This is a genomic window from Oscillibacter sp. ER4 (assembly GCF_000765235.1).
Lineage (GTDB): Bacteria > Bacillota > Clostridia > Oscillospirales > Oscillospiraceae > Hominicoprocola > Hominicoprocola fusiformis.
Window position 1 is genome coordinate 1 of record NZ_JPJG01000051.1, and the last position, 41459, is coordinate 41459.

At 61.1% G+C, this 41459-nt stretch carries 50 protein-coding genes and 1 riboswitch; of the genes, 31 read left to right on the forward strand and 19 right to left on the reverse strand.

Going from position 1 to position 41459, the window contains the following annotated elements; translation table 11 throughout:
- Nucleotides 1-138: 138 nt before the first annotated feature.
- From NI20_RS0107990 to NI20_RS0108070, 17 genes are all read right to left on the reverse strand, one after another.
- Nucleotides 139-756, reverse strand: coding sequence for a Holliday junction resolvase RecU (locus tag NI20_RS0107990; protein WP_033120888.1), 618 nt, complete (start codon nt 754-756; stop codon nt 139-141).
- 5 nt (nt 757-761) lie between these two features.
- Nucleotides 762-1292, reverse strand: a complete 531-nt coding sequence (locus NI20_RS0107995) for a DUF4406 domain-containing protein (protein WP_033120889.1) — start codon at nt 1290-1292, stop codon at nt 762-764.
- A gap of 10 nt (nt 1293-1302) precedes the next feature.
- Entirely contained in the window at nt 1303-2268 is a 966-nt protein-coding gene (locus NI20_RS0108000; protein WP_242842953.1) for an ATP-binding protein, read from the reverse strand.
- Nucleotides 2183-3034 carry a hypothetical protein gene (locus tag NI20_RS0108005; protein WP_033120890.1) on the reverse strand — a complete coding sequence of 284 codons (852 nt, stop codon included), beginning with the start codon at nt 3032-3034 and terminating at the stop codon, nt 2183-2185. The genes NI20_RS0108000 and NI20_RS0108005 overlap by 86 nt, the downstream gene beginning before the upstream one ends.
- A 74-nt stretch (nt 3035-3108) precedes the next feature.
- The gene (locus NI20_RS0108010; RefSeq protein ID WP_033120891.1) at nt 3109-3531 is read right to left on the reverse strand and encodes a single-stranded DNA-binding protein; all 423 of its coding nucleotides are present in this window, start codon (nt 3529-3531) and stop codon (nt 3109-3111) included.
- A complete protein-coding gene (locus tag NI20_RS0108015) occupies nt 3531-4322 on the reverse strand; it encodes an ERF family protein (protein WP_008981453.1) in 792 nt (263 codons plus the stop codon). Before NI20_RS0108015 ends, NI20_RS0108010 begins: the two co-directional genes overlap by 1 nt.
- A gap of 12 nt (nt 4323-4334) precedes the next feature.
- Nucleotides 4335-4967: a host-nuclease inhibitor Gam family protein gene (locus NI20_RS0108020; protein WP_033120892.1), complete on the reverse strand. Its 633-nt coding sequence runs from the start codon at nt 4965-4967 to the stop codon at nt 4335-4337.
- Nucleotides 4957-5106, reverse strand: a complete 150-nt coding sequence (locus NI20_RS0108025) for a hypothetical protein (RefSeq protein WP_008981455.1) — start codon at nt 5104-5106, stop codon at nt 4957-4959. The genes NI20_RS0108020 and NI20_RS0108025 overlap by 11 nt, the downstream gene beginning before the upstream one ends.
- The gene (locus NI20_RS15665) at nt 5103-5489 is read right to left on the reverse strand and encodes a hypothetical protein (RefSeq protein WP_242842954.1); all 387 of its coding nucleotides are present in this window, start codon (nt 5487-5489) and stop codon (nt 5103-5105) included. Before NI20_RS15665 ends, NI20_RS0108025 begins: the two co-directional genes overlap by 4 nt.
- Before the next feature lie 306 nt (nt 5490-5795).
- Nucleotides 5796-6059 carry a hypothetical protein gene (locus NI20_RS0108035; RefSeq protein WP_033120894.1) on the reverse strand — a complete coding sequence of 88 codons (264 nt, stop codon included), beginning with the start codon at nt 6057-6059 and terminating at the stop codon, nt 5796-5798.
- Between the two features lie 4 nt (nt 6060-6063).
- Entirely contained in the window at nt 6064-6774 is a 711-nt protein-coding gene (locus NI20_RS0108040; protein ID WP_033120895.1) for a PolC-type DNA polymerase III, read from the reverse strand.
- Nucleotides 6767-7471, reverse strand: coding sequence for a DUF6273 domain-containing protein (locus NI20_RS0108045; RefSeq protein ID WP_033120896.1), 705 nt, complete (start codon nt 7469-7471; stop codon nt 6767-6769). Before NI20_RS0108045 ends, NI20_RS0108040 begins: the two co-directional genes overlap by 8 nt.
- On the reverse strand, nt 7468-7647 hold the full coding sequence (locus NI20_RS0108050) for a hypothetical protein (protein ID WP_033120897.1): 180 nt from the start codon (nt 7645-7647) through the stop codon (nt 7468-7470). Before NI20_RS0108050 ends, NI20_RS0108045 begins: the two co-directional genes overlap by 4 nt.
- Nucleotides 7644-8375 carry a hypothetical protein gene (locus NI20_RS0108055; RefSeq protein WP_033120898.1) on the reverse strand — a complete coding sequence of 244 codons (732 nt, stop codon included), beginning with the start codon at nt 8373-8375 and terminating at the stop codon, nt 7644-7646. The genes NI20_RS0108050 and NI20_RS0108055 overlap by 4 nt, the downstream gene beginning before the upstream one ends.
- Nucleotides 8363-8749 carry a hypothetical protein gene (locus NI20_RS0108060; RefSeq protein ID WP_156108586.1) on the reverse strand — a complete coding sequence of 129 codons (387 nt, stop codon included), beginning with the start codon at nt 8747-8749 and terminating at the stop codon, nt 8363-8365. The genes NI20_RS0108055 and NI20_RS0108060 overlap by 13 nt, the downstream gene beginning before the upstream one ends.
- A 10-nt stretch (nt 8750-8759) precedes the next feature.
- A complete protein-coding gene (locus tag NI20_RS0108065; RefSeq protein WP_033120900.1) occupies nt 8760-9605 on the reverse strand; it encodes a hypothetical protein in 846 nt (281 codons plus the stop codon).
- Between the two features lie 205 nt (nt 9606-9810).
- Nucleotides 9811-10071 carry a helix-turn-helix domain-containing protein gene (locus tag NI20_RS0108070; RefSeq protein WP_020989852.1) on the reverse strand — a complete coding sequence of 87 codons (261 nt, stop codon included), beginning with the start codon at nt 10069-10071 and terminating at the stop codon, nt 9811-9813.
- Between the two features lie 155 nt (nt 10072-10226).
- A riboswitch (cobalamin riboswitch) is annotated at nt 10227-10400 on the forward strand.
- Nucleotides 10401-10558: 158 nt separating this feature from the next.
- On the opposite strand from NI20_RS0108070, the gene NI20_RS0108075 reads away from it, so the two are divergent.
- The 20 genes from NI20_RS0108075 (at nt 10559) to NI20_RS0108170 (ending at nt 30187) form a co-directional block, all read left to right on the forward strand.
- The gene (locus NI20_RS0108075; protein ID WP_033120901.1) at nt 10559-11746 is read left to right on the forward strand and encodes a sirohydrochlorin cobaltochelatase; all 1188 of its coding nucleotides are present in this window, start codon (nt 10559-10561) and stop codon (nt 11744-11746) included.
- A gap of 72 nt (nt 11747-11818) precedes the next feature.
- Nucleotides 11819-12649, forward strand: coding sequence for an iron transporter (locus tag NI20_RS0108080; protein ID WP_033120902.1), 831 nt, complete (start codon nt 11819-11821; stop codon nt 12647-12649).
- Complete coding sequence (locus NI20_RS0108085; protein WP_033120903.1) at nt 12646-13791, forward strand: ABC transporter substrate-binding protein; 1146 nt, start codon at nt 12646-12648, stop codon at nt 13789-13791. Before NI20_RS0108080 ends, NI20_RS0108085 begins: the two co-directional genes overlap by 4 nt.
- Nucleotides 13792-13830: 39 nt before the next feature.
- Nucleotides 13831-14850 carry an iron ABC transporter permease gene (locus NI20_RS0108090; protein WP_033120904.1) on the forward strand — a complete coding sequence of 340 codons (1020 nt, stop codon included), beginning with the start codon at nt 13831-13833 and terminating at the stop codon, nt 14848-14850.
- Nucleotides 14847-15617: an ABC transporter ATP-binding protein gene (locus NI20_RS0108095; protein ID WP_052084520.1), complete on the forward strand. Its 771-nt coding sequence runs from the start codon at nt 14847-14849 to the stop codon at nt 15615-15617. The genes NI20_RS0108090 and NI20_RS0108095 overlap by 4 nt, the downstream gene beginning before the upstream one ends.
- 49 nt (nt 15618-15666) lie before the next feature.
- Nucleotides 15667-17046 carry a cobyrinate a,c-diamide synthase gene (locus tag NI20_RS0108100; protein WP_052084521.1) on the forward strand — a complete coding sequence of 460 codons (1380 nt, stop codon included), beginning with the start codon at nt 15667-15669 and terminating at the stop codon, nt 17044-17046.
- Nucleotides 17015-17641, forward strand: coding sequence for a precorrin-8X methylmutase (locus NI20_RS0108105; RefSeq protein ID WP_033120905.1), 627 nt, complete (start codon nt 17015-17017; stop codon nt 17639-17641). The genes NI20_RS0108100 and NI20_RS0108105 overlap by 32 nt, the downstream gene beginning before the upstream one ends.
- A 4-nt stretch (nt 17642-17645) precedes the next feature.
- Entirely contained in the window at nt 17646-18773 is a 1128-nt protein-coding gene (gene cbiD, locus NI20_RS0108110) for a cobalt-precorrin-5B (C(1))-methyltransferase CbiD (RefSeq protein ID WP_033120906.1), read from the forward strand.
- Nucleotides 18774-18775: 2 nt separating this feature from the next.
- Complete coding sequence (gene cobM, locus NI20_RS0108115; RefSeq protein ID WP_033120907.1) at nt 18776-19531, forward strand: precorrin-4 C(11)-methyltransferase; 756 nt, start codon at nt 18776-18778, stop codon at nt 19529-19531.
- Nucleotides 19528-20538 carry a cobalt-precorrin 5A hydrolase gene (locus NI20_RS0108120; RefSeq protein WP_033120908.1) on the forward strand — a complete coding sequence of 337 codons (1011 nt, stop codon included), beginning with the start codon at nt 19528-19530 and terminating at the stop codon, nt 20536-20538. Before cobM ends, NI20_RS0108120 begins: the two co-directional genes overlap by 4 nt.
- A complete protein-coding gene (gene cobJ / locus NI20_RS0108125) occupies nt 20531-21262 on the forward strand; it encodes a precorrin-3B C(17)-methyltransferase (protein ID WP_156108588.1) in 732 nt (243 codons plus the stop codon). Before NI20_RS0108120 ends, cobJ begins: the two co-directional genes overlap by 8 nt.
- Complete coding sequence (locus tag NI20_RS0108130) at nt 21255-23240, forward strand: bifunctional cobalt-precorrin-7 (C(5))-methyltransferase/cobalt-precorrin-6B (C(15))-methyltransferase (RefSeq protein ID WP_033120909.1); 1986 nt, start codon at nt 21255-21257, stop codon at nt 23238-23240. The genes cobJ and NI20_RS0108130 overlap by 8 nt, the downstream gene beginning before the upstream one ends.
- Nucleotides 23237-24202 (forward strand): adenosylcobinamide-phosphate synthase CbiB, encoded by a 966-nt coding sequence (gene cbiB / locus NI20_RS0108135; protein WP_033120910.1) that lies wholly within the window; start codon nt 23237-23239, stop codon nt 24200-24202. Before NI20_RS0108130 ends, cbiB begins: the two co-directional genes overlap by 4 nt.
- A gap of 9 nt (nt 24203-24211) precedes the next feature.
- Nucleotides 24212-25258: a histidinol-phosphate transaminase gene (locus NI20_RS0108140; RefSeq protein WP_033120911.1), complete on the forward strand. Its 1047-nt coding sequence runs from the start codon at nt 24212-24214 to the stop codon at nt 25256-25258.
- Nucleotides 25259-25262: 4 nt separating this feature from the next.
- Nucleotides 25263-26726, forward strand: coding sequence for a cobyric acid synthase (locus tag NI20_RS0108145; protein ID WP_033120912.1), 1464 nt, complete (start codon nt 25263-25265; stop codon nt 26724-26726).
- Nucleotides 26727-26728: 2 nt separating this feature from the next.
- Nucleotides 26729-27250 carry a cob(I)yrinic acid a,c-diamide adenosyltransferase gene (locus tag NI20_RS0108150; RefSeq protein ID WP_033120913.1) on the forward strand — a complete coding sequence of 174 codons (522 nt, stop codon included), beginning with the start codon at nt 26729-26731 and terminating at the stop codon, nt 27248-27250.
- Nucleotides 27251-27262: 12 nt separating this feature from the next.
- Complete coding sequence (cobT, locus tag NI20_RS0108155; RefSeq protein ID WP_033120914.1) at nt 27263-28345, forward strand: nicotinate-nucleotide--dimethylbenzimidazole phosphoribosyltransferase; 1083 nt, start codon at nt 27263-27265, stop codon at nt 28343-28345.
- Between the two features lie 15 nt (nt 28346-28360).
- On the forward strand, nt 28361-28882 hold the full coding sequence (locus NI20_RS0108160; protein ID WP_033120915.1) for a bifunctional adenosylcobinamide kinase/adenosylcobinamide-phosphate guanylyltransferase: 522 nt from the start codon (nt 28361-28363) through the stop codon (nt 28880-28882).
- Nucleotides 28869-29630: an adenosylcobinamide-GDP ribazoletransferase gene (locus NI20_RS0108165; protein WP_033120916.1), complete on the forward strand. Its 762-nt coding sequence runs from the start codon at nt 28869-28871 to the stop codon at nt 29628-29630. Before NI20_RS0108160 ends, NI20_RS0108165 begins: the two co-directional genes overlap by 14 nt.
- Nucleotides 29627-30187 carry a histidine phosphatase family protein gene (locus NI20_RS0108170; protein ID WP_052084523.1) on the forward strand — a complete coding sequence of 187 codons (561 nt, stop codon included), beginning with the start codon at nt 29627-29629 and terminating at the stop codon, nt 30185-30187. Before NI20_RS0108165 ends, NI20_RS0108170 begins: the two co-directional genes overlap by 4 nt.
- A 68-nt stretch (nt 30188-30255) precedes the next feature.
- Here the strand turns inward: NI20_RS0108170 and NI20_RS0108175 are convergent, their stop codons facing one another.
- Together NI20_RS0108175 and NI20_RS15670 are read right to left on the reverse strand one after the other, a co-directional pair.
- A complete protein-coding gene (locus NI20_RS0108175) occupies nt 30256-30558 on the reverse strand; it encodes a hypothetical protein (protein ID WP_033120917.1) in 303 nt (100 codons plus the stop codon).
- Between the two features lie 175 nt (nt 30559-30733).
- A complete protein-coding gene (locus NI20_RS15670; RefSeq protein ID WP_242842955.1) occupies nt 30734-30901 on the reverse strand; it encodes a collagen-like protein in 168 nt (55 codons plus the stop codon).
- A gap of 498 nt (nt 30902-31399) precedes the next feature.
- Here NI20_RS15670 and NI20_RS0108185 point away from each other — a divergent pair, with 498 nt between their 5' ends.
- From NI20_RS0108185 to NI20_RS0108235, 11 genes are all read left to right on the forward strand, one after another.
- A complete protein-coding gene (locus NI20_RS0108185) occupies nt 31400-32053 on the forward strand; it encodes a hypothetical protein (RefSeq protein ID WP_052084524.1) in 654 nt (217 codons plus the stop codon).
- A gap of 313 nt (nt 32054-32366) precedes the next feature.
- Nucleotides 32367-33392: a DctP family TRAP transporter solute-binding subunit gene (locus NI20_RS0108190; RefSeq protein WP_033120919.1), complete on the forward strand. Its 1026-nt coding sequence runs from the start codon at nt 32367-32369 to the stop codon at nt 33390-33392.
- A gap of 12 nt (nt 33393-33404) precedes the next feature.
- Nucleotides 33405-33875, forward strand: a complete 471-nt coding sequence (locus NI20_RS0108195) for a TRAP transporter small permease (protein WP_033120920.1) — start codon at nt 33405-33407, stop codon at nt 33873-33875.
- Complete coding sequence (locus NI20_RS0108200) at nt 33876-35162, forward strand: TRAP transporter large permease (protein WP_033120921.1); 1287 nt, start codon at nt 33876-33878, stop codon at nt 35160-35162.
- A gap of 202 nt (nt 35163-35364) precedes the next feature.
- Nucleotides 35365-36201, forward strand: coding sequence for a transketolase (locus NI20_RS0108205; RefSeq protein WP_033120922.1), 837 nt, complete (start codon nt 35365-35367; stop codon nt 36199-36201).
- A 17-nt stretch (nt 36202-36218) separates the two neighbouring features.
- Nucleotides 36219-37160 carry a transketolase family protein gene (locus NI20_RS0108210; RefSeq protein WP_033120923.1) on the forward strand — a complete coding sequence of 314 codons (942 nt, stop codon included), beginning with the start codon at nt 36219-36221 and terminating at the stop codon, nt 37158-37160.
- 58 nt (nt 37161-37218) lie between these two features.
- Nucleotides 37219-38157, forward strand: a complete 939-nt coding sequence (locus tag NI20_RS0108215) for a ketopantoate reductase family protein (RefSeq protein WP_033120924.1) — start codon at nt 37219-37221, stop codon at nt 38155-38157.
- A 240-nt stretch (nt 38158-38397) separates the two neighbouring features.
- Nucleotides 38398-39114, forward strand: a complete 717-nt coding sequence (locus NI20_RS0108220; protein ID WP_033120925.1) for a FadR/GntR family transcriptional regulator — start codon at nt 38398-38400, stop codon at nt 39112-39114.
- A 199-nt stretch (nt 39115-39313) separates the two neighbouring features.
- Nucleotides 39314-40081 (forward strand): IclR family transcriptional regulator, encoded by a 768-nt coding sequence (locus NI20_RS0108225; RefSeq protein WP_052084525.1) that lies wholly within the window; start codon nt 39314-39316, stop codon nt 40079-40081.
- Nucleotides 40082-40142: 61 nt separating this feature from the next.
- Nucleotides 40143-40331, forward strand: a complete 189-nt coding sequence (locus tag NI20_RS0108230) for a hypothetical protein (protein WP_033120926.1) — start codon at nt 40143-40145, stop codon at nt 40329-40331.
- A gap of 289 nt (nt 40332-40620) precedes the next feature.
- Complete coding sequence (locus tag NI20_RS0108235) at nt 40621-41289, forward strand: alpha/beta hydrolase (RefSeq protein WP_033120927.1); 669 nt, start codon at nt 40621-40623, stop codon at nt 41287-41289.
- Nucleotides 41290-41459 lie beyond the last annotated feature (170 nt).

Consider the following 41459-nt stretch of genomic DNA (forward strand, 5'->3'; position numbering starts at 1 on the left):
CCCCCCCCCGCAGCTCCGACGCCCATGCGCTTGATGTCCTCGATGGTCATGGTGTCGTAGTGCTTGGAGGCTGCCGCTCTGGTGCCGCGGTTCTGATAGCTCCACGGAGGATCGGCGTAGATGATGCTGTACTTCTTGTCAGGGAGTGGGATCATGGGTGTCCTCCTTTCCGAGCGTTTCCGGCTCGATGCCGCGCAGGAACTTGATGAAGCCGGCCGTTGCCGGTACTTCGTAGCGGGAGAGCTCTGCGTGCGTCATGTACTTGCGGCCGTAGATCTCGGCCATGTCGCGCCAGACGGGCCACGGCACGCGGTAGAAGTCCGTCAGGCTCACGGAGACGAGCACGAAGGCGACGGCGCCGAGTTTGTGATGGGCCTCGAGGTCGTCCTGCTGCTCTTGGGTGAGCCGGCGCTGCTCGATGCGCTCGTCGTCGGTGTGCTTGGCCTCGAAGTAGATGCTCCGGCCGCCCTTCAGGGTGCCGCCATAGTCCGGCTGGGCCTGCTTGGTGTAGCAGGCGAGAAACTGGCCCTTGCGGTTCTTGGCGCCGAGGGGCTTCATGGGCTCCGGCGTCTTTTCGATCTTGGCGAGGCCGCGGCTGAGGTAGTAGTCGCACGAGGCCGAGATGATATTCTCAAAGTAGCCGCCGGCGACTCTGGCCTGCTTGCCGCGGATCTGCGCCATCATGTGTTTTTCGGCTGCGTATGGCGTCGGGTCGTTGTAGCCCTCCGCGTTCTTTCTCGGGTCGTACTTCGTCACGGCGTTCAGCCTCCGATCTCGATGTGGACGCCCGGATCGGAGATCAGGCGGTCGGCGAGCTCGAGGATGACGCTGCCATCCAGCTCGATGCTGATGGGGCCGTGGTCGAGGTGCTGGTTGCAGACGGCCATCGCCCTGAAGGCGGGCAGGTGCAACGTGACGCTGCCGATGTCCGGCTTGTCCTCCTCGCTGTTTTCCAGCTCCTCGTCCAGCTTCAGCTCGCTGATGGCCTCGAAGCCGTTGCGGACGGGGATGCCGTGCGCCGTGGCGAGCTCGATCTCCGCAGCCATGCCGGCCGAAGGGTGGTCAATACCGAAGGCCCACAGCTCGGAGCAGCCGAGCACCAGCTCGCTGCCGATCTTCAGGGCCAGCTCACGCTCCTCGGGGACGTTGTCGTCCATGAACTGCGTGAGATAGATGTGCGGGGTGACGGGGATGACGCCCTTCTCCACAGCCGCACGGCTGTACTCCTTGGCGCGCTGGATGTTGTTCTCGTAGTCCCCGCGGCACGGGGAGCAGATGTAAACCTTTTTCATGTTGTTCCTCCTATCGTGAGCGCCAGCTCTGGCCGGTGAGGGTGATGCCCCTGCACATTTCCATGAGCCGGTCGATGGTGGCCCGGGCCGTCATGCTGTCGTGGCTTTCCCGCGGCGTCATGCGGTCGATCAGGGCCTCGGTGTCGTAGTTGGTGGTCACTATGGTCGGCAGGTATGCCTCATAGCGGCCGTTGATGATGTTGTAGACCGTGGAGATCGCCCACTCGGTCGGCGGCTCCTTGCCGATGTCGTCGATCACGAGGAGCGGGACGGTCTTGTAGATCTTCAGGACGTCGCTCTCGCTGCCGCCGGTCGCGGAGTAGGTGCGCTTGATGCGCTCCAGCAGGTCGATCATCGTCATGCAGATGACCGGCTTGCCCTGTGCGATCAGGTGGTTGGCGATGGCCGCGGCGAGGTGTGTCTTGCCGGTGCCCGGCGGGCCCGCTATGAACAGACCATTGCGGCCGGGTTCCTGACGGCCGGGCTGCGGCAGCATGGCGTCGAAGCCTTCGGCATAGCGCCGGGCGGCCGCCGCTGCTCGCTTGTTGTCGTCGGTGAGCTGGAAGGTGGAGAAGGTGCGCCGCAGGAAACGGTCGCCCATGCCTGACTCGCCGACGATGCGCTTGATGCGATCCCGCATTTTCTTCTCCTCCTCAGCCTTGGCGGCTGCGGCCTCAGCAGCTTCGCGCTCTGCCTTCGCCTTCTCATAGGTAGCCACGGCCTCGGGGCAGGTGCATCGCTCGGCTCCGTAGGGAGGCCAGAGGATGCGGTTGCCGAGCTGGATGCCCTTGTGGTAGCGCAGGGCGCCGCAGAACTCGCAGGGGACGGGCTCAGGGACTCCGGGACGACCGGCGAGGCGCTCGTCGTTGCTCCAGATCCAGTTACCGGCGTCACTCGTCGTCGGCTGGCTTGAAGCCCTTGCCCCAGTCTCGGCCGGAGCTGTCGGGCTGTTCAGGATCTCGCTGATTTTCTGCACCTTCGTTCACCTCCTCATTGTCCCAGTAGCCGCCGTTGAGCCATGTGCTCGGGTTCGGTATGTAGCGCCCGTTCTCCCGGCGCCATTGGTCGCTCCGCTTCTGAGCGTCGACCGCCTGCATGATCCTCTCGTGGAGCTCAGCGGTGGGCTTGATCTTGTTCCACGCCTTCAGAGCGTACTGCTTGCCGGTCTTTTTCGGGTAGGCTTTCCAGAACTCGAGAAATCTGGCCTCGACGAGCGACTTCGTGCCGCCGTCACTCCCCTCGTCAGAGGGGGAAGGGGGTGTATTACCTTCTCTTGTCTTATCTTCTCTACTCTGGTCTACTCTGCCTCCGGCTTTCTTGCGGCTGTTTGCCGGTTGTCCGGCGGTCGGCGTTGGGTCGTCCGGCGAGGCGTCGGCAGACGCCGCAGCAGCGGCCCGGCGACTGCGGGAGCGCTCTTTCTCGGCTTGCCGCTGGTCGATCAGCTTGCCGGCGTACTCGTACCAGTCGTGGATCTCGAGTGTCCCGTCCTCTTTTTCGTCGATCCAGCCCGCCCGGATCAGCGTTTTCGCCAGCTTTTCGGGGTCTCCGTCCCACTGAGCGGCCCGCGAGATCATGCGCGGCGTGATGTCGACGAGGCTGCCGGTCGGGGCGTTGTCGAGGGCCCACAGCCAGAACGAGACGAGCAGCCCCATCATGTGCGGCGGCTCGACTTCGAGCTGGTCAGCAGCGTCGAACAGTTTGCGGTGATCCTTGAGTGTCTGATGCACTTGCAGCCATGCCACGGTCGTCACCTCCTTTCTGTGGTCGTTGGTTTGTGGCCTGTTTTTGGTCGTCTGCCGGTCGTCCGGCGGTCAGGTTAAAAGGGAAGGCCGCCATTGTCCTCGATCTCCGTGAAGTCGCCAGAGCCCTCGGAGTAGCCCGGATCGGCGAAGTCGCTGCCGGAGCTCTGGCCGCCGTCCTTCTTGCTGTCGCAGAAGTGGACGGAGTCGACCGTGATCTCGACGGCTTTGCGGCGGTTTCCGTCCTTGTCCTCGTAGCTGCGGCTCGTGAGCTCGCCCTCGACGAGGACGAGGCGGCCCTTGCTCAGGTACTTGCAGACGAACTCGGCCTGTGCGCGCCATGCGACGCACTCGATGAAGTTGGTGATCTTCTTGCCGTCCTTGGTCTTGCGGCCGGTGTCGCTGGCGAGGGTGAAGCTGGTGATCGCCGTGCCCTGCTGCGTGTACCTGAGCTCAGGGTCGGCGGTTAGACGGCCTTGGAGGCCGGTGTGGTTATACATTAGGCGTTTCCTCCTTGCTGGTTATGCTGTGCGGCCGCGTTGTCGAGGGACGTGCAGATCTCGTCGTACTCTTGGCGGGTCAGGGTGGCCGGATCCTGCTTTTTGTACTTCTCCACGATCCGGGCGTTGGTGCGCTCCTTGGTCATTCCTGCGGCCTCTGCCTTCTTGTAGAGGCGTGCGAGCTGCGCGTCGCTCAGGCGGCCGGAGCCCTGCCCCTGACGCCCCTGCGTGGCCTGCTGGCGGCCTCCAGCGCCGGATCCTTTGCCCTGCGCGCCGAAGTCACTGTTGTCGGGGTCGTCCTCGCCTTGGTCGACGGTGAACTTCTCGAAAAGGTAGTATTTCAGGGCGTAGGTGTGGGCCGCACCCTTGGCCTTGGCCGGGTCATCGTTCCAGCCGACGGCGTGGACGGTGGCCTCGATGGTCTCGTCGTCGTTGTCGAGGTTCAGCCAGCGGATCGTCAGGTCGGCCTCGTAGAGGAACATGAGCTTGTCGCCGTTGCGGGTCTTGGTCTGCATGGTGATCCAGTAGACCGGGTCGCCGTTCTCTGCGTGGCGGGTGGCCTGCTCGCTGATGACGTCGAAGTCGACGCCGAGCTCGTTCATTATGGGGGTGATTTTCTCCCACACGTCGTAGATCTTGGCGTACTTGTAGCTGACGCCGTCGCTGTGCTGCTTCTTGACGATCTCCGGGCAGGCTTTCCGCATTTCGACGAGCTTCTGCCGGAGTGTCAGGCAGGCGGCTTCAGGAGGGGCCGCAGCAGCGGCCGCCTCGGTTTTCTTGGTTTCTGCCATGTCGGTGCCTCCTTACACGTCGACCGTGAAGATGCCCGGGGTCTCGTAGACGGTGACGCCCTCCACGATCTCGCCGGTCTCGGTCAGGGTTGCGATGTCGCCGGTGTAGCTGAGCAGCTTCTTCAGGTCTGCCCAGCGGGTCGACTCCTCGACCTTCACGAGCTCGCCGTAGCCGTTAGCCTTGAGCCACGGCACCAGTTTGGCCTCGTCGAGCTTGGTCTTGGTGGTGCCCTTCTTGAAGGTCAGGGTGCCGGAGAGGAGGCGGTACTTCTCCGTCGTCTTGGTCTCCTTGTGGGGGACGGTGGCGAAGAAGTCGGCCAGACAGCTCGTGAGGTACGAGGTGCCGTTCTCCATGCGCTTGCGGGCGGCGGCGACTTTCTCGTTGATGGCCGCGATCTGCTCGTCGGCCAGAGCCTTCAGGCGGTCGTACTCGCTGCGCTCGTCGGCAATCTTGCGGATGGCCCAGTCAGCACAGCGGTCGTCAGTGATACGGAATGGGGCGCGCTCGCCCTCTGCGACGGCGCCGAGGTCGACCTGCTCCAGCTCGTCCAGCGTGGCAGCAGGCAGCAGCTCGGGCTCCTGCGTGGTGGTGGCCTCGACGTCTGCCTGCTCGGCAGCGAGGGCCGCGGTGGTCTTATCGCTCATTGTTGTGCTCCTTTCTCTCGGTGACGTTGAAGGTCAGCATCACGCCGCAGGTGACAGGGGTGACGCTCTCGAGCTCGAGGTCGCGGCCGCTGCGGAGGTGCAGGGTCTCGCCCGGCTTCATTTCGGTGAGGTGTTTCATCTGGTGCTCCTTTCTGCAAAGAAACGGTGCCCGCCTTCCTCGATGACGAAGATCTGGCTCTCGTGGAAGTCGCTGGTCACGAGGGCGGGGTTGTAGAAGTAGAGGATCGGCTCGTCCACGACGGTCTCGCCTCGGTCGAATACGGCCGCGACGGCGTCCTTGACGCGCTGCGTGGGATCCGGCCGACTCTTGGTGTAGCTATAAAGGACGACGGCCTCAGAGGGCTCGACGCCGCGCTTCTCGGCTGCGTTGAGGATGCACTGAGCGACGAGCATCTGGCCCTCGAAGGACTCCCCGCCGGCCTCGGCCATGACCACGCGCTCGACGACGTTGCGCTCGGCGTCGGTCAGATGGTAGCGCACGGCGGGCTCGGTCGGCTCCACGGTCTCAGCGGCCGGGGTGGGGGTGTCCGGGTTGTATGCGCCGACGGTGTTGGTCGGCGGCAGGATGTTGGTCTCCTGCTTGCTGCCGGCCGGGGTGGTGAAGATTGCCACAGAGATGCCGCCCAGCAGAAGGACGGCAGCGGCCAGCGTGGTAGCTCTCAGGGCTTTCCTCTTGGCACGGCGGCGCCGGCGTGTTATACTTGCGGTGCGGGATCCGTATGCTGGCAGGCTGCTGGTTCTTCTCGCATGGGTCGCCCGGTCGCAACGGGCGGCCCTTTCTTTTGTGGTTTCCATTGGTTTCTCCTTTCACTGAGCCCGTGCGACGGTCAGATCACAGAGGGCGTGAGTGAGGTCGCTGAACTCGGTCTCTCGGACGGTGTCAGCGGTCAGCAGCACGAGGTAGTCGTTGTCGTAGTAGTCGATCTCGGGGTGCCGCTGCCGGTTTACTTCGTTTTTGTGGCGGGCGTAGGGCTCGGCACGGTTCCAGACGTCGTCAGGGATCCAGCGGTCGAGGTGATCCTCGACGCGCTCGCGCAGCTCCTCGCTCGTGATCGTGATCTCCGGGCTCATGCTGTCACCTCCGCGCCACGCGGGCCGGGAGCGTCTGCTCCGGGCGAGTCAGGCCCTTGCTGAAGCTCTGCGGCTCATATCTGACGCCCACGATCCGGCGGCCGCTGACGCCGTACTTGGGGTTGTAGCCGAACAGGTTGACGTAGCTGCCGAGATCCTCGCGCTCGTCGTCCATCGCCTTCAGCACCTCGAACAGGGCCAGCACGTCGTCGATGGCGCGATGGCTGTTCTGCACCTTGCCGGTGAGGTCGTAGGCGATGATCGCGTTGGCGAGCTTGTGCGGGTAGGCCCTGCGGTCTTTGTAGACCGTCAGGCTGTCCAGCCAGTCGATCCGGCCGACCTTCTGGCCGCGGAGTAGGCCACGGAGAAAACAGGCGTCAAACTGTGCATTGTGGGCGATCATCAGCGTCGGGCCGTTCTGCATGAGCTTGGCGATCTGTCCGGCTGCCTTGACCGGCTGCACGCCCTCGGTCTGGAGCTGCTCGTCGGTGATGCCGGTCAGGCTGACGATGTTCTCCGGGAGGGTCTCGCCCTCGGGCAGCTTGATGAAGGCGTCCATCTTGCCGGCGATCCGCAGGCCGCCTGTGGCCGTGCGCTCCACGCGCAGGGCGGCGAGCTCGATGATCTGGTCGTTGTCAAAGTCGAGGCCGCTGGTCTCGGTATCAAACACGACGAGGGCCTTGTAGCGGTCGAGCAGGGTGGAGAGGTTACTCATGCCGGGCCTCCTTCTCGCGGGTAGCTCTCAGGGTGCCGAGCATAAACGAGAGGGCCGTGGTCAGTTGATCCTCGGTGGCGAAGGTGCCGCCGAACTGCTCGGCCAGCGCCGCGATGATCTCGCCGGCGTGCTCCGGCGTGACGTCGTCGGTGGCTTCGTCGTCCTCGATGGAGATCAGGAGATCGGAGTCCAGATAACAAGCGGGGCGCAGGCCGCAGTCGCCGAAGTAGGCGTAGTACCCGTCCAGAGTGCCATCGGCGTCGACGCCGCGGGCGAGTGACTCGTAGCCGTTAGACTTCGTGCTGAAGGCGGTGGAGAGCCACCACCAGTCGTCTGCGTTGGGGATGACGTCGCGGTTACGCCGGTACTGGTCGACCGTCAGCAGGAAGATGGTGACGGTGCAGGTGCCGTAGTCCTTCAGGCCGTCGTCGGTGGTCAGGTCGAGCTCCGTGGTCAGGAAGGCGTTGGGGCCGTTCACGTCCTCGAGCAGGTTGTCGAGGTAGGCGCCGTTGAGGTATTCCTTGCTGCTGGCGACGGCGAAGTTGTTGCAGTTGCCCTCGTCAAAGGCTCGGGTCTCGATGATGTCCTTGCTCAGGCAGAGGGCGCGGCCGTCATCATTCTCCAGCAGGATCCAGCTCTGGCCGGCATAGTCGAAGGCCGTGCCGCGGGCGGCGTTCTTGAGTGCGATCTTTTTCATGGGGTTGCTCCTTTCGTTCTCTGCGACCGAGCCTTCTGGCTGGCCTGAATGTTCGGTAGGGTCTCGCCGGCGCGGAGCCGGCTCTCACAGTGCGGGCAGATGTAGCCGGTGCGGGGGATCTTCTGGTAGATGCTGACGTTCCAGTCGAGCCCGCAGCCGACGCACTTGGCTGTCATGGGCCTCCACCTCCTTCCGCAGCCAGAGCCTCGAAAACATAGCGCCGGATGCGGTTGCGGTGCTTCTTCCGGGTTCTGGCTTTCTTTGCGTGAGCTGCGAGGTGCAGCCACTTCGGCGGCACTCCGATGGCCTTGGCCGATACCTTCCAGAGCTTTTTGAGGGCGGAGAGCACGACGTTGATGACCGGCTTCAGGGCCTCGGCCAGCTTGGCGGCGATTTCCCGCAGAGCGTCGGCCAGCTTCTCGAAGGCTTCGCGGGCCTGCTGCATCTTCTCACGATCGGCGAGCGTCATGCTGCCGTCGTAGACGTAGGGGCTCAGCTCGTCGTCGCCTCCGTCGGCCAGACGCTCACAGAACGGGAGGCCGGCAGCTTCGGCAGCCTTGCGGCCCTCCTCGAGGGCGTCCCGGCCTTGCGTGACTTCGCAATAGTCCGCGAGGCGGTTGCGGCCGCCTTCGTAGTGCCAGCGGATCCCGGCGGCGATCTCGTCGATGGTCATGTCCTCACCGAAGTGGCCGCAGTAGTAGCCGTTGACGATGACGGCGTCCGGGTCTGCCTTCAGGATCCCGATGGCCTCGTTGAGGTCGTCAGTCTCCCACTCGCCGTTCCAGATGTCGCTCCAGATTGTCAGGGCGTTCCACGAGCGGCCGGTGCGATACACGATTGTCCAGCCGATGCCGTCGCGGATCTCCGCGGCGAAGTCTCGGGCGATGTCTCTCAGTGCTGCCATGCTGGCGCCTCCTCTCTGGTGATGTGCACGACGGTGACGAGGTCGTCGATCTCGTGCTTGGTGGTGTATGTGTCCCGCTCGTCGAGCCCGATGTGCCGCAGCAGCGTCTCGGGCCCGTCCAGCAGGAAGGCGGTGACGGCCACGGCGTTCAGCCGGTAGACCGTGACCTCCACGGTGCAGCGGGCGTCGTCCTCGTCCAGCGTGGACGGGAACGAGGCCCGGCAGACTGGGGTCGCCTCGTATCTGAAGGCGGTCGCGCGGTTCTCGCCGGCGATGATGTCCTTCACGAACTCCTCGAAGGCTTTGCGAGGGATTGAGCTGCGGTACTTGTCCAGCGTGACGTCGGCGAGCTGCCGGATGGCTTTGGTGTTCATGCTCGTCACCTCACTTTATCTCGTGGATCAGAGTCCTGAAGTGGAAACACTGGATGTTATAGCCGCCGGCTCCGATGGTCTGGATCTTTGCCTTGCCCTCCGTGCCGACGATGATGCCGTTGATGTCGCCCTCGGGGCCTATGTAGAGCGCCGCGGCGTCGGTGATGGTTCCGACCGTGCTCATAATGCGGCCGATCAGGTCGAGCAGCTTGGCCCGCTTTTCTTCTTCCATCGTCTTTTCGAGCCATGCCTCGCGCTCGTCCTCGTTGTGGATCTCCAGCAGCTTGAGCGTGATCTGGTCGCCCGCTTCGCGGAGCTTCTTCTGGATCTGGTGATATTCCAGCCCGCGCTCACTCAGGAAGGCGTCGACGTCGCGGCGCGGCCAGAGGTTTGCGAGGTCGTAGTCGGTCAGCTCGCGGCCCTTGTAGAGCTCGCGGTACTTCTCGAGAGAGGGGAGTGTCTGAAGCGCCTCCAGCCGGGCGGCCCGTTCCTTTGCCTTCAGATCCTTGCGGTACTCGATGAAGCGGATCCGCTTCTCTCGGTAGTAGCCGATCGCGTGCTGTTTCCAGTTTTCGAGGAAGTCCTTCAGGATCTCCGGGGTGTTTGCCTCGAGGTAGGCGTCGCGGGTGATGCGGGTGTTGAGCTTGTCCTGCCAGTTTTTGAGGATCTCGCGGGCCTCGGCCAACTTGGAGGTCGCGCTCTTGATGTCCTCACGCTTGATGCTGATGTCGAAGCGGTCGGCGCCTTTTTCAATCATTTTGGCGAGCTGGCTGTTGTGCTTCTTGAGTACGGCCTCGCGCTTCGCCACGCGGCCCTCGGCGTCGATGACCTTCTGCTCGAGCTCTTTCTGTGTCATGGTGGTCTCCTTTCGTCTTGGCCCGGCCGGAGCCGGGGATCTTGGTGGTGTCGAGTCCCTGAAAAGCAGAAACACGACCGCCGGATCGCTTCAGAGAGCAGCGCGGAGGGGGTGCGCAGCTCGTCCATTTTCAGCGTCGGGGTCGTGTGATCGTTTTCATGTTGGGCTCTCCTTTCTTCGGCCCGGCGCTGCCGGGTGTTCTTGGCTACTGTGCGGCCGGTGCTCGTTTACCTCTGCGCTTGAAGCTCTCACGCAGTCGCCTCTCGGCGAGCTCTGCGCTGTACCCTTCGCGCTGGTTGGCGTCCAGCGCGCCGGTCGCGCCTCGCTGGAGCTCCTTGTAGATCGTGGTGTGGTGGACGCTCAGGCGGGCCGCGATGTCGACCGGCCGATCTCCGAGCAGATGCCACGCCTCGATCTTCTTCCTGTCCTCGAAGGTCAGGTAGCGGTACTTTCCCGTCAGTCTCACCTCCGTCCTATGGGGTTGTAGTAAAGAAAAAACGCACAGCCGACTCACTTGAGTCTCTGTGCGTTTAATGATAATGGACAGCCAGCGTGTGCTGCCGCGCTTTCCTCATTGACAATTCGACGGGGAATGCTATAATCTGCTATGTCTGAAAAAATGTAAAATTGAATCGCAGAGGTGCCGCCGCGAGGCGGAGAATAGAGAATCCGGTGCGAATCCGGAACGATGCAGTCACTGTGTACGGGAACGGCCTGCGTAGCCACTGGGAAACTGGGAAGGGCAGCGCCGCGATGAACGAAGTCAGGAGACCTGCCTCTGCGGGAATCTCAAGCCCGCTGCACACAGGCTGATATTTCTGCGAGTTTACCCGCGGCGCGTTTTTTTCGCGGCGCGGTGTTGCTGGTTGGAATCGTGAGAGCGGCTGTGGGTCACCATGGCCGCTTTTATATTTCTTTCAGAACGATTTTTGAAGAAGAAGGTAAAGAGAAACATGAAAAAAGCACTTGCAATCCTGCTCACAGCCGTAATGCTGCTGGGCGTGCTGACCGCCTGCGGCAGCAAGAAGGACGACGCTGCCGACGACACGCAGAACACGGAGGACGCCGACAAGGCCGCGGCCGACAATGTCGCCGCGCTCATTGACGCGATCTATGTTCAGGAGCGCACCGATGAGACCGACGCGCAGTGCGAGGCTGCCAAGGCTGCCTGGGACGCGCTGACCGACGAGCAGAAGGCCATGGTCGAGGGTGAGGAAGCGAGCCCTGAGTACTTCGGCCTTGACACGGGCGATGCGTCCAAGGACAATCCCCGCAATCAGGATGACATCGGCGAGAACGAGCTTCTGGTCGTTTCCTTCGGCACGTCCTACAACGACAGCCGCGTCAACGATATCAAGAGCATTGAGGACGCCCTGCAGGAGGCCTATCCTGACTGGTCCGTCCGCCGCGCTTTCACGGCTCAGATCATTATCAACCACATTCAGGCCCGCGACGGCGAGAAGATCGACAACATGACCCAGGCGCTCGACCGCGCTGTGGCCAACGGCGTCAAGAACCTCGTCGTGCAGCCGACGCACCTGATGCACGGCGCGGAGTATGACGAAATGTGTGCTACCATCGACGAGTACCGCGACCAGTTCGAATCTGTCTCCATCGCAGAGCCCCTGCTCGGCGAGGTCGGCAGCGACGCGACCGTCATCAACGCCGACAAGGAAGTTGTCGCCAAGGCCATCACCGCCGCCGCGGTCGAGGCAAGCGGCTTTGACTCTCTCGAGGCTGCCAAGGAAGCTGGCGCCGCGTTCGTCTTCATGGGCCACGGCACCGCACACGTCGCCAAGGTCAGCTACAGCCAGATGAGCGCCCAGATGCAGAACCTTGGCTATGAGAACGTCTTCATCGGCACGGTCGAGGGCGAGCCGGAGGAGACCTCCTGCGAGTCCGTCATCGAGGCCGTCAAGGCCGCGGGCTACACCAACGTCATCCTGCGCCCGCTGATGGTCGTTGCGGGTGACCACGCCAACAACGACATGGCCGGCAGCGACGACGATTCCTGGAAGACTATGTTCGAGGCTGCCGACTTCACCGTCGACTGCCAGATCGCGGGCCTCGGCGAGATTGCCGACATCCAGGCGCTGTACATCGCCCACACCCAGGCCGCCATTGACGCCCTGAACGCATAAAAAGGAACAAAAAGGGGCTTCGAAGCGATTGTGCACCGCTTCGGAGCCTTTTCCAGATGGAGGTACTTCCCAATGAAAAGAACACTGACACTGATACTGACCGTGGTGATGCTCTGCACGCTGCTTTTCGGCTGCGGGCAGAAGAGCGAGGACGGCGATCCGCAGGACACGAACACCGAGCCCGCGCTTGCCGACGGCGTTTACACCGCGGATTTCAGCACCGACAGCAGTATGTTCCACGTGAACGAGGCATGCAAGGGCAAGGGTACGCTGACGGTCGAAAACGGGCAGATGACGATCCACATCAGCCTGCCGTCCAAGAGCATTCTGAACCTCTTCTGCGGCACGGCGGAGGACGCGCGGAAGGACGGCGCGGCGCTCTTGCAGCCCACGACCGACACCGTCACCTATTCCGACGGCCTGAGCGAGGAGGTCAATGGCTTTGATATCCCCGTGCCCGCGCTGGACGAGGAGTTCGACGTCGCCATCATCGGCACGAAGGGCAAGTGGTACGACCACAAGGTCTCCGTGACGAACGCCGTTTTGAAGGAAGACGACGCCGCCGCGCCCGCCGAGACGCTGGCCGACGGCACCTACACGATCGCCGTGACGCTCGAGGGCGGCAGCGGCAAGGCGAACATCCAGTCGCCCTGTACGCTGACGGTCGCGGACGGCAAAATGACCGCCACCATCGTCTGGAGCAGCAGCCACTATGACTATATGCTCGTGGACGGCGAGCGCTGCGACGTACTCTCGACCGAAAACGGCTCGATGTTTGAGATCCCCGTCGCCGCGCTGGATACGCCGCTTGCCGTGGTCGGCGACACCACCGCCATGAGCACGCCGCACGAGATCGACTACACGCTGACGTTCGACGCCTCAAGCGCCGAGGTGAACGGATGAGACGCCTGCCGCGCGCGCTTCTCACGCTGCTGGCCGTGCTGACGCTCTGCGCCTGCGGGAACAAAGCGCAGGACGGTTCGAACGGCGAAAATGCGGCGGTCGCGTGGGATGCTCTGTCGTTTGACAAGACCATGCCGCTTGACTACGCCGCGCAGTTTTCCGTTTCCTACGCGGGTGACGAGTACAAGTGCATCACCGTCGGGCAGGATCAGGAATTCCTGCTCGTGACGGAGGGCGCGGCCGTGCCCAGCGGCGTGCCGGAGGGCGTGACAGTTTTGCAGCAGCCGCTTGATGAAATTTATCTGGTCGCCAGCGCGGCGATGGACAGCTTTGCCCAGCTGGATGCGGTCGACAGCATCCGCTTCAGTGGACGCAAGGAGTCGGACTGGTACATCGAGCAGGCGAAGGCGGCCATGAGCGCGGGCGACATGCTCTACGCGGGCAAATACTCCGAGCCCGATTATGAGCTTATTTTGTCGCAGGGCTGCGATCTGGTGCTTGAAAACACGATGATCTACCACTCGTCCGAGGTCATCGAGCAGTTTGAAACGCTGGGCATCCCCGTGCTCGTGGAAATGTCCAGCTACGAGAGCGAGCCGTTTGGCCGCATGGAGTGGGTCAAGCTCTACGGCGCGCTGCTCGGCAAAGAGGACGAGGCCGCGGTGCTGTTTGAGGAGAAAATGGACAGCGTTTCGGGCATTCTGGGCGCTGCGCCCACGGGAAAGACCGTCACATTCTTCTATGTGATGAGCAACGGCGCGGTCAATGTGCGAAAGTCGACGGACTATGTCGCTAAATCCATCGCCATGGCGGGCGGGGAATACGTCTCCTTTGACAACACGGAAGAGGAGAACGCCCAGTCCACCGTCACCATCCAGATGGAGGCATTTTACAGCGGCGCGCACGACGCAGATGTGCTCATCTACAACAGCATCATCGACGGCGGGCTTACGACGATTGACGAGCTTTTAGCGCTCGAACCGCTGCTTGGCGACTTTAAGGCCGTGCAGAACGGGAACGTCTGGTGCCTGACGAAGGACTTTTATCAGGAATCGCTCGAATTGAGCGACCTCGTCGTGGATCTCCACACCGTTTTAAGCGGGGCGGATACGCCGCTCCGGTTTTTGACAAAGCTGCAATAATTTTTGACTGGAAAGTTGAAACAGACAGGAGGGACGAGCATGGAGCAGAAGCGGAGAACACGGACGTGGTGCGGCTTTTTGCTGCTGTTCGTCCTTTTGGCTGTTTTTTTGATCTGGAATTTATTCGCGGGCAGCGTGCAGCTCTCCGCGTCTCAGATAGGACAAATTCTGCTCGGCGGCGGGGATGACCTGACGCAAAAGCAGATCATTATGCAAATTAGATTGCCGCGCATGGCGTCGGCGCTCATTTTAGGCGGTGCGCTGTCCGTGTCGGGGTATCTTCTGCAAACGTTTTTCCACAATCCCATCGCGGGGCCGTTCGTGCTGGGCATTTCGTCGGGCGCGAAGCTCGCGGTGTCGATCGCGATGATCGTTTTCCTCAGCCGCGGCGTCAGATCATCGTCAGCGCTGCTGATCAGCGCGGCGTTCATCGGCGCGATGCTCTCGATGGGCCTCATCCTGCTCATTTCGCAGCGGGTCAATCAGATGAGCCTTCTCGTCGTCTGCGGCGTGATGATTGGCTACATCTGCTCGGCGCTGACGGATTTTCTCGTCACGTTCGCGGACGATTCAAATATCGTGAACCTGCACAACTGGTCGAACGGTTCGTTTTCCGGCATGAAGTGGGAAAACGTGACGACGATGGCCTGGGTGTGCGGGATCGCGCTGATTTTGACATTTTTCCTCTCCAAGCCGATCCGCGCCTACCAGCTCGGCGAGGTCTACGCGCGCAACATGGGCGTGCCGATTAAAGCGTTCCGCGCGGCGCTCATCCTGCTCTCCAGCGTGTTATCTGCCTGCGTGACAGCCTTCGCGGGCCCCATTTCGTTTGTCGGCATCGCGCTGCCGCATCTGATGAAGGCACTCTTCAAAACGGCGGAGCCGCTTTTGCTGATTCCGGCGAGCTTCCTCGGCGGAGGCATCTTCTGCCTTGCGTGTGATCTCATCGCGCGCACGGCCTTTGCGCCCGCGGAAGTCAGCATCAGCTCGGTCACGGCGGTGTTCGGCGCGCCGGTCGTCATCTACATGATGGTGCACAGAAAGGCGGGGCGGGAATGAGCGGCTATTTGGAGACAAAGAATTTATCCGTCGGCTACCACGGCAAGCCCCTCATCGAGGATGTGTCCCTCTGCGTGCAGAGGGGAAAGATCGTTACGCTGATCGGGCCGAACGGCTCGGGCAAGTCGACGATCCTGAAAACCGTCATCGGTCAGCTGCCGGAGCTTTCCGGCACAGTGTATCTGGATGGCGAGACGATGCGCTCGCGCAGCCGCAACGACATCGCACGGCGCATGGCGATCTTGATGACCGCGCGCGTCGAACCGGAGCTCATGACCTGCCGCGATGTGGTCAGCTCGGGCCGCTATCCCTACACGGGAAGGCTCGGCGTCCTGCGGGACGAAGATAAGAAGATCGTCGAGCAGTCGCTTTCTCAGGTGGACGCGCTCGCGTTCGCCGACGCGCCGTTTTCCGCCGTCAGTGACGGCCAGCGGCAGCGCATTCTGCTCGCAAGGGCCCTGTGCCAGCAGCCGCAGCTTATCGTGCTCGACGAACCGACGAGCTTTTTGGACATCCGCTACAAACTGGAACTGCTCTCCGTCCTCAAGCGCATGGTGCGCGAAAACGACCTCGCCGTGCTGCTCTCGCTCCACGAGCTCGATCTGGCGCGGCGCATTTCGGACACAGTCATCTGCGTCGCGGGCGACCGCATCGACCGCATCGGCACGCCGGAGGAGATCTTCACGAGCGACTACATCGCGCAGCTCTATCACTTGGAGCGAGGGAAGTACGACGAGTGCTTCAGCACATTGGAATTTGTACCGTAGCGCATACGAGTAAAAACGCTTTATAGAGATTGCAGAAGGAGGGGAGACCATGCAGGAAGCGGTGCCGAGATTGCTCATTGCCGGGACGAACAGCGGGTGCGGCAAGACGACGGTGACCTGCGCGATCTTGCAGGCGCTCGTCAATGCCGGTGTGCCCGTCGCCGCGGCGAAGTGCGGTCCCGATTACATCGACCCCATGTACCACCGCGAGATCATCGGCGCGAAGAGCAGCAATTTAGACCCCTTCTTTTTTGACGATGACACGCTGCGTTTCCTCCTTGCGCAAAACGGCGCGAGGAAGGACGTGACGGTCATCGAGGGCGTGATGGGCTATTACGACGGCATCGGCCTCGACTCCTCGCGCGCGGGCACCTTTGAGGTCGCACAGCGGACGGAAAGTCCCGTCGTACTCGTGCTGAACGCGAAGGGCGCGGGACTGTCGGCGCTGGCCGTGCTCGACGGATTTCTGCACTTTGCAACGGAAAACCGCATCCGCGGCGTCATTCTGAACGGCTGCACTGCGATGAGCTATCCGACGCTCGCGCGGGCGATCGAAGAACGCTTCGGCATTCATGCCTGCGGCTTTCTGCCGCAGCTGCCGGACTGCTCGCTCGAGAGTCGTCACCTTGGCCTCATCACCGCGGCAGAGGTGGACGATCTGAAAGAAAAGATGCAGCGTCTCGCCGCCAAGGCGCGGGAGACGATCGACCTGGACGCGCTGCTGCAAATCGCGAAGAGCGCGCCGCCGCTTACATTCACGCCGCCGGACATTCCGGCGGCGGGCGAGCATGTGCGCATCGGCGTCGCGCGCGACAGGGCATTTTGCTTTTACTATGAAGACAGCCTGGAACTCCTGCGCCGCTTAGGGGCGGAGCTTGTGCCGTTCAGTCCGCTGTCAGATGAACGCTTACCGGAAGACCTGCACGGCCTGTACCTCGGCGGCGGATATCCCGAGCTCTACGCGGAGCGGTTGGAGGCAAACGCCGCCATGCGCGCTTCTATCCGCGCGGCGGTGGAAAGGGGACTGCCCTGCGTCGCCGAGTGCGGCGGCTTTATGTACCTGACGCAGTCCATCGCGGGACATGCGATGGCGGGCGTTTTATCGGGCAGCTGCTTCGACGCGGGGAAGCTGACGCGCTTTGGCTACGCGACATTGACGGCGCAGCGGGATTCGATGCTGTTTGCCGCGGGCGAGCAGATCCCCGCGCACGAGTTCCACCGCTGGGATGCGGAAAATCCGGGCGAGGACTTCCTCGCGGAAAAGCCGAGCGGAAGAAGCTGGCGCTGCGCGTATGCGGGCGAAACGCTCTACGCAGGCTATCCGCACTTCCACTTTTATGCAGACATCGGCGTTGCAGAGCGCTTTGTTGCCGCCTGCCGAAAGGAGAAACACCGCCATGAGCGAACCGATGAAACCGATGGAAATTGAACAGCGCAGCTTTGCGATCATCACCGAGCTTTTGGGCGATAGGGTGCTTGCGCCGGAAAACGAGCTTGTCATCAAGCGCGTCATCCACACGACGGCGGACTTTGACTATGCCGACAATCTGACATTTTCCGAGCACGCGGTGCAAAAGGGTATCGCCGCGCTGAAAAGCGGCTGCGACATCGTCACCGACACGCAGATGGCGAAAGCGGGCATCAACAAGACGATCCTCGCGAGCCTCGGCGGCGAGGTGCATTGCTTCATGTCCGACCCCGATGTTGCGCAGGAGGCGAAATCTTGCGGCGTGACGCGGGCGTTCGTTTCGATGGAAAGAGCGGCAATGCTGCAAAAACCCTGTATTTTCGCCATCGGCAACGCACCGACGGCGCTGCTGTCGTTAGAGCAGCTGATGGAAGAGGGAAAAGCCGCCCCCGCGCTCATCATCGGTGTGCCGGTGGGCTTTGTGAATGTGGAGATAAGCAAGGAGCGCATCATCGAAAAGGCGCGCGCGCCGTACATCGTCGCGCGTGGACGCAAGGGCGGCAGCAACGTGGCCGCGGCCATCTGCAACGCCCTGCTCTATCAGATCTGGCGGTAAAAAGATGGAAGAATATCTCGTAAAGGACGGTAAGCGCCTGCGCCTCGGCTACACAACCGGCTCGTGCGCGGCGGCTGCGGCCAAGGCTGCGGCGTGGATGCTGCTGACGGGCAGAAAAAAGGACACGATCCGGCTGCAAACGCCGAAAGGCATCGAGCTCAATTTAGACGTGCTGGACATTCAGCGGTCCGCGGACGAGGTGCGCTGCGCCATCCGAAAGGACAGCGGTGACGACCCCGACGTGACGCGCGGTACGCTCATTTTTGCCGCGGTGAGAAAATCGGCCACGCCCGGCGTGACCATCGACGGCGGCGAGGGCGTCGGCCGCGTGACGAAGCCGGGGCTCGACCAGCCCGTGGGCGAGGCGGCCATCAACTCTGTGCCGCGGCGCATGATCGAAGAAAACGTGCGCGAGGTCTGCATGCTCGTCGGATACGACGGCGGCCTTGACGTGACGATCTCCGCGCCGGAGGGCGAGGCGCTCGCGAAAAAGACTTTTAACCCGCGCCTCGGCATCGAGGGCGGCATCTCCATTCTGGGCACGACCGGCATCGTCGAGCCGATGAGCGAGCAGGCATTGCTTGACACCATCCGCGTGGAGCTGCGACAGCGGCGTGAGAGCGGCGCGGACTACGTTCTCCTCGCGCCCGGCAACTACGGCGCGGACTACATCCGCGATTTTATCGGGCTTGACCCGAAGACGGCGGTGCTGACGTCGAACTTCATCGGCGACAGTTTGGAATTCTGCAAGGAATTCGGTTTTCACGGCGCGCTGCTCATCGGGCACATTGGTAAGCTCGTCAAGCTCGCGGGCGGCATGTGGAACACGCACTCGAAATTCGGCGACTGCCGCATGGAGATCATCGCCTCGCACAGCGCGGCGCTGGGCCTGCGCGCAGAACGCACGGAGGAAATTCTGCACTGCGCCACCTGCGACGACGCGCTGCGCATCCTGGACGAAGAGGGGCTGAAGGATGCCTTCCTCGTGCGTCTGGGACAGCGCATCGGCACGATGCTCGGCTATAAGAGCGGCGAACTCCAGAGCGGCGCAATCTTATTTTCGAAAGAATACGGTTTCCTCTGCGAAACGGAAGGCGCGGAGGAACTGCTCGAACAGATCAGGGAGGGCTGAACGTGGTACATTTTGTTGGCGCCGGAAGCGGTGCGCCGGATCTCATCACGCTGCGGGGCGCAAGGCTCCTTGGCGAAGCAGATGTGGTGATCTACGCGGGTTCGCTGGTGAATCCCGAGCTGCTTACACTCACGAAACCAGGCTGCGAGGTTCACGACAGCGCGAAGCTGACGCTTGAAGAGGTCATCGCCCTCATCGAGCGGGCGGAGCGCGAGGGAAAGACCACCGTGCGATTGCACACGGGCGACCCGAGCATTTACGGCGCGGTGCGCGAGCAGTTCGACGCGCTCACAGAGCGCGGCATCGACTTTGATGTCTGCCCCGGCGTCAGCTCGTTCTGCGGCGCTGCGGCGGCGCTGCGGGCGGAATACACGCTGCCGAATGTGAGCCAGACGGTCATCATCACGCGCACGGCGGGCCGCACGCCGGTGCCCGAGCGTGAGTCCATCCGCAGCTTGGCCGCGCATCAGGCGACGATGGTGCTGTTCTTGAGCACCTCACTCACAGAAAAGCTGCAAGGCGAGCTCCTTGCGGGCGGCTATGGAGAGACAACGCCCGCGGCCATCGTTTACAAGGCGACATGGCCGGAGGAGAAGATCTTCCGCTGCACGGTGGGCACGCTGCATAAGACGGTGACGGAAAACGGCATGAAAAAGACGGCGTTGATCGTGGTGGGCGGCTGCCTTGGCGACGAATATCTGCGCTCGCTGCTCTACCACCCCGACTTTACGACGGAATACCGCAAGGGGAAGGCATGAAGATCGCAATTTTTGCCTACAGCCACGGCGGCTGCGCGGCAGCGCGGCGCGTTCGCGCGGTGCTGGCGGAGGCGGAAACCGTCTGCTACGCGGTACCGCGATTGGAAGAAGCGGGCTTCCTGCCGCTTGCGAAGGACATCTACCGCGAGCGCTTTTCATCGATGGATGCGCTCATCTTCATCGGCGCGTGCGGTATCGCCGTGCGTGAGATCGCGCCGTATCTTGTGAGCAAAAAGAACGATCCCGCGGTGCTCTGCATCGACGAGAAAATGCAGTTTGTCATTCCGCTGCTCTCCGGCCACATCGGCGGCGCGAACGACTTATCGCGCCGACTGGCGGGCGCGCTCGGCGCAGCAGCGGTCATCACGACGGCAACGGACGTGAACGGTAAATTTGCCGCCGATGCCTGGGCAGCAAAAAATGAATGCGCCATTTCGAGTATGCTACTTGCGAAAAAGGTCGCAGCGGAAATTCTGGAGCGCGATGTACCGCTTGTGAGCGATTTTCCGATCAAGGGTGCATTGCCCGGTGGAATTGTGGAAAAAACGCAGGGCGCGCTGGGAATTGTGATCGGATACTGCATGAAAGAACCGTTTGCCGAAACGCTGCGCCTCACGCCGAGAGTATTGCGCGTCGGCATCGGCTGCCGCAGGGGAACTTCACAGGAAACCATTGAAGCCGCCGTTGCGGCGGTGCTTTCTGCGCATCAGCTGGATCCAAGCGCGGTCAAGGGCGTCTATTCCATTGACTTAAAGCAGCAGGAGGCGGGGCTGCTTGCCGCCTGCGCGAAGCACAACTGGCCGACGGTATTTTACACGGCAGAGGAATTGCGCAGCGTACCGGGCGAATTCACGGATTCCCCCTTCGTGCAGGAGATGACGGGCGTCGGCAACGTCTGCGAGCGCGCAGCGATGCGCGGCGCGGAGAAATTATTGGTGAAAAAGACTGCGGTGGACGGCGTGACCGTCGCCGTGGCGGCGGAGCATTGGGAGGTTTCCTTTGGGTAAAGTGATCGTGGTGGGCATCGGCCCCGGCAGCTATGAGGATATGACGATCCGCGCCGACCGCGCGCTGCGCGGATGCGACGCCATCGTTGGCTACGGAGTTTATGTTGACCTTGTGAAGGAGCGCTATCCGGACAAGGCGTTTTATGAAACGCCCATGACGCAGGAGGCAAAGCGCTGCGCGCTTGCGCTCGAATTTGCGCGCGCGGGCAAGACCGCGGCCATGGTCTGCTCGGGCGACAGCGGCATTTACGGCATGGCGGCGCTCGTGTACGAGCTGCGCGGCGAGAGCGAAGAGCCTGAGATCGAGGTCGTCCCCGGCCTGACGGCGGCGTGCAGCGCCGCGGCGCTTTTGGGCGCGCCGCTGACGCACGACTTTGCCGTCATCAGCCTGAGCGACCGGCTGACGCCGTGGGAGACCATCGAGAAACGCCTTGCGCATGCGGTGCAGGCGGATCTTGCTATTGCGCTTTACAATCCCGCGAGCCGCTCCCGCCCCGAGCATCTGAAGCGCGCGTGCGATATCCTGCTGCGCTTTCTGCCTGAGAACCGACTCTGCGGCATTGCGCGCAACATCGGCCGCGCGGGAGAGAGCTGCCGCATGCTGACGCTCGGGGAGCTCAGAGAGGCAGAGGTCGATATGTTCTGCACGGTGATCGTCGGCAACGTATCAACGAAGAAAATTGCGGGGCGGCTCATCACGCCGCGAGGGTACAAAAATGTGTAAGATCTGCATTTTCGCAGGCACGACGGAGGCGCGCCGACTCGTGGAGCTTTTGAGCACCCAGCCGGTCTCCGTCACGGCCTGCGTAGCAACGGAATACGGTGAAACGCTCCTGCCCGAAGGGGGCAACGTGACGGTGCGCTCGGGGCGTATCCCGGTGGACGGGATCATTCAAATGCTCTCCGACACGAAATTTGATTTGGTGATCGACGCGACGCACCCCTACGCGGCATCGATCACCGAGAGCGTTGCGCGCGCCTGCGCGGAGACAGGGACAGAATATCTGCGCCTTCTGCGCGAGGAGTCTGACAAGGTATCTGACTTTACTTGCGTGTTGAATGCGGAAGCAGCAGCGCTGTTCCTGTCGAAGACGGACGGAAATATCCTGCTGACGACCGGCAGCAAGGATCTGAAAACGTATAGCAAGGTAAAAGACTTTACAGATAGAGCCTATGCGCGCGTGCTGCCGCTGGACGCGTCGCTCGCGCTCTGTCGCGAGGCGGGCGTGCTGCCGTCGCACATTTTAGCGATGCAGGGGCCGTTTTCCGAGGAGATGGACGAGGCCATGCTGCGCGCCGTGTCGGCTAAGTGGCTTGTGACGAAGGACGGCGGCGAGGCGGGCGGCTTTGCCGCCAAGGTCGCCGCGGCGCGAAAGGCCGGGGCAAATGTGCTCGTGATCGGACGGCCAAAGCAGCGGGAGGGGAAGTCCTTTTCGCAGGTGTTGGACAGCTTGGAGTGCCGCTTTGGTTTCCGATTCGCGCAGAGTGTGAAGATCGTCGGTATCGGGCCGGGTAGCAGGGATGCGATGACGCAGGAGGCGCGCCGCGCGATCGAAGAGGCGGACTGCCTCATCGGCGCGAGACGCATGCTGGATGCCGCCGCGCGCGGCGGGCAGAAGACTTATGCCGCCATCGCACCACAGGAGATCGCGGACTTCATTCACGCGCACTGCGAATACCGGCAAAGCGCGGTCGTGATGTCGGGCGACACGGGCTTTTTCAGCGGCACGAGGAAGCTGCTGCCGCTGCTTTCTGACTGCGAGGTCAGCGTGCTGCCGGGCCTGAGCTCGCTTTCCTACCTCTGTGCAAAGCTGCAAACGTCCTATGAGGACGTTCATGTCGTCAGCCTGCATGGCCGCGCGCACGACATCACGGCAGACGTGCGCGCGCACGCGCGCGTTTTCGCGCTCGTCGGCGGCGAGAATGGCGTGAACGGCCTGTGCCGAACGCTGGCGGAAAACGGCCTCGGCACCGTGACGGTGAGCGTCGGCGAACAGCTGAGCTACGAGGATGAGACCATTACCACCGGCATGGCGGAGGAGCTGCAAAGTAAGGCCTTTGCGCCCTTGAGCGCCGTGCTGATCGAAAACGACCATCCCGATGCCATCGTGACGCACGGACTGCCGGACGAGGCGTTTTTGCGAGGCGCGGGCGAGGGCGGCGTTGTGCCGATGACCAAGAGTGAGGTGCGCGCCGTCGCGCTCTCGAAGCTCCGCCTGACCGAGCGTGCCGTCTGCTATGATATCGGCGCGGGAACGGGTTCGGTCGCCATCGAGATGGCGCTTCAGGCGAAGCACGGTCATGTCTACGCCGTTGAGCGCAGAGACGACGTGGTCGAGCTGCTGAAAAAGAATCAAGCGGCGTTCCATGTGGAGAACCTGACGGTCGTTTCCGGCACTGCGCCGGAGGCGTGCCGCGATCTGCCTGCACCGACGCACGTCTTTATTGGCGGCAGCGCGGGCAACCTGCGTGATATTCTGTCGATGCTGCTTGCCAAAAATCCGCACGTCCGCATCGTGGCGACGGCCGTCTCGCTTGAGAGCATCGCCGAGCTGACGGCGTGCATGAAGGATTTTGCCTTTACCGAGGCGGAGACCGTCTCCGTCCAGATCGCCCGCGGCAAAAAGGCGGGATCGTACCACCTGATGGCGGGGCAGAACCCCGTATATATCTTCACGATACAGTCGGAGGAGAAGCTATGATTGGGCCAATTTTGCCGCTTCTCATCGGCTTTGGCATCGACTGCGTTCTGGGCGATCCGCACAGCCTGCCGCATCCGGTCGTGCTGATCGGGAAGACGATCAGCGCGCTGGAGTGCGTCCTGCGGAGGATTTTCCCCAAAACGCCGCGCGGTGAGCGCGCGGCAGGCGCAGTGCTGTGGTTGATCGTCGCATTTCTTGCGGCGGCGGTGCCCGCGCTGCTTCTGTGTTTGTGCGGCAGGGTGAGTTCGTGGCTGCGCCTCGCGGTCGAGAGCGTCATGTGCTGGCAGATCTTGGCGGCAAAGTCGCTGCGGGATGAGAGCATGAAGGTGTATCACGAACTCGAGCACGGCAGCATCGAATCCGCGCGCCGCGCCGTTTCGATGATCGTGGGACGCGACACGGCGGCGCTCGACGATGTGGGCGTGACGCGCGCCGCGGTCGAGACCGTGGCGGAGAACACGTCAGACGGCGTGGTCGCACCGCTGCTGTACCTTGCCATCGGCGGCGCGCCGCTGGGCTTTTTCTACAAGGCTGTGAATACGATGGACTCGATGCTCGGCTACGTCGAGCCACCGTATAAGGACATCGGCCTTGTGCCTGCGAAGGCGGATGATATTGCGAACTATCTGCCTGCGCGCATCTCTGCATTGCTGATGCTCGCGGCGGGCGGACTTCTGCGCATGGACGTGAAAAACGGCTGGAAGATATTCCGCCGCGACCGCTACAAGCACGCGAGCCCGAACTCCGCACAGACGGAGTCGGTCTGCGCGGGCCTTTTGGATGTGCGCCTCGCGGGCGACGCGTGGTATCACGGCGTGCTGCACAAAAAGGAGTACATCGGCGACGCACTGCGGCAGATCGAGCATGAGGATATCCCGCGCGCCTGCCGGCTGATGTACGGCACGACGCTTCTGGCGCTGCTGCTTGGCTGCGCGGTCCGGCTGCTGATTTTTTCGCTGTGAGGGAAGAGAATGCTTTATCAAACGGAAAACCGCCACGGCGGAGATATCTACGGCGGCATTGCGCTCGACTTTTCGGCGAATGTGAGCCCGCTCGGCACGCCGAGAAGCGTGACCGACGCGATCGAACGCGCGCTGCCCGAGCTCTACCGCTACCCAGACCCCTACTGCCGGACACTCGTACAGACGATCTCGGAATATGAGGGGGTGCCGAAGAACTTTGTCCTCTGCGGCAATGGCGCGTCCGAGCTGATCTATGCCTATTGCGGGGCCGTGCGGCCCAAGCGCGCGATGGAGCTCGCACCGACGTTTTCGGAGTATTCGCTTGCCTTGCGGCGGACAGGCTGCGAGGTCGTGCGCTTTGCGCTCAAGCAAGAGGAAAACTTTGACTTGCGGGAGAACTTTTTGCCGTTTCTTGCGCGCGAAAAGATCGACGCGCTGTTCCTCTGCAACCCGAACAACCCGACGGGACGGCTCATTGCGGACGATTTGCTGGAAGAAATTCTGCGCATCTGCCGCGAGAAAAATATCGCGCTTTTTGTCGACGAGTGCTTTTTGAGCCTGTCGGACGGCGGCGTTGATCTGACGCCGTCCTTATCTGACTTCCCGCAGCTTTTTATCCTCAAGGCCTTTACGAAGAGCTTTGGCATGGCGGGGCTGCGGCTGGGATATGGCCTGAGCGCGGACGAGGCATTGCTGCGGAAGATGTCGGCGGCGGTGCCGCCGTGGAATGTCTCGACGCTTGCACAGGCGGCGGGTGTCGCTGCGCTGGGCGATGCGGAGCTTTTAGAGAGAAACCGCGCGATCATCCGCGCGGAGCGCCCGTGGCTCGAGGAAAAACTGAGGAAATTCGGCTTTTGGGTGTGCCCATCGCAGGTGAATTACATCTTATTCCGTGGCGATGTGGGCTTTACGGAACAGCTGCGAGCGCGCGGCGTCGCGATCCGCGACTGCGCAAATTTCGAGGGCCTGACATCCGGCTGGTATCGCGTCGCGGTCCGGCGGCACAAGGAAAACGAACAGCTCATCGCGGCAATCAGAAGCGTGGGAAAGGAGTGAGCGCATGGCAAAAACTATCATGATCCAGGGGACGATGTCCAACGCGGGCAAGAGTCTGCTGGCCGCGGGGCTCTGCCGCGTTTTGAAGCAGGACGGCTATCGCGTTGCCCCGTTCAAGAGCCAGAATATGGCGCTCAACTCGTTTATCACGAAAGATGGCGGCGAGATGGGGCGCGCGCAGGTGGTGCAGGCTGAGGCCGCGGGCATCGAGCCGGATGTGCGCATGAATCCGATTTTACTGAAGCCGACGACGGACGTCGGCAGTCAGGTCATCGTGAACGGACGCGTACAGGGCAATCTGCCCGCGATGGAATACTACCGCAGAAAGCGCGACTTTATCCCCGCGGTGATGGAGGCCTATGAGAGCTTGGCACGCGAGTACGACATCATCGTCATCGAGGGCGCGGGCAGCCCCGCGGAAATCAATTTGCAGGAAAACGACATCGTCAACATGGGTCTTGCCCGCATGGTGGATGCGCCGGTGCTGCTGGTGGGCGACATCGACCGCGGCGGCGTGTTCGCCCAGCTCTACGGCACGGTCGCGCTGCAAAGTGAAGAGGACAGAAGGCGCATCAAGGGCGTTGTTGTCAACAAATTCCGCGGTGACCGCGCCATTCTGGAACCGGGGCTCAAAACGCTTGAGGAGCTCTGCGGCGTACCCGTGGCGGGCGTTGTGCCATACCTCCATGTCGACATCGACGACGAGGATAGCTTGAGCGAACGCTTCGGGCGGGATAAGGAGCCGCGGCTCATCGACATTGCGGTCATCCGCCTGCCGCGCATTTCGAACTTTACGGATTTTTCGCCGTTTGAGCGCTACGAGAATGTCTCGCTCCGCTATGTGGAGCGGGCGCGGGACCTGCGCGCGCCGGATATGATCGTGATTCCCGGTACGAAGAGTACGATCGCCGACCTCCAATGGCTCCGCCAGAGCGGGCTGGAGGCGTCGATCCAAAAGGCCGCGAGCGGCGGCACACTGGTTTTCGGCGTCTGCGGCGGCTATCAGATGCTGGGACGGCACATTTCCGACCCCGAACAGGTCGAGGCCGCGGGCGTGACGGAAATCGACGGAATGGGCTTTCTGCCGCTCGAAACAGTATTTCAGGGCGAAAAGGTGCAGACGCAGACAAACGGCGTCTTCTCCGGTGTCGCGGGACTGCTCTCTGAGCTGAACGGCAAGCGCTACGCGGGCTACGAGATCCACATGGGCCGCAGCGAAGAAGCGCGCGGCGCGCTCTTCAGCATGGGCAATGTCTACGGCAGCTATGTCCACGGTATTTTCGATGAACAAGAGGTCGCCGACACGATCTTAACAGCGCTGTGCACGAAAAAGGGCGTTTCCTTTGAATCGCTCGGCACCTTTGACGCGAGGGCCTACAAGGAGCGGCAGTATGATCTGCTGGCAGACGCGGTGCGCGCGGGGCTCGATATGCCGCTCATCTACCGCATTTTGAATCAGGAGGTGTGAGCATGCAGGGGCTTATTCATCTGTACTTCGGCGACGGCAAGGGCAAGACGACCGCGGCGGTCGGACTGAGCGTCCGCGCGGCGGGCGCTGGAAAGCGCGTGCTGTTTGCGCAGTTTTTGAAGGACGGCAGCTCATCGGAACTGAACGTCCTGCGCGCGCTGCAAAATGTCGAGGTCGCGTGCTGCACGCAGAACTTCGGCTTTTTCAAGGCGATGGACGGGCAGACGAAAGCGGCGGCGCAAAAGGCCTATTCCGCGCTGCTGGAAGACGTGATGCGAAAGAGCGCGGACGGCGTTGATCTGTTCGTGCTCGACGAGGCGGTCGCTGCCTGCAACCACGGCTTGATCGAAGAGGCAACGCTGATCGACTTTCTGCGCGGCAGACCAAAAGCGCTTGAAGTCGTGCTGACGGGGCGAGACCCGTCGCAGCATTTGCTGGACGCCGCCGACTATGTGACGGAGATGCGAAAGCGCAAGCACCCGTTTGAACGGGGGATCGCCGCGCGGCGCGGCATCGAATTTTGAAGGAGGAGAGCCATGCAGAAGGAATTGGACGCGCTTGTACGCGAAGTTTTGCCGCTTGATCGCAGCGCGATGACGGCGGCGGAAGAGTATCAGGCGCGGCTCGCCAAGCCCCCCGGCAGCCTCGGGCGGCTCGAAGAGATCTCCATCCAGCTTGTGGGGATCACAGGGCGGGTGCACAATGCGCTCAATAAAAAGCAGTTGCTCGTCTTCGCTGCGGACAACGGCGTGGTGGCCGAGGGCGTTTCCAGCGCGCCGCAGTCCGTGACGAAGCAGCAGACCATTAACCTGATGCGGGGCAAGACGGGAGCTGCAGTGCTGGCAAAGCACTTTGGCTGCGGCTTGACCGTGTGCGATGTCGGCGTGAATGCCGATATTTACGAGAGCACCGTTTTGAACCGCAAGATCGCCTACGGCACGCAAAATATCTGCACCGGCCCCGCGATGACGCGGGAGCAAACCTTACAGGCCATCCTGACCGGCGCAGAGATCGCGGGGACGGTCGACGCGGACGTGATCGGTGTCGGCGAAATGGGCATCGGCAACACGACGACCTCTTCGGCGGTGCTGGCCGTGCTGCTGGGAGCGGACGTCGAGGCCGTGACGGGCCGCGGCGGCGGTATCACGGAGGAGAGCTTTCGCAAAAAGAAAACGGTCATCCGCACCGCCATTGAGGTAAATCGGCCGGACAGGGACGACGTTGTCGGCGTCCTTTCCAAGGTCGGCGGCTTTGACCTCGCGGCGATGTGCGGCGCATTTTTGGGCGCGGCGGCGGCACGCCGGCCGGCGGTCATCGACGGCCTCATTTCCGCCGCGGCGGCGCTGTGCGCCGTCAGGCTGTGCCCGAATGTGCGCGGCTACCTGGTGCCGAGCCACGCCTCGTTTGAGATCGGCTACCGCCTCGCGATGGAGGCGATGGACCTGCGCCCGCTGTTTGACCTCGGCATGCGATTGGGCGAGGGGAGCGGCTGTCCGCTCGCCTTTCAGGTGCTCGACGCTGCGTGCGCTGTCATCAACGATATGGCGACCTTTGACGAGGCGGGCATCAACGACGACTATCTGGACGAAATTCGCCGTGGCGACCAGTTCACGCCCTGAGAGAAGGGAACGCGCATGGGAACGCTGATCATGATCTCCGGTGCAAACGGCAGCGGCAAGAGCCGTTATGCCGAGCGCATCGTCGCGCGCACGACAGGCGAGCGCTATTACATCGCCACGATGCGCCCCTGCTCGGAGGAAAATTTACAGCGCATCGAAAAGCACCGCGAGCAGCGAAAGGACCTGCAATTTACGACGCTCGAATGCCCATATCAGGTCGGCGCGGCGGCGGTCGAAAGGGACGGCGTCGTGCTGCTTGAGGATGTGTCGAATCTGCTGGCAAACGCGATGTTCGAGCGCGGCGGGGATGAAGCAAGCGTGTACGCGGACATCGAAGTGCTGTGCTCGCGCTGTCGTCTGCTCGTCGCGGTGACGATCACAGGCCTGCGCGCCGACGGCTACGACGGCGAGACGGCGGCTTACATCCGCGCGCTGAACGGCCTGAATCAAAGACTGTACGACCGCGCCGCGGCGGCGGTCGCAATGAAAGACGGCGCGCCGTTTGCCGAAAAGGGAGACCTCGATGAGATTATTTGAATCGCTTTTGATCGCGCTGTCGACGTACAGCGCGGTGCCCGTTCCGCAGCTTGATTGGAACGAAAAAAATATGCGCTACGCGATCTGCTTTTTCCCCGCGGTGGGTGTTCTCTGCGGCGCGGCGCTCTGGCTGTGGGCTGTACTTGCGCAGGCGACGGGCATGAGCGGCGTGCTGTTCGCGGCAATCGCGGCATGCCTGCCGATTCTGGTGACGGGCGGCATCCACATGGACGGTTATCTCGACACGGTGGACGCACTCTCATCGCACCAGACGCGCGAGAAAAAGCTCGCGATCATGAAGGATGCCAACTGCGGCGCGTTCGCGGTTATTTACGGCGGCGTGTACCTGCTCGCCTACGCGGGCTTTGCCTACGAGGTGTTCGCCGCGGGGCATATTTTGCTGATTTGCCCGCTGTTCGTGCTCTCTCGCGCGCTGTCGGGCCTGTGCGCGGTGAATCTGCCGAATGCGCGAAAGTCCGGCATGCTCTGCGCCTTCACAAGCGGCGTCCAGCGCCGCACGGCGACAGCCGCGCTCGCGCTTGCCGGCCTCGCTGCCGCGGCGGGGATGGTCTGGATGTCTCCCACGGCTGGCGGGATGGCGGCGGCGTTTGCGGTGGTTTCCGCGCTCAAGTATCGCAGATTCGCGCTGGCGCAGTTTGGCGGCGTGACAGGGGACACGTCGGGCTTCTTTTTGCAGCTCTGCGAGCTCTGCGGCCTGATCGGCGTTTGGATCGGAGGGCTGCTGTGATCGACATTTTCTTCATCCGCCACGGCGCGACAGAGGGCAACCTCCGCCGCCGCTACATCGGCCGCACGGACGAGCCGCTGTGCGAGGCGGGCATCGCACAGGTCAAAGCGCTGCAAAAGCGGAGACTTTCAGTCGATCGACTTTTTGTCAGCCCCATGCTGCGCACGCGGCAGACGGCGGACATTCTTTTTCCGAAGATGCACTATACCGTCGTGGACGGCCTTGCCGAGACGGACTTTGGCCGCTTTGAGGGGAAGTCCGCCGACGAGCTTTCGGGCGACCCCGCCTATCAGGCGTGGGTCGATGCGATGTGCCTGACGCCCATCCCCGAGGGTGAGAGCGTAACGGACTTCAAAACGCGTTGCTGCGAGGCGTTTACGGAGACGATCAAAAATGTGCAGGATGGCTCGCGCGTGGGATTTGTCGTCCACGGCGGCGTCATCATGGCGATCATGGAGGCCTATGCGCGTCCGAAGAAGGACTTTTATGCCTACCACATCGGAAACGGCGAATGCCTGCAAGGCGTGTATGACGGAGAAACAATTCAGATCAAATAGTGAACACCGCCCGCATTCCGGATATCTTTCCGGAACGCGGACGGTGTCTTTATATGGTATCGGTGTGGTTACACCGTCGGCGCGGCGTAGGCCACGTCGTACTCGCTCCACTGGATGCGGATGGAGCAGCGTGCGCCGCCCGTGGAAAGGAACGAATTGATCTCACACATCGACCAGAGCTTCGTGACGGGATCCTGCTGGCGGATGCGCATGTTGTGCGTCTCCTGCGAGTTTGTGTACACGGTGCCGTCGATCGCAATGCTTGCGGAAATGCTGCTGCCGTTGAGCGTCTGTGTCTCGATCGTGCTGCCGTCGTAGATGGTCGTTCTGCGCAGGTCGACCAAAACGGGCGCGGCGGTGTTCTTCGGCACGATGCTGATGCGCAGCGCGCTGATAGGTCAAAATCAGGTCCTTGAGCGGAATATTCAGCGTGCTGTCTGCCGCGGAGAGGTCGACATGGTACTCGGTGAACGGTGCGAATAGATTAGGCGTCGTCAACTCCTGCTCGCTGGTTTGGAAGTGCAGCTTGTAGCTCAGTGGGGTGTCCTACGCGACGGTGATGACCGGCGTTTCGCCGGTGTCGCCTTTCTCGCCTTGGATGCCCTGTTCGCCTTTTTCTCCGCGCTCGCCTCGGGGACCAATGGGTTCCTGCGAGCCGGGATCGCCCTTTGGGCCGACGGGACCGCGCACGCCCTGCGGACCTCTCGGTCCCATCGGCCTGACAGAGCCCCTCGGTCCGGCGGGACCCGGACAGCCCTGCTCGCCCCGAATGCCGCGCGGACCCATCGGGCCCTGTTCGCCGCGAAGCCCCTGTTCTCCTCAAGGTCCCTCGGGACCCGTGGGGCCGGTCGGCCCCTGGATCGTGACATAGCTATACGGATCGGACGGGCAGCAGCCGTTCCCGCGGCAGGACCCGTGTAGTAATTCATAGACGTCTCCCCCTGACATGATATCGGTGCTTTATCCTATGCATCGGACGAAGAAACGGCGCACAGCAGGGAAGAAAAAGGCGGCAGACATGCATGGAAAATGCCGAAAACAGAAAACTGCCTTGCAAATGAAAGATATGGATGCTATACTGTGACCGAAAAACCGTTTGGGTCAAATTAAGATCATTTCGCGCCAAGGCTGCCAAGGCAGCTTTTTCAAAGTCATTGAGTTAGCCTTCTCTAACTGAAGCGGGAAGCGCAGAAAAAGAAAGGAACGGACAGCATGATCGTCAAATCCATGAATGAGAGCGCCATCTGTGCGATCGGCCACGCCTTCGGCTACTACGACTACGGGGAGGAGACGGGCATGGTCTACGCCTTTTTCGGTCAGGAGTCGACGGCGCAATACATCTGTGCCTACGTGCGCGGGATGCTGCGCGGCGGCTTCCTGCACACGACGAGCGAGCGCGGCGAGGGTTACATCGCCTACAAGCGGCCCAAGGAGAAGCTCGGCTTCAAGACCCTTTGGCCGATCGCGACGGGAATGCTGCACAATTCGAGCATGAAGCGCCTGATGCGTTTCGCCATGGCCATCAAAAAGGGCGGAAAGTCGCTCCAGGAGCGCATGGACAAGGAAAAGAAGCCCTATATCTTCGTCGGCATGGTCTGTGTGTGCGAAAAGTATCAGGGGCAGGGCTATATGCGAAAGGTCATGGACATCGCCTTTGCCGAGGGCGACCGTCTCCGTGTGCCGGTGATCTTAGAGACGGACGCCAAGTCTAAGTGCGACAAGTATGTGCACCTCGGCATGGTGATCGCCGGAACGCGCGACCTCGGTGAATTCGGAAAAATGTACGATCTCATCAAATATCCAGATGCCGTTCCGGCAGAAGCGAAGAGCTTAAGCTGCGGCAGGGGAGGGCGTGCCCTCCGCTGAAAAAGCAAGACGAACCGGCCGCGCCGCCATTTTCATAAAAGGAAAAAAGCCTCTTCACCGCACAGGTGGAGGGGCTTTTATGGTATTTGCAACAAAAAGACATCTTTCCGCCAAATCGTTAAAAAAATGACGGATTGACACAATTTTAACACAGAATTGACCAAATCAATAAAATAATTGGTTCTTTTTGTCAGAAACGCCAGAAATAAGATTGAACCTTGACTTTAGTAGTTTTGATAGATATAATGACCTCAATCTTTATCAGACATAGGACAAATGACAAAGACTTAACGATCGCTGGAGGTAACTGTGTATGAAACATGGGAGACTAATCATAGCTGCGCTGGTAGGGGCCATGCTGATCACAAGCCTGGCCGGCTGTGGCAGTAAAGGAACAAACGATGGGGAGAGCGGCGAATATCAAAAGATCAACCTCTCCATGGCAGTCAACGGAACGGATACGCAGATCGACTCGCTGGTAGCGCATCACTTTGCCGACCTTGTGTCTGAGCGCTCGGGTGGGAACATCGTGATCGACGTGTTCTCAAACGATACACTGGCGGGTGGCAACAGCACCAAGGGTGTTGAGTACATCGCCGTGGGCGGCTCGGATCTGGGTGCTTACGCAACGTGCGTGCTCGCGAATCTGGAGCCGAAGCTCTCGGTCGCGACGCTGCCGTGGTCGTTTACGTCCTATCAGCAGGCGCGCGAGGTCATTGATACCACCGGCGGCGAGTATTACGCTGAGATGCTGGCGAACAAGGGAATCACGTACCTTGGCTCGTTCCACAACGGCTTCCGTCAGCTGACGAACAGCAAGCACGCCGTCACCACGCCGGAGGATCTGAAGGGCCTTAAAATTCGTGTCCCCGGCTCCGCGGTGTACATGGGTGTTTTCAAGGCGCTGGGCGCCAGCCCGACGGCCATGAGCTGGAGCGAGGTCTTCACTGCCATCCAGCAGGGCACCATCGACGGGCAGGAGAACGGCTGCTCGGTGACGAAGTCTGCCAAGATGGACGAAATTCAGGATTACATGACCATCTGGAACTACAGCTACGAAAACGACCTCTTCGTCGCCAACACAAAGGTCTGGGAGAACCTGGAGGACAACACGAAAGAGCTTCTCCAGCAGTGCGCCACGGAGTCCTGCGAGTGGGGCCGTGACCGCCTTGAGGCGGAAGAGGATGAGCTCATCAAGGGCTTCCAGGAAGAAGGTATGCAGGTCGATATCCTGACCGAGGATCAACTCCAGGCCTTCAAGGAAGCGGTTGCCGGTGTGACGGCTGAGCTGAAGCAGAGCTACGGCGAGGAAGCCTGCGCGGCCTTCGGCATCAATTAAGGAGGGGAAGACATGTTAAGCAAGATCGAAAAATTGGTAGCCTGTGTTTGCGTCTCCATCATGGCAGTGCTGGTCTTCATCAATGTGATCGCCCGCTATGGATTCGGCAATTCGCTGGCAGTTTCCGATGAGATGTCCACGTATCTGTTCGTTCTGATGAGCTTCATGGGTACGGCCGTCGCCGCCCGCCGCAAGGCGCATCTGGGCCTGTCTATCGTCACCGACCATGTCAGCCCCCGCGCACGCATGATCATCAGCATGGTCATGTATGCCATTTCCGCGCTGTTCTGCCTCCTGATCGTCATTTTCGGCATCCAGATGGTCATCAGCCAGTATCAGATGGGTCAGGAGACCGCCACGATGCAGTGGCCTGAGTGGATCTACGGCTCGTTTGTCCCCGTCGGCGCAGCGTTTGCCATGATGGCTTTTTTGCAGACCATGGTGCAGATGTATAAGGAATTCAAGGCAGAGGAGGACAAATAAATGGTAGGTATCGTTTTACTGGGTGTTTTTGTATTGCTGCTGGCGCTCGGCGCACCTATCGCGGTCTGCCTCGGCATGTCCAGCGTGAGCGCGATCCTTGTGCAGGGTGCAGGCAAGCCGCTCGAGGCCATCATGAGCGTTCTGCCCCGTCTGTGCTCTTCGGCGAGCAGTAAGTTTGTCCTGCTGGCCATCCCATTTTTCATCCTGTCCGGCAACGTGATGGAGAAGGCCGGTATCTCCGGCCGCCTCATCAATCTGGCGGAAAAGTGCCTTGGTCACATCCGCGGCGGCATGGCGATGGTCTGCGTGGTCGTCTCCTGCTTCTTCGCTGCTATTTCCGGTTCGGGTCCGGCAACGGTCGCGGCTCTGGGCCTCATCATGATCCCGGCGCTCGTCAAGGCCGGCTATCCCGCTTCGTTTTCCTGCGCGCTGATGGCCGCGGGCGGCGCGATCGGCGTCGTCATCCCGCCGTCCATCACCTTCGTTGTGTACGGCTCCATCGCGGACGCCTCCATCACGGATCTGTTCGTCGCCGGTGTTGTACCCGGCCTTCTGATGGGTCTCGGCCTGATCGTGGCCGCCATGCTCATGGGCCGCAAGATGGACCTTAAGGTCCTGCCCAAGGCCAGCGGCAAGGAGCGCCTGGCTGCGTTCAAGGACGCCTTCTGGGGCCTTCTGATGCCCGTCATCATCCTCGGCGGTATCTACGGCAGCGTGTTCACCCCGACGGAAGCCGCCGCGGTCTCCGTGTTCTACGGTTTGATCGTGGGTGTGTTCATCTACCATGAGATCGACTTCAAGAAGATGAAGGACATCCTCGTCGATTCCTGCTCCACCACCGCCACCGTCATGTTCATCACCATGGGCGCAACGCTGTTCGGCTATGTTCTGACCCGCGCAAGACTTGACCTTGCCATCAAGGACTTCATGCTGAACATCACCGGCGGCAGCACCGTCATTTTCTTCATCATCGTCAACATCGTGCTGCTGATCGCGGGCTGCTTCCTCGATTCCACCTCCGCGCTCTACATCTTCACGCCGCTGTTTGCGCCGGTCGCTCTGCAGCTGGGCATTGACCCCATCCACCTCGGCACCGTAATGATCGTGAACCTGGCCATCGGCCTGTTCACCCCGCCTGTCGGTGTCAACCTGTATGTCGCGTGCGGCATTGGCGATATCAAGATCGAAGAGATCACAAAGGGCATCATCCCATGCCTGCTTGCAGAACTTGTGGTGCTCCTCCTCATCACATATATTCCCGATCTCTCTTTGATGTTCGTGGGTTGACCTCTCTATGCAAAAAAGCTTCGGACCTCTATGTCCGGAGCTTTTTTGTACAAAACGGCAGAAAAACGGAAGAAAAAATCATAAAAAAGAAAATTTTAAAAAGGACTTGACTTTGTCAGACAAAGCGCTATACTGTAATTGCCATTTGTCCGACATAGTATAAAGAAACCACAGAACCAAACTTATTCATGAGGTGATTTTTGTGAAGGATATTTCCATCAAGGAACTGAAAAACACCGCCACGCAGATGCGCATGAAGGTCATTGACATGATCTACAAGGCGCAGTCCGGTCACCCGGGCGGCTCGCTTTCCGCGGCGGACTTTGTCACTGCCTGCTACTTCAAGTACATGAACATCGACCCGAAGGATCCCCGCTGGCCGGACCGCGACCGCATGGTGCTCTCTAAGGGTCATGTGTGCCCCATCCAGTATGCCTGCCTGGCAAGCGTTGGCTTTTTCCCTGAGTCTGAGCTCGACACCCTGCGCAAGGAGGGTTCGATGCTTCAGGGCCACCCCTCGATGAACCGCTGCCCCGGCATTGATATCTCCACCGGCTCTCTCGGTCAGGGCCTCGCCTGCGCGGTCGGCATGGCTATGGCGGGCAAGATGGACCACAAGGACTACAAGGTCTTCTGCGTCGTCGGCGACGGCGAAGCGCAGGAGGGCGAGATCTGGGAGGCTGCCAACACGGCGCACAAGTACGGCCTCGACAACCTGATCGTCTTTGTCGACTACAACAACCTGCAGCTCGACGGCACCTGCGACGAGATCATGCCCAACGGTGACCTGGGCGAAAAGTTCAAGGCCTTCGGCTGGGAGACGCTCGAGCTCGACGGCCATAGCATGGAAGAGATCGTCGCGTGCATCGACAAGTGCTACGCCTCTAAGAACGGCAAGCCCAAGTGCCTGTATGCCCACACCGTCAAGGGCAAGGGCGTTTCCTTCATGGAAAACCAGTGCGGCTGGCACGGCGTTGCCCCGAATGATGAGCAGTACGCACAGGCCATGGCTGAGCTCAAGGCCCAGCTGATCGATTAAGCGAGGAGGGAAGAGCAATGAGTGAGAAAAAAATGATCGCCACTCGCGAGGGCTTCGGCAAGGAGATCGTCGCGCTCGGCAAGGAGAATCCCGACATTCTGGTCGTTGATATTGATATCGGCAAGAGCTGCAAGACCGGCGAATTCCGCAAGGAGCTGCCGGACCAGTACATCAACGTCGGCATCGCCGAGCAGAACGGCGCGGGCGTTGCCGCGGGCCTTGCCACCTGCGGCAAGATCCCATTTGTCGTCACCTATGCCGTGTTCGGTTCCCTCCGTATGTGCGAAATGATCCGCCAGGAGATCTGCTACCCCAACCTGAACGTAAAGATCGCCTGCTCCCACGGCGGCGTGACCCCCGCCAACGACGGCGCTTCCCATCAGGCCATTGAGGATATGGGCGTTCTGCGCACCATCCCCAACATGACCGTCATCATGCCCGCGGACTACAACTCCGCCCGCAAGCTCGTCCGTCAGGCCGCTGAGGTCTACGGCCCCGTGTATCTGCGCTTCACCCGTGACGCCATCCCCCAGATCTACGACGAGGATGTGGAGTTCACCATCGGCAAGGCCCACCAGATCCAGGACGGCAAGGACGTCGTTATCATCGCCAACGGCGATACCGTCCGTCTCGCGATCGAGGCCGCCAAGGTGCTCGAGGGCAAGGGCATTTCCGCCCGCGTGCTCGACATGCACACCATCAAGCCACTCGACGTGGAGGCTGTGACCGCCGCGATCAACGAGGTCGGCAAGATCATCACGGTTGAGGACCACAACATCCTCAACGGTCTCGGCTCCGCCGTGTGCGAGGTCGCTGCCGAGATGGGCAAGGGCATCGTCAAGAGAGTCGGCATTCAGGACCAGTTCGGCCAGTCCGCACCCTATGAGCGCCTGCTCGCCATGAACGGCGTGACGGTCGAGAACATCACCGAGATCGCCGAGACGCTCGTCAAGGGCTGAGAAAAACCAGTTAAATAACATTCATCATAGAATTATCTGATACAGGAGGTTATTTACCATGAAAATCGGATTTGTCGGCTGCGGCGCGATCGGCAGCTGCTATGCAAGCTATCTGTCTCGCGAGCATGAGGTCTGCGTGCTGGATACCTATGCTCCGGTCATCGAGTCCATCAAGAAAAACGGCATTCTCGTCGACGAGTGCGTGCCCGGCACGGGCACCGGCGAGACCGTCGTCTTCCATCCCGCCATGGCGACGACCGACCCCAAGGAGATCGGCGTTGTGGATCTTCTGATCGTGTTCGTCCACTATCAGTATCTTGAAGCGGCTGTGCGCAATGCGCTGCCGATGATCGACAAGCACACCATGGTCCTCTGCCTGCAGAACGGCCTTGGCAACTACGATGAGATCGCCAAGGTCGTGCCCGAAGAGCAGATCATCATCGGCAACACGGCGTTCGGCTCCACGCCCGTCGGCCCCGGCCACGTTAAGCACACCGGTACCGGTGTGACGAACCTTGGCTCGCTGAAGGCCCCCATGGCCAAGGTCGAGGAAATGGCCGAGGGCCTGCGCGCCGCCGGTCTTGAGGTCCAGGTCCACGAGAACGTGATGAACGCCATCTGGCACAAGCTGCTGGCGAACGTCGCCATCAACGGCATGAGCGCCCTGCTCGAGACCAAGAACGGCTTTGTCGACGGCAACCAGTACGCCCACGAGGCGGCCCGCATGCTGGTAGAAGAGGCCATCGTCGTGGCGAACGCCTGCGGCTGCACGCTCGACCATGACGCCGAGTTGGAGCACGCCTACGAGGTCTCTCGCATGACTGATGAGACCATCAGCTCCATGGTGCAGGACGTCACGCATCACCGCGAGACCGAGATCCGTATCATCACCGGCGCTGTCTGCCGCCTCGGCCGTGAGCACGGCATTCCCACGCCCTGCAACGACCTGATGCTCCAGCTCGTGCTGGCCAAGCAGTCTATCTACCTCGGCAGGTAAAAAAAGCCGTGCGGCGCTGTGCCGCGGCAAACGACGCAAAGCGGCTCGCGCAGCCTGCGCCCATATGAATTCCTGCAAAAAACGGCAGCTTGCCGTTGATTCCTTCCTGAATGAGCGGGCGGCGGACTGGTACATCTGCCGCCCGCCGCTTTTATGAAAGACGGTTTTCATTGACGAAACCTCAACTTTGTATTATGTTATATATAGGAATTATATTGTCAGGCATAAAAGGAGAAAATTATGAACGATACGCCCAGATATGTGAAAAATTTGAAAAAAGAGTCTGTGGTGCAGAGTGTCATCAACTGCCTGACAGACGCCATGCGTAATAAAGAGATCAAGCCCGGCGACCGCATCCCGCCCGAGCCGGAGCTGGCCGCGTCGATGGGCGTTGCCCGCAGTTCCGTACGTGAGGCCATCAAAATCCTCTCCTACCTCGGCGTGCTGGAGAGCAAGCGTTCAGAGGGAACCTTTGTTTGCAGCGGCTTCCAGGAGAGCATGATCGATCCGATGATCTACGGCATCATCCTGAATCAGGATTCCTTCGACAATCTGATGGAGCTGCGTGAGATGGTCGAGACCGGCATCATGCGCCTTGCCAGCCAGAAGTATGACGAGGAGGATGGCCATGCGCTCGAGGCGATGCTCGAACAGATGAAAGAGATCGTCCACAGCGGTGACAACGAGGTCGACCGCTTCTTCGCCGTGGACAACGAGTTCCACGACCTGATCTCGCAGATGGGCAAAAATCCGCTGGCCGACAAGATCAGCCGCGTTGTGCGCACGCTGACGCACGCCGTCCGCTACGAGACCGTCAGCACGATGATCACGAGCGGCAGAGGCGACGAGCTCGTCGCCGCGCACAGCAAGCTCCTTGAGATCCTCAGGGGACACGAGGGAGAGGACGTGGAGGAGATCGTCCGCGGCACCTACTTCGGCGATATCATCCATGGCTAAGAGAAGTAACTGAAAATGCAAGGCCCGCCGTCGCAGATGCGATGGCGGGCTTTTTTGACGGAAAATCGATAGTCTAGCTGATGGAATTTGTGCGATTTGCGGAAATTGCCCTTTTCTTTTGTTTGAACCTGCGCGATACTGTCATCAAGAAAATGACGGCGGCTCATCCGGCAATGACGAATCGAGAGGAGGGAAGGCGATGTCCCATGAAAACGGTCCCGTACAGTCCGTTGCCAAGGCGCTGCGGCTGCTCGACCTGCTGATGGAGGCGCACCAGCCGCTCACGCTGGCCGCGCTGAGTGAGCAGACCGGCTGGCCGAAGAGCACGATCCACGGCCTTTTGAGCACGATGCGCGAGAGCGCGGTCGTGGACCAGCAGAGCGACGGGCGCTACTGCCTCGGCGTGCGGCTTTTTGAGTACGGCTGCGCCGTGGGCGCAAGCTGGAGCGTTTCAGACCTGGCAAAGCCGCATTTGCAGCATTTGGCAAGCGTGACAGGGCAGTCGGTGTTCCTCTCATTGTTGAATCGGTCAGAGGTCATTACCATCGAACAGGTGCAGTCCCGCGCGGGACTGCGCGTCGTGTCGGAGGTCGGGACGCGTCTGCCGCTGCACTGCACCTCGCAGGGCAAGGTGTTTCTATCCGCGATGGCCGACCACGAGGCGAAGCGCGTCCTGTCGCGCCGCACATTGGAGCCCTATACGCCCAAGACCCTCGTCACGTGGGAGGAGCTCTTCCGTGTGATGCAGGCCGCGCGTGAAAACGGCTATGCCGTGGAGGATGGCGAGTACCGCTTCGGCCTGTGCTCGGCCTCCGCGCCCGTGCGCGACAGCTCCGGCGCGGTGCGCTACGCCGTCGGCTTTGTTGGCATGTTCGACAGTGCGCGTTCGCCGGATTTCCAGCGCGATATTGACTTGACCTGCGCCGCGGCGGCGCAGATCTCAACGGCGCTCGGCTATCGGGCGTAAGCAGAGAAATTTTGTGCCGCGGAGGGCGGCAATATCAGAATGGAACAGGGGAGGAGACGCAATGGCAATCAAACGCAAATTCCCGCCCCGCGTGGCGACGGTCTATTGCAGCGGCGGCTGCCGCGCAAAAAAGGATGAGGACGGCGGAAAGATCGTCCAGCGCGGCACGCACGACGAGCTCATCCAGGAGGACGGCATCTACGCCGACTTCGTCGGCGGCAAGAAGGTGACTGCCGGCTGGAAGCTGTAAAAAGGAAAAAGAGCGCGGAGAGGTTTGACCTCTCCGCGCTCTTTTGGTATGAGGAGTCTTACGGCGGCGCACCGGTGCGAAAATGGAGAGAATGTTTCTGCGAAGCTGTGCGTTCGCTGTCTTGACATTTATCATGCACAGCATTACAATAAAACCCATAAAAAGCCGCCTTTCGCGGCATTTTTACGGGTCAGCAGTTAGATATAGTTAACTGATGAAAATGCAACATTTGGTTAGAGTAAACTAACTGCCTTGGGGAACTACCATCGCGTCGGACGGGGGAGAGGACATGCACATTTTGGAACACGGACAAGGGCGGGAAAAGACGCTGCTGTTTCTGCCCTGCACGGCGGAACCCGTCTGGGCGTTTGAAAAGACGGTCGCTCTGCTTGCGCAGTCGTGGCATGTCTTTCAGGTCGTCTACGACGAGCGCGAGCCGTCTTATCCCGGCGATTTTACGTCAGTCGAGCAGACGGTCGACGAAATCACGGACTATCTTCGCGCGCAGGGTGTGACTTGCCTCGACGCGGCCTACGGCTGCTCACTCGGCGGCGCATGTCTGACGCGGCTTCTGGCGCTCGGCGAGCTGCCGGTCAAGCGCGCCATCATCGACGGCGGCATCACGCCGTACCAGCTGCCGTATCTCATACGAAAGCTGCTGCTTGCGCGCGATGTGCTGTCGTTCAAGCTCGCCGCGAATAACCGCAAAATCTTAGAGGCGGCTTTTCCGCCGGAACGATTCACGCTGCCGGGGCACGACCCGAAAAAGGAATACGACGCCATCGAGGCTTACTTGAAGACCTACTCAGACGAGACCATACGCTACATTTTCTGGTCGGGGAACAACTACGCTCTGCCAAAGACGCCCGCGAAGATCGACACGAAGATCACCTACTGGTACGGCGACGAGGAGAAAAAGGACCGCAGGAGCAATATTGAACTGCACCCCATTTGTTAGACAGTATGATATACTATCTAACAAATGGGGTGTTTTGCTATGCCAAAAGGAGTACCAAACAAACGATATACGCCGGAATTCAAGAGAATGGTTGTAGAAGCCATGAAAAAAGAACATCTGAGTATCTATGCAGCGATGCAGGAATTTGGAATTAACGACCATAAAATTAT

Excerpts from the sequence above, each read along its gene's own strand:
- NI20_RS0108025 (WP_008981455.1), bottom strand. The coding sequence starts at position 5,106 with ATGAAACACCTCACCGAAATGAAGCCGGGCGAGACCCTGCACCTCCGC.
- NI20_RS0108185 (WP_052084524.1), top strand. The coding sequence starts at position 31,400 with ATGATCGTCAAATCCATGAATGAGAGCGCCATCTGTGCGATCGGCCAC.
- cbiD (WP_033120906.1), top strand. The coding sequence starts at position 17,646 with ATGGAAGAATATCTCGTAAAGGACGGTAAGCGCCTGCGCCTCGGCTAC.
- NI20_RS0108145 (WP_033120912.1), top strand. The coding sequence starts at position 25,263 with ATGGCAAAAACTATCATGATCCAGGGGACGATGTCCAACGCGGGCAAG.
- NI20_RS0108100 (WP_052084521.1), top strand. The coding sequence starts at position 15,667 with ATGCAGGAAGCGGTGCCGAGATTGCTCATTGCCGGGACGAACAGCGGG.
- cbiB (WP_033120910.1), top strand. The coding sequence starts at position 23,237 with ATGATTGGGCCAATTTTGCCGCTTCTCATCGGCTTTGGCATCGACTGC.
- NI20_RS0108045 (WP_033120896.1), bottom strand. The coding sequence starts at position 7,471 with ATGAAAAAGATCGCACTCAAGAACGCCGCCCGCGGCACGGCCTTCGAC.
- NI20_RS0108230 (WP_033120926.1), top strand. The coding sequence starts at position 40,143 with ATGGCAATCAAACGCAAATTCCCGCCCCGCGTGGCGACGGTCTATTGC.
- NI20_RS0108035 (WP_033120894.1), bottom strand. The coding sequence starts at position 6,059 with ATGAGCCCGGAGATCACGATCACGAGCGAGGAGCTGCGCGAGCGCGTC.
- NI20_RS0108130 (WP_033120909.1), top strand. The coding sequence starts at position 21,255 with ATGTGTAAGATCTGCATTTTCGCAGGCACGACGGAGGCGCGCCGACTC.
- NI20_RS0108225 (WP_052084525.1), top strand. The coding sequence starts at position 39,314 with ATGTCCCATGAAAACGGTCCCGTACAGTCCGTTGCCAAGGCGCTGCGG.
- NI20_RS0108120 (WP_033120908.1), top strand. The coding sequence starts at position 19,528 with ATGAAGATCGCAATTTTTGCCTACAGCCACGGCGGCTGCGCGGCAGCG.
- NI20_RS0108210 (WP_033120923.1), top strand. The coding sequence starts at position 36,219 with ATGAGTGAGAAAAAAATGATCGCCACTCGCGAGGGCTTCGGCAAGGAG.
- NI20_RS0108235 (WP_033120927.1), top strand. The coding sequence starts at position 40,621 with ATGCACATTTTGGAACACGGACAAGGGCGGGAAAAGACGCTGCTGTTT.
- NI20_RS15670 (WP_242842955.1), bottom strand. The coding sequence starts at position 30,901 with ATGGGACCGAGAGGTCCGCAGGGCGTGCGCGGTCCCGTCGGCCCAAAG.
- NI20_RS0108140 (WP_033120911.1), top strand. The coding sequence starts at position 24,212 with ATGCTTTATCAAACGGAAAACCGCCACGGCGGAGATATCTACGGCGGC.
- NI20_RS0108160 (WP_033120915.1), top strand. The coding sequence starts at position 28,361 with ATGGGAACGCTGATCATGATCTCCGGTGCAAACGGCAGCGGCAAGAGC.
- NI20_RS0108075 (WP_033120901.1), top strand. The coding sequence starts at position 10,559 with ATGAAAAAAGCACTTGCAATCCTGCTCACAGCCGTAATGCTGCTGGGC.
- NI20_RS0108095 (WP_052084520.1), top strand. The coding sequence starts at position 14,847 with ATGAGCGGCTATTTGGAGACAAAGAATTTATCCGTCGGCTACCACGGC.
- NI20_RS0108040 (WP_033120895.1), bottom strand. The coding sequence starts at position 6,774 with ATGAGTAACCTCTCCACCCTGCTCGACCGCTACAAGGCCCTCGTCGTG.
- NI20_RS0108020 (WP_033120892.1), bottom strand. The coding sequence starts at position 4,967 with ATGAGCGATAAGACCACCGCGGCCCTCGCTGCCGAGCAGGCAGACGTC.
- NI20_RS0108105 (WP_033120905.1), top strand. The coding sequence starts at position 17,015 with ATGAGCGAACCGATGAAACCGATGGAAATTGAACAGCGCAGCTTTGCG.
- NI20_RS0108200 (WP_033120921.1), top strand. The coding sequence starts at position 33,876 with ATGGTAGGTATCGTTTTACTGGGTGTTTTTGTATTGCTGCTGGCGCTC.
- NI20_RS0108165 (WP_033120916.1), top strand. The coding sequence starts at position 28,869 with ATGAGATTATTTGAATCGCTTTTGATCGCGCTGTCGACGTACAGCGCG.
- NI20_RS0108190 (WP_033120919.1), top strand. The coding sequence starts at position 32,367 with ATGAAACATGGGAGACTAATCATAGCTGCGCTGGTAGGGGCCATGCTG.
- NI20_RS0108150 (WP_033120913.1), top strand. The coding sequence starts at position 26,729 with ATGCAGGGGCTTATTCATCTGTACTTCGGCGACGGCAAGGGCAAGACG.
- NI20_RS0108055 (WP_033120898.1), bottom strand. The coding sequence starts at position 8,375 with ATGGCAGCACTGAGAGACATCGCCCGAGACTTCGCCGCGGAGATCCGC.
- NI20_RS0108015 (WP_008981453.1), bottom strand. The coding sequence starts at position 4,322 with ATGGCAGAAACCAAGAAAACCGAGGCGGCCGCTGCTGCGGCCCCTCCT.
- NI20_RS0108215 (WP_033120924.1), top strand. The coding sequence starts at position 37,219 with ATGAAAATCGGATTTGTCGGCTGCGGCGCGATCGGCAGCTGCTATGCA.
- NI20_RS0108085 (WP_033120903.1), top strand. The coding sequence starts at position 12,646 with ATGAGACGCCTGCCGCGCGCGCTTCTCACGCTGCTGGCCGTGCTGACG.
- NI20_RS0108220 (WP_033120925.1), top strand. The coding sequence starts at position 38,398 with ATGAACGATACGCCCAGATATGTGAAAAATTTGAAAAAAGAGTCTGTG.
- NI20_RS0108050 (WP_033120897.1), bottom strand. The coding sequence starts at position 7,647 with ATGACAGCCAAGTGCGTCGGCTGCGGGCTCGACTGGAACGTCAGCATC.
- NI20_RS0108010 (WP_033120891.1), bottom strand. The coding sequence starts at position 3,531 with ATGTATAACCACACCGGCCTCCAAGGCCGTCTAACCGCCGACCCTGAG.
- NI20_RS0107995 (WP_033120889.1), bottom strand. The coding sequence starts at position 1,292 with ATGAAAAAGGTTTACATCTGCTCCCCGTGCCGCGGGGACTACGAGAAC.
- NI20_RS0108060 (WP_156108586.1), bottom strand. The coding sequence starts at position 8,749 with ATGAACACCAAAGCCATCCGGCAGCTCGCCGACGTCACGCTGGACAAG.
- NI20_RS0108195 (WP_033120920.1), top strand. The coding sequence starts at position 33,405 with ATGTTAAGCAAGATCGAAAAATTGGTAGCCTGTGTTTGCGTCTCCATC.
- NI20_RS0108080 (WP_033120902.1), top strand. The coding sequence starts at position 11,819 with ATGAAAAGAACACTGACACTGATACTGACCGTGGTGATGCTCTGCACG.
- NI20_RS0108065 (WP_033120900.1), bottom strand. The coding sequence starts at position 9,605 with ATGACACAGAAAGAGCTCGAGCAGAAGGTCATCGACGCCGAGGGCCGC.
- NI20_RS0108090 (WP_033120904.1), top strand. The coding sequence starts at position 13,831 with ATGGAGCAGAAGCGGAGAACACGGACGTGGTGCGGCTTTTTGCTGCTG.
- cobT (WP_033120914.1), top strand. The coding sequence starts at position 27,263 with ATGCAGAAGGAATTGGACGCGCTTGTACGCGAAGTTTTGCCGCTTGAT.